The sequence below is a fragment of the Kosakonia sp. S57 genome, from assembly GCF_016516575.1.
In the GTDB taxonomy this organism is placed as follows: domain Bacteria; phylum Pseudomonadota; class Gammaproteobacteria; order Enterobacterales; family Enterobacteriaceae; genus Kosakonia; species Kosakonia cowanii.
In genome coordinates, this window is the sequence record NZ_JACVUL010000003.1 from 173,015 (window position 1) to 230,685 (window position 57,671).

Consider the following 57,671-nt stretch of genomic DNA (forward strand, 5'->3'; position numbering starts at 1 on the left):
CACAGTTTACCGCGCCGGTGTTTCACTGGGCGTCGCTAGTGAGCATTGGCCTGCCCCTCTTTCTGGTCACCATGGCGTCGCAAAATGCACCCGGTTTCGCCACCATGCAGGCCGCAGGCTTCAGGCCCTCGGTGTCACCGTTGATGATCTTTATCGGCGTGCTGGCGCTGCTGCTCTCGCCGTTTGGCGTCTTTTCGGTGTCGATCGCCGCCATTACCGCGGCGATCTGCCAAAGCCCGGATGCACATCCCGATGCCAGCAAGCGCTGGTTAGCCGCCGCGGCGGCCGGGGTGTTCTATCTGCTTGCCGGAGTATTTGGCGGCTCGATTACCGGGCTGCTGGCGGCGTTGCCCGCAAGCTGGTTGCAGATGCTGGCAGGCCTTGCGCTGCTCGGCACCATCAGCGGCAGCATGCACCAGGCGCTGAACGCTCCGCGCGAACGCGATGCGGCAATTGTCACCTTCTTAATCACTGCCAGCGGCATCACCGTGCTCGGTGTGGGATCGGCCTTCTGGGGGCTGGTTATCGGCGGTCTCTGCTACTTTATCTTCAGTCGTGTGCATAAAACCTGAGCAACGAAACAGGTGACTTTTTAATCACTCCTGATCATAATTCGTACAGAGGCATTCCGTTTAGTTATGGGATGACCTCACCCTACAGCGGATCTGTAATGAATTAATGAAAGGAGTCTTTCGGTGAAAACTGCCACCTACCTGTTGTTTATGATCGCGCTTACGGCGCCACTGCCCTCGTCGCTCGCTGACACCCTTGCTGAGTATCGTCAGTCACTTGCGTCGCACCCGGTCAATTATGTGCGGCTGGACACCCGCGAACTGCCCGGCACCAGGGTGCAGCGCTATGTGCTCCATTCGCAAAACTGGTCACCGCAAGATGCGGTACGCCCGATACGCTGGGAGCACCAGGTGGATATCTATCTTCCTGATGCCGCCAAACCGACCGTTGCGCTGATGGTGGTGAATAACGATGCCGGCAGAGCGACCAGTTTCAATGAAGCATCGCTGGCGCGCATTGCGCTTGCCACCCACACCGTGGTGGTCTCGATCAGCAATGTGCCGAACCAGCCGCTGCACTATCAGGGCAATTCAACGCCGTTGACGGAAGATGACAGCGTCGCTTACAGCTGGAAACGCTTCCTCGAGAGTGGCGATGCGCCATTGCAGATCCCGATGGCTGCATCGGTATCGCAGGCGTTCCGGCTGGTGAAACGGGAGCTTTCGCAACAGAAAATCGCAAAGTTTATCGTCACCGGCGCGTCAAAGCGCGGTTGGGCTGCGTGGCTTGCGGCGATATCCGACCCGGAGGTCGTCGCCGTGGTGCCGTTTGCTGTGGATCTGCTTAATACCCGCGCCGCGCTGGATCATATGTATCGCTCTTATGGCAACAACTGGCCTGTCGCCTTTTACCCCTACTATCGCCAGCAGATCGACCAGCAGATCGCCACCGATAATTTTGCCCGGCTGATGCGCGTACTGGATCCGATGGCCTATCTGCGCAGCAAAGCGGGCGAGCGGCTGAAGATAAAGAAGTATGTGATTAATGCCAGCGGAGATGATTTTTACACGCCGGATAATAGCCGGTTCTACTACCCGCGCTTACCGGGCGAGAAGTCGCTGCGGGTCGTGGCGAACGCATCCCATGAGGCGGTGCTTTCCGTCGCTGAGCCATCGTTGATTGCCTTCGTTAACCGTTTCCAGGCGCGTAAAGCCCTGCCCGCCATCGCCGAGCGCCGCCAGGGTTCAGATAAGCTGGTGCTCCATTTCTCCGGGCAGCCGGAAAAAGTGGTGGTCTGGCGCGCGAATAATCCGCTGGCACGGGATTTCCGTTATGCCTGCGGCGTGAGATACGAAGCCTCGCCGCCGCCTGCGATGTCCGGCAACACGCTCAGCCTGGCATTGAGGCCGCCGGAAACGGGCTGGCAGGCGACATTTGTGGAAGCCACCTTCAGCGATGGATTTGTGGCGACAAGCCAGGTCTATATCACGCCGGATGAGATCTACCCGGATGCGGCACCCTCGGCGCAAGGTGGCGCCTGCCGCACGCTGCCGGGGCGCGGGTTAACGCCTGCGGCGCAGGCGGCGAATTAACGTTTTTGCGTCGCGCGAAGCTGCGAGGGGGTGATGCCCTTCGCGGCTTTAAAGCGGTTGCTGAAGTGGCTGGCGGAGTTGAAACCGCAGGCCAGCGCGATATCGGTCAGCGACCTGTTGCTGCTTAGCAGCAGCGCTTTCGCACGCGCCATGCGGCGCTGCATCACAAACTGGTGCGGCGCCACACCCATCGACTGGCGAAACATCCGCGCGAAGTGGTACTCGCTGAGCGAAACCTGCGCGGCAAGATCGCAGAGCAGCAGCGGCTCGCCAAGGTGCGCCTCGATATACTCCAGCACATTGCGCAGGGCGACGGGCGCCAGTCCGCCGGTAATTGTCGGCAGTTGCCACTGCACATTGCTGTAGTGCTGAACGAGGTGCGTCAGCAGCAGCGTCGAGGCGGTGCTGAGCGTCAGCTGGTTGGCGTTTTGCTGCCAGTCGCAGCCGAGCAGAAACTGGCGGTAGAGCGCAGTGATGCTCGCATCCTGGGAGAAGGTCTTTTCATCAAGGGTGAAGTTTGCCGGGCTGCGATCCCACACTTTCTCCCCCACCTCACGCAGATGCTCATCGGTGCAGTAGAGGTGCACAAAGGCGAGATTGTCGCGAATATCCCACACCGACTCGCTCTCTTTTGGCATCAAACAGAAGCGATCCGGCCCGCCGCCGTTTTTCCAGCCGGAGGCGGTTTTGTGGTAGCTCTCATAACCGTCGGCAATATAAAGACTGAGGGTATGGTGGTTGCAATACTGGGTGATGGTATCGCGTTTGTTGGACCACGCCGCCAGCTGAATCCCGTCGTGCAGCGCCACCGAGTTATGCAACACGGCGTTGTGTTTGCGCAGGTTTTCAAAGGCGTCATAGCTATCAGACATTCGCGGTACTTATCCTTTCTCAATCAGATCCCCAGTCTATGAAGAGCGAATCGCAGAAGCCAGCGTTGTGTAAAGAAAAGCGCAAGAATATGCAAGTTGTCCGCAAGCAGGTGCAAGCCAGCCTTGCCGCGCCAGATGACAATGGGCGTTCATGAAAGGGAACGGGAAGCGATATGAACGCATTACTTTATAGTCTGGTGGTGGTGATTTGGGGCACAACGTGGATTGCCATTTTTCTGCAGCAGGGGCCGGTGGCGGCACCGGTGTCGATCTTCTGGCGCTTCGCGCTGGCGACCACGGTGATGATGCTGGTGCTGCTGGCGCGGCGCAAACTGCGTGCGCTGTCGCGCCGCGATCACCTCTTCTGCCTGTTACAGGGCGCGTGCGTCTTTGGCTTCAACTTCTGGTGCTTTTATACCGCTGCGGCATGGATCAACACCGGGCTGGAGTCGGTGATCTTTTCGATGGCGGTGCTGTTTAACGCCGTTAACAGCTTCCTCTTCTTCGGGCAGAAACCGCCCGCGCGTTTTTTTGCCGCGGCGTTAATGGGGCTGGCCGGGATCGTCACTCTCTTCTGGCAAGATCTGGTGGCCAGCGGCTGGAGCAGTAGCGTATTACTGGGCATTGCGCTGTCGGCGCTCGGCACGCTCGGCTTCTCGTTTGGCAATATGATCAGCCTGCGCCATCAGCGTAACGGGCTTGAGATCGCCACCACCAATAGCTGGGCGATGCTCTACGGCACGCTGATTATGGGAGCGGTTGCGCTGCTGCGCGGCGAGGATTTCACGCCGCTGTGGAGCGTCAGCTATCTTGGCGCGCTGGTCTATCTTGCCCTGTTTGGCTCAGTGATTGGCTTCGGTGCCTACTTTACGCTGGTTGGGCGCATCGGCCCCGGCAAAGCGGCATACAGCACCCTGCTCTTTCCCCTGGTGGCGCTGACCGTTTCAACCTTTTATGAAGGCTATCAGTGGCATGCGCAGGGCGTGCTGGGGCTGGGGTTGATCCTGACGGGCAACCTGGTGATGTTTACCCGCCCGGAGACGTGGTTCGTGCGGCGCAAAGCGTCACTCTGTTGAGAGAATGCCGCCTGGGATTCAGGCGGCTAAACATTTACTTTTTCAGATCCACCTGCCAGAAGAGGTGTTTGCCAAACGGGTCGACCTCATAGCCCTGCACCTCTTTGCGCACCGGCTCGAAAATCGTCGAGTGGGCAATCATCACCGCCGGCATCTGGTCATGCATCATCTGCTGCGCCTGTTTGTAGAGCGCGACGCGTTTGTCGTGATCGGTGGTCGCCTTCGCCTCGGCAATCAGCTGATCGAACGGTTTGTAGCACCACTTAGCTGAGTTAGAGCCACCGTTAGCCGCAGTACAGGTGAAAAGCGGGCCGAAGAAGTTATCCGGGTCGCCGGTGGCGGTGGTCCAGCCCATTAACGCCGCCTGGTGTTCGCCGCTCTTCACCCGTTTCAGGTATTCGCCCCACTCGTAGGTCACCACTTTCGCCTGCACGCCCACTTTTGCCCAGTCCGCCTGGATCATCTCCGCCATGCGCTTGGCGTTCGGGTTATAGGGGCGCTGAACCGGCATCGCCCAGAGATCGATGGTGGTGCCCGGCGGCAGACCGGCCTCTTTCAGCAGTGCCTTCGCTTTTTCCGGATCGTAGTCGTAATCTTTCAGCTCGCTGTCCGCACTCCAGACGCCTGGCGGCAGCAGGTTTTTCGCCGCCGTGCCGGTGCCCTGGAAGACCGCTTTGATGATCGCCGGTTTATTAATCGCCATTGCCAGCGCCTGGCGCACTTTCACATTATCCAGCGGTGCTTTCTGCGTGTTGAAGGCGAGGAAGCCGGTGTTCAGCCCCGCTTTGCTCATCAACGTAATCTCTTTGTTCTCTTTCAGGCGCGGCAGATCGGCCGGGTTCGGGAACGGCATCACCTGGCACTCATTTTTCTCCAGCTTCGCCACGCGCACCGAGGCATCCGGCGTGATGCTGAACACCAGGCGGTCGATTTTCGAACGCCCTTGCCAGTAGTCATCGAAAGCGGTGAAGAGAATACGGGAATCTTTCTGGTACTGCGCCAGGCGGAACGGCCCGGTGCCGACCGGATCGCTGTCGACGCGCTGGGGCGTACCGGCTTTCAACATCGCATCGGCATACTCGGCGGAGAGGATCGAGGCGAAGTACCATGCCAGATCGGCGACAAAGGGCGCTTCAGGGTGCGCCAGCGTAAAGCGAACCGTGTGATCGTCCACTTTATCGATGGCGGTAATCAGTGAGCCAAATTCGAGGCTTTCAAAGTTGGAGTAGGTGCCGTTAGAGACGTTGTGGTAGGGGTTTTTCGGATCTTTTTGCCGCATAAACGAGAAAATCACATCATCAGCATTAAAGTCCCGCGTCGGCTTGAAGTATTTATTGCTCTGAAACTTCACATCTTTTCGCAGATGAAAGGTGTAGACCTTGCCATCTTCGCTAACCTCCCACCGCTCGGCGAGGCTCGGCTGTAACTCGGTGGTGCCGGCTTTGAAATCGACCAGCCGGTTATAGACCGGAACCGCGCTGGCATCCACGCTGGTGCCGGAGGTGTAAAGCTGCGGGTTAAAGTTTTCCGGTGAGCCTTCAGAGCAATAAACCAGTGTTTTTGCCGCCACAGAAGAAGTGACTATCAACGTGGCCAACGCCAGAGCAAGTGTTGTCGGTTTGCTAATCATAGTGTTTCCTGTTGTTTTATTTTTAATGCTTGTTGTTTGCCTGCTCATAAATAACATTAAAGTGAAATTGCAAACACCTGATAATACGAATAAAGAAGGAATCACTATGCCCTCGCCGCTAGCCAGTCAATTAACGCAGCGCTTCTTTCGCTACCTGAGTATCACCAGTCAAAGCGACGCAAATGCCACCACCCTTCCCACCACGCCCGGCCAGTTTGATATGGCCCGCGAGCTGGCCAACGAGTTGAAATCCCTCGGTCTTGAGGAGATTGTTATCGACGATCGCGCCACCGTTACGGCGGTGAAAAAAGGCAACGTTGATGGCGCGCCGCGCATCGGTTTTATCACCCATATCGATACCGTTGATGTTGGTTTGTCGCCGCATATTCATCCGCAAATCCTGCGTTTTGAGGGTGAAGATCTCTGCCTGAATGCCAAAGAAGATATCTGGCTGCGCGTGCGGGAGCACCCGGAGATCCTCGCCTATCCCGGCGAAGAGATTATTTTTAGTGACGGCACCAGCGTGCTCGGCGCGGATAACAAAGCCGCAGTAACGGTGGTGATGACGCTGCTGGAGAACCTGACGACCGAACAGCGCCACGGCGATATTGTGGTGGCCTTTGTTCCCGATGAAGAGGTTGGATTGCGCGGCGCGAAAGCGCTGGATCTGGCGCGTTTTGACGTCGATTTCGCGTGGACTATCGACTGTTGCGAGCTGGGCGAGATTGTTTACGAGAACTTCAATGGCGCCAGCGCGCAGATCGACTTTACCGGGGTCACCGCGCACCCGATGTCGGCCAAAGGCGTGCTGGTTAACCCGCTGCTAATGGCGATGGATTACATCAGCCATTTTGACCGCCAGCAGACGCCGGAAAATACAGAGGGCCGTGAAGGCTATATCTGGTTTAACGGCATGGAAGCGGTTCAGGGACATGCCAGCCTGAGCGCCAGCATTCGTGATTTCGATAAAGAGAGTTTCGCCCGCCGCAAAGCGCAGATTGGCGACGTCGCTAAGATGATTGCCGCGCAATACCCGACGGCAAAAGTGGAGTACCGCGTCAGCGATATCTACAGCAATATCAGTAATGCGATTGGTGAAGACCGCCGCGCCATCGATCTGATGTTCGAGGCGATGGAGACGCTCGGCATTACGCCAAAACCGACGCCGATGCGCGGCGGTACGGACGGTGCGGCGCTCTCGGCTAAGGGTTTGTTAACGCCAAACTTCTTTACCGGCGCGCACAACTTCCACTCGCGCTTTGAGTTTTTACCCCTGCGCGCGTTTGAAGCCTCCTACAACGTGGCGTTGCAGCTCTGCCTGCTGGCGGCCCGTTAAGATAATGCAGCCCGGCAACGGGCTGCTTTTTTTATCACGCCGGTTTATGCGCCAGCAGCGTGGCGAAGCGCAGTTTGATGCGGTTGCCCTGCTCATCGGTGCGGTGCAGTTCCCCCACCTCTTCGTTATATTTCAGCAGCTCCCAGCCCGCGTAGTAGTTACGCAGCTCACCCTCTTTGAAGGCAAACGGAAATCCGACGTTGCACGGGTAATCGGCGGTATCCATTGCCGCGACAATCAGATTGTGGCCGCCCGGTTTGGTGCAGCGCTGCATATTGGCTATCAGCCCCGGAATGGTTTTCGCCTCGAGGAACATCATCACCACGGTGGAGAGAATAAAATCATATTCGCCCTCAAAGCTCAGGCTGTTTAAATCAACGCTGTCGATATGCAGGTTATTCAGCCCTTCCGCGTCACGAATGCGCTGCAGATTGCTCAGGCTGTTGGGGTTTTTATCCCAGGCCGTGACATCAAAGCCTTTATTCGCCAGGTAGAGGCTGTTGCGTCCGTTACCACAGCCGAGATCGAGCACCTTGCCAGGCGTGATGTAGTTCATCGCGTTCAGCACTTCCGAGTGTGTCGGGGTCATAGCATATTTTTCAGTAAAGTAGTTCTCATCACGCATAGTCATTATTCACAGCCTTAATGGGTATTTTGCATGCATTTTATGAATTTCACCCGTTGATAGCCAGCGTCCAAATATTTGCTACGGTTAAGTAAGAACATCCGGAGAAGATAAGCATGAGCAAATACCGCCTCAGTGATGAGACGCGCCTCTTCAGTTACCCGCTCGGCGGCGAGAAAAAGAGCGTCGCGCTGCGCCAGATTATCGCCCTGCGCGATTTTAATGATGTCACCGCTGGCAGCGCGGGCGGCTGGGTTGATGATGAACAGGTGCTCGATCAGGCAGGGAATTGCTGGATATACGACGAAAACAGCATGGTGTTCGATGGTTGCCGCATCCGCGGTAACGCGCGCATTACGGGATCGTGCGTCATCTGCCTGAATGTAGAAATCAGTGATAACGCCTGGGTAGATGGCTGCGAGCTAAGCCACGGCGCGATTTTACGTGACAACGTCACGGTGCAATCCTCCACCGTGCGCGGCGTCTGCCAGCTACGCGGTGAGGCGCGCATCCTCAGCGGTTGCGACATCATTGCCGCGCGCGGATTAACCCAGGAGCGCGAACAGGTGCTACAAATTTACGATCGCGCGACGGTCAGCCATTCGCGTGTGGTTCACCAGGCGCAAATTTATGGCGATGCCATCGTCAATTACGCCTTTATTGAGCACCGCGCCGAGGTGTTTGATTTTGCCCTCCTCGACGGCAATGAGATTAACGATGTCTGGGTGTGCGACTGCGCCAAAGTCTATGGTCACGCCCGGGTGATTGCCGGGCGGCAAGAGGATGAGATCCCGACCCTTCGTTACAGTGCGCAGGTGGCGGAAAATGCCCGCGTCGAGGGCAACTGTGTGCTGAAACATCACGTATTAGTTGGCGGCCATGCGCAGCTACGCGGCGGGCCACTACAGCTCGATGAAAAGGTGGTGATTCAGGGCAACGCGCGCATCGAGGGGAATGTGCTTATCGCCCACGAGGTGGAGATTGCCGACAATGCTGTGATCATCGCCGCTGAGAGTGACAGCCTGCTGCTGCGCGGCCCGAAAGTGGTCAACGGCGATCAACACATCACCCGCACGCCGCTGGTCGGCTCGCTCTGACGGTCATCCATAAATTTCTTTTCATCTGCCGGGAATAAAGCGCCGCGCCCTTCGTCTTATCTGCTCACTATGAGCAGGATGAGCGAATGATGAACAACACTCCTTTAACCTCCACGCAGCTAACGGTGCGCATCGCGCTGGTTGGCCTGCTGCCGCTTCTGGTTATGCTGCTGTTTCTTTGGGGCGGCGGCTGGCTGACGCCCGAGCGGCTCACCTCGGACAAGCTCGTTAACGTGTTACAGCAGTCCGGTGGTGAGCATCCCGGTTTTCGCCGCAACCACGCCAAAGGGATCTGCGTCAGCGGCGAGTTTATCTCCAGCGGCAAGGCCAGCATGCTTTCGCGCGCCGCGCTGTTTGCGCCGGGAAGCACGCCGGTAATTGGTCGTTTTGCCATTGCGGGCGGCAACCCCGCCGCGCCAGATTACGCCGTACCGGTGCGTAGCCTGGCGTTGGCCTTTGAACTCCCGGACGGCGAGCAGTGGCGCACCGGCATGAACGCGATGCCCTTTTTCCCGGTGCGCGGCGTCGACGGTTTTTATGATATGCAGCTGGCAACGCGTCCCGATCCAGCCACCGGCAAACCGGACCCGGCAAAGGTAAAAGCGTTTCTTGAGAAGCACCCGGAAGCCGCGCCTTTTCTCGCATGGGCAAAAACGAACGTGCCCTCCAGCAGTTGGGCCAGCGACCGCTTTAACAGCCTCAATGCCTTTCGCATGATCGACAAAACCGGCAACGAGCAGCTGGTTCGCTGGAGCATGGTGCCGCAGACGCCTTATCAACCCATCAGCGCAGAGCAGAAGCAGGATAAAAACTTTTTACAGCACGATCTGCGCCAGCGCCTCGATCAGGCCCCGCTGAAGTGGGATTTGGTCATTACCGTCGCCAGCGCGCAGGATGACGGCAGCGATGCCTCGCGAGCCTGGCCTGCCGGGCGGCAAACGATCAATGCCGGCACGCTGGTGCTGAACCGCGCCGTTGAACAGGCGCAGGGTGACTGCAATGACATCAATTACGACCCGCTGATCCTGCCGGACGGTATCGCTGCCTCGAACGACCCGCAGCTGAATGCCCGTTCATCCGCGTATGCCAAATCCTATAATCTTCGCACCCGCGAACAAGCCGGAGCCCACTGATGAAACAGGTCGCTTACTTTCACCCGCTACTGCGCGCGGTTCACTGGCTGATGGCTATCGCGATTATTGCGATGCTGTTTATCGGTGTCGTGATGGTCTCTACGGTCTCCTCCCAGCACAGCCTGCTGGTGACGATCCATAAACCGCTGGGTTTGATGATCCTTCTACTGGCGCTGGTGCGTTTGTGGTTACGTTTCTATACCGCCACGCCACCCTTGCCTGCCTCGCTGCCGGTCTGGCAACGCGCGATGGCGCATCTTTCGCACTGGGCGCTCTATGCAATGATGCTGGCACAACCGCTAATTGGCTGGGCGATGCTCTCGGCGGCCAGTTATCCGGTGACGCTCGGCTGTGGATTCGTGCTGCCACCGATAGTCCCGGTGAATAATGACTGGTATGCGCTGCTGCGTCCGTTGCATTCTGTGGTAGCGCTGGCGCTGTTTGTCACCGTAATGGCGCACCTCGCCGCCGCGCTGCTGCATGCACTGGTGCTGCGCGATGGGGTGTTTGAGAGCATGTCGGGAAGCCGCAGACGATGAATGATGATGAAATTCGCGAGGTGATGCCGCATCTCTACCGCTTTGCCCTGTGGCTGGCGCGTAACCCGCACACCGCGGAGGATCTGGTGCAAAGCTGCCTGGCGAAAGCCCTGACGCGGCAGCGTGATAACGAACAGAGCCTGCGCGCCTGGCTCTTCACCATTCTCTATCGTCAGTTTGTCGATGGTGAGCGGCGGCTCAAACGCTATCTGAAAGTGCTCGCCTTTTTCACCGGCGAAGAGCCTGGCGGTTTTACCACTGAGTCGCTGGCTATCGCCGACGATACGCTCGCCCTCTTTGCCACGCTGCCGACGGAGTATCGCGCTGTGCTGCTGCTGGTGAGCGTTGAAGGGCTGAGTTATAAAGAGGTGGCGCAAACCCTCGACATTCCGCCCGGCACGGTGATGTCACGCCTGTCACGGGCGCGCAAAATGCTGCATGAAAAACTGGAAGGCCAGCCAACGCCGTTAGCGTTAAGGAGATTGAAATGACGTTGCCACCGGATGAACACGATCTGCACGCCTGGCTTGATGGCGAGACCGATGAGGCGACCTCAGCGCGCATTGAACACTATCTGGCGCAGAATCCGCAGGCCGCCCGCGAGGTTGCAGGCTGGCGGCAGGATGCGCAGCGCCTGCGCCAGGCAATGGATCGCCATAGCGCTACGCTTGAGATGCCGGAACCCCGCGCGCTGCGCCGCCAGCAGCGCCAGCTGCGGCAGTGGAAGCTGGCAACCGCCTTCGCGCTGGTGATGGCGCTCGGCGTCGGCGGTTTTACCGGCTGGCAGCTGAAAGAGTCACAGATGGTGCTGGCGCATGCGCCAATGGAGGACGCAGTGCAGGCCTACAAGCTGTTTGATAACACCGCCATCACCCCGATGGATGTGGCGACGACGCAGCAAACGGAGCTGACCCACTGGGTCGGGCGCTACTTTATCAACGGCAATCAGCCGCCAAATCTGGAGCAGTATGGCTTTACGCTAGTCGGCGCACGGCTCGTGGCGACGGCGCAAGGCCCGGCGGCGCTGATTATGTATCAGGATCCGCGCGGCACGCGGGTTGGCTGGTATATCCGCCCCTTAAGCCCGGGGAAATTACCCCACGGTGAGCGTAAGGCCGAGGATGTGATGACGCAGTACTGGAGCGACGACCACTACAACTATGCGCTGGTTACGCCGCTGAACTCTCCGGCGGTAAACGGGCTTAGAAAAGCGGTTTCTCAGGCGAACAGCTAAGGCTTATTCATCATTGAGGGTGACGATTTTGCCCCAGATATTCTGATCGTCGAAGCGGCCATTGAGGAACTCCGCCTCTCTCTGGCAGCCTTCGAGGGTGAAGCCGTTACGCTCTGCGACGCGGTTACTGGCCTCGTTGTCGACCCGGCATTTGATAACAAAGCGGCGGATATCGCCGCGCTGGACGTAGAAGCGCATCATCGCCTGCATCGCGCGGGACAAAATCCCCTGCCCCTGTGCCGCTTCATCCAGCCAGTAGCCGATGTAGGCCGCTTTGTTGGTCGGCTCGATTGCATTGAGGGAGAGAACGCCGACCAGCAGGTGATCGCGCAGGATCAGGAACATCTTCGCGTAACCGCGCTGGTGTAACAGCCGGTTGCTCTGGGCGGTTTTACGGGTGGTCTCAATGGATGTGACATACTGCGGCCAGTCGAGATAGCGCTGTAAGCTGTCGCGGTTTTTGACAATTAACTGATGTAGGTCGTGAACAAAGCACTCATCAATCATTTCGAGGGTGAGCTGCTCGTCAACTTTAATCACCGCATCCGGGCAAGTCGGTTCCTGTAACATCGTTCCTCCTGAAAAACATCGCCCCCATTCGGGGGCGATTAAAAAGCTTAGCGCATGATGCGGTCGTCTACGTAGTTCCGCTTCTCCGGCGCGGGCGGGAAGTATTGATAGAGCCAGGTTTCGCTGATTGCCTCACCCTGGCAGCGCAGGAACATGCGCATCTCTACCGGGTCGGTCGACGCATTGGTTGGATACCAGTCGAACTGGATGCGATAACCGTCAAACGGCTCGACGTAGAGGATCTCCACCTGTTTTGCTTCCCCGTTTGAGAGCGTAATCACTGGCTCAATCCCTTTCGGCGCGGCGGCTTTCAGATCGCCGCCGACAAAATCGATGGCGAAACGGCGCGCCCACTTGTCAGGATAGTGCTCGCCCGGTGCCCAGCCTTCCGGGAAACCGCCCATGCCGGTCCGCGTCGCATAGACGTTTGCCAGCGGTGAGCGCACCGGCGGCTGCGCGCTCCAGTAGAGGCGATACTCAAAGGCCAGCTCGTCTCCGGCTTTGATCGGTTTTTCCGGCTGCCAGAAGCAGACCACGTTATCCAGCGTTTCGCCGGTGGTCGGGATCTCCATCAGGCTGACCGCGCCTTTGCCCCACTTATTGCGCGGCTCCACCCACAGGCTCGGGCGTTTGTTGTACCAGCCCATCACATCCTGATAGTGGCTGAAATCGCGGTCGAGCTGCAGCAGGCCGAAGCCTTTCGGGTTCTCATCCTGGAAAGCATTGAATTGCAGCTTCTGCGGGTTATTCAGCGGGCGGCAGATCCACTCGCCGTTGCCACGCCACATCGCCAGGCGATCGGAGTCGTGGATCTGCGGGTGGATGGTGTCGCAGACGCGGCGCTCGTTATTGCCGCAGCTGAACATGCTGGTCATCGGCGCGATGCCGAGCTGTTTGATCGCCTTACGGGCGTAGAGGCGGTTGTCCACCTCCATAATCACCTGGCTCTTCTCGCAGTGGATGACGAATTTATAGGCACCGGTCAGGCTGGCGCTGTCGAGGAGCGCGTAGACGGTAAAGGTTGTATCGCCCGGCTTCGCCGTTTCGAACCAGAAGGAGGTGAAGTCCGGGAACTCTTCCGGCGTATCGGTAAAGGTATCAATCGCCACGCCGCGCGCGGAGAGGCCGTACTGGAAGGTGTCATCTACCGCACGGAAATAGCTCGCGCCAAGGAACGAGACAACGTCGCGGCGTGCCAGCTCAGGGGCTTTAAAGGCGCGGAAGCCGGCAAAACCGAGATCGCTCTGCCCTTCAAGCTGTTTGGTGTCAACGCCCGCGTCGTGGTAGTTGAACAACTCCGGGCGGAAGTGAATTTCACGCGCCTGGTGAGTCCCCTGATCCAGCGAGAACATGCGTACGCGGCGGCGAAAACCCATGCCGACATGGAAGAACTGCACATCCAGCTGGCGGCCTTCAACGTTATTCCATAACGAGTGCTGCGCATCATACTGAATGCTGTTATAGGCTTGCGGCGTCAGGTTAGCCAGCGTCGGCGGCAGCGCTTTCGGCGCGCCTCCCCATGGCTGTTCGGCCAGATCGTGCGCCATGGATTGCAGCACGGAGAAGTCGAAACGGCGGCTTTGACCATCGGCAATATCGGTCTGCGCTGCAGATGCCGCTCGCGAAAAGAGCGAGGCAACGCCAGTGGTGCCGTAAGTTGCCGCGAGGGCCATGGATGCTTGAATAAATCGTCTGCGGTTCATGCCTGGTAACACGTCCTTCTGGTCGTAAAATGGCATTTCGCGATATCGCGAAACAGCGGCAAAAGCGTATGACTGATGAAGGCACCACTCTAGACAAAATTCATTGAGAATCCAATTGTTGGCCGTTGATTATCTGAGCAAATCGCGAAATTTTCCCAGGCTTTAGGAGCAGCCTGAAAAATGCGTAAAGTTGTGTATGAACATGTTGCACGGCGATCAATCGAGATTGACATGGTGGCGCATCACCCGCCTAAAAAAGCTTAACCGCGCGCGCATAAAGCGCTTCTCCAGCCGAAAACCGGCCTGCTTATTAATACCAATGCGCAGCAGGCGATCGCGCCCGCTGGTGCAGGCTTCCCACGTCACCGGGCCGGGCAACGCTGTGGTTGCCGAACCGGCATGGGTGGCAAAATGGACCCAATAATCGGCAACCTGCGCGGCAAAGGCGAGATCGCGTTCATTGACATAATCACATGACGGCTCCGACAGGCGCAGGTTGTCAAACACATAGGGCACGTCATTGCCGTGCCAGGCCCCGTTGATGTAGGTGTCATGCATCGCTTCGGCGACGTAATCGAACCAGTAACGCCAGCAGGGCTGGTTCACCTGCTGCTGCGCCTGCATCACCACCAGGCCGAGGGTGGTAAACGCCATATCACGGCACACCTGGCGGCCAAGCTCTGTGTCGCCGCGCACGCCCGGATAGAGCAGCCGGATAAGCCCGAGGCCGAAACGCTGTTTGCGGCGCAGCTCGCCAATTTTCCCCGCCAGATCGACGCCAAACTCCGCCATCACGCTCGCTTCATCGCTGTTCGAACCGACAATCACCGGCATCGGGTGCTGACGCCCGGCAAAGAAGGTATCAAGGGATGGTTCCGGCAGTACGATGTCGCCAGCGATAGGGACAGGATCGATTTTAAACGGGGTATCGAGCGGCCAGAATGCCTCCGCCGGGATCGCTCGCAGCTGTTCCGCGCTGGCATTTTCCAGGCCAAAGTGCGCCGCAATCGCTTCGCCTTTTGCCAGCGCAGCCTTACGCGGCGTATCCGGTAAGGTGTAGTTGCTCTGTACAATCGCTTTATGAAATAGCCCTTTTGCCAGCGGCGAAGCCATGAGTGACATCACGCTGCGCGCCCCGGCCGATTCGCCAAACAGCGTCACATTGTCGGCATCACCGCCGAACGCGGCGATATTCTCCTGAACCCAGCGCAATGCGGCGATTTGATCAAGCAAGGCAAAGTTGTAGATGCGCTCTCCGGCCTCTGCCTCCAGCGCCGGATGGGCAAAGAAGCCAAGATGACCGAGACGATAATTGACGGTAACCAGCACCACGCCACGCGCTGCCAGCGCTTTACCATCATAAGGCGGCAATCCGCCCGCGCCGATGGCAAAGCCGCCGCCGTGCAGCCAGACCATTACCGGTTTTTTTTGCGCAGATGAACGGGGTGACCAGACGTTGAGATAGAGGCAATCCTCCGAGAAAGTACCGGGATCGCCACCGCCGAGCAGGCGGCAGAACTCCTTGTTTTGCTAGCTTGAGGCGGAAAAACGCGTCGCGTCGCGCACGCCCTGCCAGCACTCAACCGGCTGAGGCGCGCGCCAGCGCAGATCGCCCGTGGGCGGCGCGGCAAAGGGAATGCCGCGCCAGACGTCAATTCCCTCTTCGCGACACCCCATTACGCTGCCCTGTCGGGTATTCACAATTGGGGTTGATGCATTTTCCATAATGATATCCAGAACGTATTGAATTCTGGCAGATTACCGTTTTTACAGCAGACCGCAACGGCGTTTGCTGCGCTCTTCAGACTGTTGATAGAGGGCAAACTCATCAAGCACCGGGCAGCCGAGTGCGGCTTCAAACTGCTGCTGGCTGGCGTTGCCGTGGCTGCGCGCCTGGGTGGCATTCCCGAGATTGGACTGAAAAATCCCGGCGGCGCTGACGGGAAGGAAATCTTCATAGATGATGGGCTGCGCTACGACCCAACCGCGCTCAATCAGCGGCTGCGGATCGTCGCCGGGGCGAATCGCCTGGCGGTGCGCCTCCCCGGTCGGCGTCAGGCGGTAGCGGAACCACGCCAGCCCCTGCTTGCGCAGCAGCATCTCGCTGTCGGGAAACGCTTTAAACACCTCTTGCAAATGGAGCTGATGCGTGAGGTTATCTTTGCCCGTCCCGGCGCTGTTCAGCAGCCGGTCGTACAGTTCACGCCCTTTCTGCGTCAGCGCGACGCCGCGCTGTTCAATCTCGCCAAAGCGCGCCGTGTGGGTGCCGTGATGCTCGCCGCTGAACAGCACCGGCTCATCAAGGGCTTTAAAACTGGTCTGGCGCAGCAGGATCGGCACTTCGCGGCGCGGCGGCCCTTCAATCAGGATTTTTGGCTCAATGCCGTACTCCGGCATCAGCGCCTGCACCCGGTCAATATCGAGCGTGCGCGGGGTTAAATGGTTGATATGGCAGCCGGGGAAACAGACCACATCGGCAATTAAACGATGTTCGTCATGCAGCACCTGATAGGTTTTTTCATCGACGGTGGCATGGCGGTGCCAGCGAAACGTCTCCAGCGCCTCTTTGACAAACAGCTCTGCCTGCTGAGCAGTAAAGCCGCCGTTCAGCTCATGTACTACAATAAGTTGCCGACAGGCAGGCGTGAAGATGTCGCGCTTCGCCAGAATCGCTGCCGCCCGGTCGCGTAACGTCTGGTTTTCAATCAACTCCAGGCGTAATAGCGAGGTGAAGATACGAAACGGATTGCGTGAGAGCGCCTCATCGTCAATCGGACGAAAAGCAGTGGAGTGAACCGGCACACCGGCCTGGGAGAGGTCGTAATAGCTGACCGGGAACATCCCCATAATGGCAAACATGCGCCGCAGGGTGGAGAGCTCCTCCGCGCTACCGACGCGGATCGCGCCGTGGCGTTCAACGTTCAGCCTGGCAAGCTCATCGGCGTTCACTAGTTGTTCGTGAAGACGCGGATTGTGTTCCAGTACAGCGAGGTTCACATCAGCCACAAGCTCCAGCAAGGTGCCATATTGCGGGACTTCCTGCTGGTACATGGCCGACATCGCCTGCGAAAATTGTTCCCTGATCTCATCTGCCGTGATGCTGTACGTCATAGTCTTCTCTCTCCACGCTGTTATCTCTGGAGTGTAGAGAAGGCTGCCCGCGCCCGTGCGGGGAAATTTACAAAGTGTGATCGTGGCAAAAAACGCGCGTGTTCCGCTCGCATTCGAACATAACAAAAGATTATGAAACGCGGCGCGAACAAAACCCTGGAAACATGCTGGTTTCGTCACATTGCGGGCAGAATGTGTTTGTAACTCAAAAGGATTGGATGTTAATAATATTTTGCAAACTGGTTATCAAAATTAAATAAATCTGCGAGCCACCTTCGCCACTCGGTTTTAACATTATCTTATGGAAAAAAACGCTCTCTTTTCACAGCGCATCCGACTGCGCCACCTGCATACTTTCGTCGCGGTCGCGCAACAAGGAACATTGGGTCGCGCTGCTGAAACTCTTAACCTGAGCCAGCCTGCTCTCTCAAAGACCTTAAATGAACTTGAACAGCTTACCGGCAAGCGGCTGTTTGAACGCGGACGCATGGGCGCGCAGCTTACCCACGTTGGCGAGCAGTTTTTAAGCCATGCGGTGCGGGTGCTGGACGCGGTCAATATTGCCGGGCAGTCGTTAAGCGATCAGGAAGAGAAAAACTGTGAGTTGATTCGCGTCGGCGCGCTTCCCACCGCCGCGCTGGGTATTTTACCGGCAGTGATAGGTCAGTTGCACAAGCAGCAACCGGATATCACCATTCAGGTGGCGACCGCCAATAACCCGATGCTGCTGGCCGGGCTGAAGACCGGCGAGCTGGATGTCGGTATCGGGCGCATGTCCGATCCGGACCTGATGTGCGGCTTACACTATGAGCTGCTGTTCCTGGAGTCGCTTAAACTGGTGGTGCGCCCGCGTCACCCGCTGTTGCAGAGCACCGTCACCCTTAGCCGGGTGCTGGAGTGGCCGGTAGTCGTGCTGCCGCAGGGCACGGTGCCGCGGCAGAACGCCGAGGAACTCCTCGCTAGCCAGAACTGCACGTTGCCGACCGGCTGTATTGAAACCCTTTCTGCCTCTCTTTCACGACAGCTGACCGTTGAATATGACTATGTCTGGTTTGTTCCATCCGGGGCGGTGAAAGACGATCTGCGCCTCGGCTCCCTGGTGGCGCTGCCTATTCCGCCGCTGGGCATCGGCGATCCGATTGGCATTATCACCCGCGTCGACGCCCCGCTCTCTCCGGCGGTGCTTACCTTAATCAGCTATATCCGTAAAACGCTGCCCGATTAATGTTTCTCTGCTCTAAATCTGCTGTGAAAGAGGCTTGTTTACCTTTACCTGAAACCAATCTTAAACAAACATTTCAGCACGAGGACGCCAGCGAAAGGCGCTGATAGACTCAAAGGTACTCACGACAGCAAGAGGAAGATCATTGTTATGCAATATGATGAACAGCAGCTTATCAATGGGCTTTTTCAGCGCCTGAAACAGGCTGAACAACAAAACGGCCAGCGCGATGCGCAAGCCGAGCGCCAGATCGCCGAACTGGTCAAACAGCAGCCGGCTGCGCCCTACTATATGGCGCAATCGATGCTGATCCAGGAAGCGGCATTAAAACGCATGCAGGCGCGCGTGCAGGAGCTGGAAAATCAGCTGGCGCAGCAGCAGAGCCAGCACGCATCCGGCGGCGGCAGCTTCCTCAGCGGTCTGTTTGGCGGCAATAAAAACCAGCCTGCTCAGCCCGCTCAAAACTGGGGCGCGCCCCCGGTCCAGCAGCAGCAACCGCAGCAGTATGCCTCCCCGGCACCCACCGCGTCGCGCGGGAGCGGATTTATGGCGGGCGCACTGCAAACCGCCGCGGGCGTGGCGGGCGGTGTGGTAATCGCCGATATGCTGACCAGTATGTTTCACCACGCTCAGCCGCAAGAGATTGTGAATATCATTGAAGAGCCGGCCGCCGCCGCAAGCGATGTCACGCAAAATGATGCCTTTAATTCCGATGCATTTAATAACGCTTCCGACACGCACTTTCTCGACAATAGCGATCCTTACCAGGCAGACAGCGTGAGCGATTATCAAAATGATGATTTCGGCAGTGACGATTTCAGTAACGATGACGACAGTTTTATTTAACCTTTAAATCACCTCCTGCGCCGGATAACACTGTGTTATCCGGCTCTTCGCTGCATCCTGCACTGTTGTAAATGCACGCCAGACAAGAGACTCGCCTTGTTCTGCACCGCTCGCCCCTCTCCCTACCAGATCCGGTAGTCTGCGCGAAGTGCATCATATATTGATGCTACGCTACGCAGCACTCACACCGGGTGGGTTCTAAAAAACACCATCATATGCTGAATATGGAGAAGGGAATGTTCGCAAAAACAATTGCTCGATCGCTGGCAGTTGCCGCCTGCTTGTTTGCGCTGTCGGCGTGTGACGATAAAAAAGCAGATGAGCCTCAACAAGCCTCGCAAAGCTCGGCAGAACAAGCTGAGATCACAAAATATAACTCTTATATTGAGGCGGCTAATATGTCCTCCTCCTCATTTGCTGAGCAGCTGGAGCAGTATAAAAAATATATTGCTCCTGCCTTCTCCGGAGAAAAGTCGCGGAGCGATCTCTTCTTCCCCGGTTCTGACACCACCATCCCTCGCGTCAAGGATCTGTTAGATAAAGCCCACGCGATGGAGCCAGCGATGAAAGATCTCGATGACTCGGCCACTCGCTATAGCGAAGCGCTGGGGCAGGCTGAACCCGTTAACCGCGAACTCTATAACTACATCAACTCCAAAACCTATAAAAGCGACAACGGTGACAAAGGCCGCGAATTGCAGCCGAAGTTTATTAGTGCAATGGAGAAAGTGGTTGTTGCGCAGGCAGATTTCTTAAATGCCATTGATAAAAAAGACCGCGAGCGTATTAAAGCCGAATACGAGAAAACGCCGAAAGATACCGCTGCTTATTACCGCATCGGCTCTATCTACTACCTGAAAGAGAGCATGGATGCCGCCAGCGGCTTTATTAATGGCGAAGGTTTAGGCGATAAGAAAGACGCCTTTAAGAAATCTCTCGATCAGTTCAACGACGCACTGACTGCGTATGACGCCAAAATGCGTGAGAGCAACAAAAAAGGGTGTTCAAGCCTGATCTTCACCGCTAACTCCTATCTCTCTACCGGTCGTGATGTCATTAGTCACACTGAAGATGGCACCTACGAAAAAGAGGCGAATGAGCCGAAGCAGTTCCACATGATGCAATCTACGCAGGGAAATGATGTTCGCGATCTGATGCAGCATTACAACAACGTCATCAACGCGATCAATGTCGGCACCTGCTAAGTTACGGCGTGCCTTAACGACAAAATAAAAGAGGCCGGATTATCCGGCCTCTTTTTTTATCTCAGCATTCATCTCAACGTCAGAAGGTTTCCCAGTTATCGCCGCTCGCCAGTGCCGGGCGCTGCGGGGTAAAGGTTTTTGCCGTCGGCGTGGCGCTGCTCTGGCGCTGCGCCTCTGCGCCGTTCAGCCGGAATGCCCCAACCGCCTGCGTCAGACGTGCGGCCTGCTCTTCCAGCGAGGTGGCGGCGGCGGTAGCTTCTTCAACCAGTGAGGCGTTCTGCTGCGTCACATTATCCATTTCGGTGATTGCCTGGCTTACCTGCGTGATGCCTTTGCTCTGCTCATCCGAGGCGGCGGCAATCTCCAGCATGATATCGGTCACGCGTTTAACGGCGGTCACGATCTCATCCATCGTTTCCCCGGCGGAAACCACTTCGCCGGAGCCCTGCTCAATCAGGCTTACGGACTCGCTGATCAACGCTTCAATCTCTTTCGCCGCCTGAGCACTGCGGCTTGCCAAAGTACGCACTTCGCTGGCGACGACGGCAAAGCCGCGACCCTGCTCACCGGCACGCGCAGCTTCCACTGCGGCGTTCAGCGCCAGAATATTGGTCTGGAAGGCGATGCTGTTAATCACGGCGGTAATTTCAGAGATTTTGCGCGAACTGGTGGTGATATTGCCCATGGTCTGCACGACCCCGGAGACAATCTGGCCACCTTTCGTCGCTTTGCCCGACGCGTCGCGCGCCAGACCGCTGGCGTGATGGGCGTTGTCGGCGTTCTGTTTCACGGTTGCGGTGAGCTGCTCCATGCTGGCGGCGGTCTCTTCAATCGCTGCCGCTTGCTGCTCGGTACGCGAAGAGAGATCGGTGTTACCGGCGGAGATTTCGCTGGTCCCGCGGTAGATCTCTTCAGCACCCTGGCGCACGGTGGCGACGGTAGTAACCAGAGAGTGCTGCATCGCCTGCAGATCGTGGCTCAGACGCCCAATTTCGCTGCGGCCTGTCGGTTCGTCCGGCAGCGTCAGATCGCCGGAGGCGATACGTGAAATACGCTGGGCAGCGCGCTGCAACGGATTGATGACCACACGACGCAGTACGGTAAAGGTGATGATGGTCAGCACCAGCGCAAAAGCAAACGCGGCGGCCATAAAGATCAGGCCAAGCTGCGTGCGGCTGTGGGCTTCCTCTTTCAGGTGCTGCGCGCGTTCAGTGCGGATCTCAATCGCTTTCAACAATACGGCGTTGTAGGCATCATCCAGCTGGCGCGCCTGCTCGCTTTCATGGTTGATAATCGCTTCAAACATGCCGTTTTTGGCATACTTCAGCATCGGCTGCAGCCCGGCAGTGTAGGCGTCGAAACGGGCAGTAAGATCGTTATCCAGCGTCAGGTCGGCCTCGGTTTTCACCGGGCGATCCATATATTGTTTAAAGTTTTCCTGCGACTGTTTAATACGCTTTTCCGCTTCGGCGATGTTGGTTTTCACATCCTCCATTTCGGCGATACGGCTTGCAGCACCTGCGTGAATCAATTTAATTCGGGCGACGCGAAGGTTGTTGGAGCTGTTAGATAATCCCATGCGCACCTGGATCTCCTGCGTCACATCCTGCTGATCGCGGTCGGCTTGCATCAGGAAGTAACCCGCTAAACCGGAACTTAAGGCAAATAGCACCAAAATGCCGGAAAGGATAAAGGAAAACAGGGGAACCAGGCGAATATTGTGCATAAAACCAATGCCTTGTGTTTGTTGCATTGCTGCTTTGTTATCCATGGCGTCGACTCTCGTATTAGTCTGCTAAGTACAAAGGAATGATATATAGGCATCGGCAATAATTGGATTTTTCTTATGGTGAAAAGCGCAACGGCGGTCACAGATTTGGAGTTTGGTTGCGCCAGCGGAGGGCCCGCTGGCGCGAAGGGAGATTACTTTTCGCCGAAATGGATAACGGTGCGGATCGATTTACCTTCATGCATCAGATCGAAGGCTTCGTTAATTTTGTCCAGCGGCAGACGGTGAGTGATAAACGGGTCGAGACGGATTTTGCCCGCCATCGCATCTTCCACCATGCCCGGCAGCTGGCTGCGGCCTTTAACGCCACCAAATGCAGAACCGCGCCATACGCGACCGGTAACCAGCTGGAACGGACGGGTGCTGATCTCCTGACCTGCGCCCGCCACACCGATAATGACGCTTTCGCCCCAGCCTTTATGACAGCACTCAAGCGCCGCGCGCATGACATTCACGTTGCCAATACATTCAAAGCTGTAGTCAACGCCGCCATCGGTCATTTCCACAATCACTTCCTGAATCGGGCGATCGTGATCTTTCGGGTTGATAAAGTCGGTCGCGCCCATCTCTTTCGCCAGCGCGAATTTATCCGGGTTGGTATCAATTGCCAGGATGCGGCCCGCTTTTGCCTGTACCGCGCCCTGAATGGCCGCAAGCCCGATACCGCCGAGGCCAAAGATGGCAACCGTATCGCCCTCTTTTACTTTCGCCGTGTTATGTACCGCGCCAATGCCGGTGGTAACGCCGCAACCCAGCAGGCAGACCTTATCCAGCGGCGCTGCTTCGTTGACTTTCGCCAGAGAGATCTCTGCACAGACGGTATATTCGCTGAAGGTGCTGGTGCCCATGTAGTGATAAATCGGCTCACCGTTATAGGAGAAACGGGTGGTGCCGTCCGGCATCAGACCTTTACCCTGTGTAGCACGCACGGCCTGGCAGAGGTTGGTTTTGCCCGATTTACAGAATTTGCACTCGCCACACTCGGCGGTGTACAGCGGAATAACATGGTCGCCCGGCTTCAGGCTGGTAACGCCCTCGCCCACTTCCACAACGATACCGCCGCCTTCATGACCGAGCACCGCCGGGAAAACGCCTTCCGGATCGTCACCAGAGAGGGTAAAGGCATCGGTATGGCAAACACCGGTGTGCGTAATGCGAACCAGCACTTCCCCTTTCTTGGGTGGCGCAACGTCGATCTCGACAATCTTGAGGGGTTGGCCTGGCCCGAAGGCTACAGCTGCACGTGATTTCATCTCGCTTTCCTTTTTATGTATACGGTGTTGCTTATTTTAGATAAGAGCGTAGCAGATGGCCGACTTCTGCCATCCGCACTGCGCGTTGATCGGCGGTGGTCTCGCCGGCAACCAGCTCATCTTTCAGATGAATTTCAACCATTTCGCCCATCAGGCCATTGGCTGCGCCGCGCACGGCGGCGATTTGTTGCAAAATTGCGATGCAGGGTTCGCCGTTTTCCAGCGCCCGCTCCAGCGCGTCAACCTGGCCGCGAATACGCCGCACCCGCGTCAGTACGCGTTTTTTATCTTCAGGTGAATGGGGCATAGAACCTCCTGGATACTATAGGGGGGTATGGTAACGTAGTGACGATGGTCATGCAAACGAACGTTTAGGGGAAGAAAACGAGTATGGCTGTTAAAGCGCCAGAGCGACCAATGGTGTTAATTATCCTGCTCGTCGCCTGACCCTCAGAGGGGTTAATTATGAATTGATAACCCGCTAGCATCACAAAAGATAATAGTTTAAAGAAGGTTTTGGCCTGCCAGCAAAATAACCATATATTAACTCAGGTTATTAATTTCACAGAACACTTTCCCTGTTAGCATGTTTCAGCGCACAACTTAGCGTAAAAATTTTTAAATATTATTCTCGTTTAGCATATTGAACTTAAATTAACGTTTCGCTTAGGTTCTTTCTATATTGTTTGCTAAGATTCTTCCTGGCGAATGAGTAGATATTATGTAAGGAAGATGTATGCGCTGGAATATTACGGATATGTTAGTTTCCCCTGCCACAGGCACGGCATTTGCTTTAGCCAGGACACAGCAGGACAAAGCGGTGATCGTCTGGTACCGGGGCCACTATTTCCTGCGCCCGGGGAATATATTAGTTACTGATTCAAAAGGAATTATCATAGATGGCAGAATGCATGAATTCAAAGTTATCCATACCATGCCCTATTTCCCAACCATCTGGAATACTTTAAAAAATAGTTGCTCATGTCCAGGGAATGATAATATTTCTTTACGCGAATGTGATAAACAAAACGAATGCTTATTTCCGCTGTGCCCCTATGGGATAAAACTTTCCACCTAAGTGCTTTCGCAGTGGATATATTATATTTCACAGCGAGAATATATCGATCATTTTATAACCCGGCGAGATAATCCCCACCGGGCATTATTTTAACGTTTTAAAGGTTGTCCGGCCGTTTCACGGGCGCGCATCACCGTGATGAAGGTGATTAACGCAGCCCCCATGACATAGAAGGCGGGTGAAAACTTATCGCCTGTCGACGTGATAAGCCACGCGGAGAACCACGGCGTGATGCCGCCAAAGAAGGCGACGGCAAAGTTATAGGCAATCGACAGGCCGCCGTAGCGCACGTTGGTTGGAAAGAGCTCGGCCATCGCCGCCGTGCAGGCGCCATCAAAAGCCGCGATAAACGCGCCGAGCATCACCATCGCCAGCACCGCTGAGAGCACATCGCCATTGGCCATGATCATCATCGCCGGATAACTCAGCAGAATAAACCCCGCACAACCCGCCAGCATCAGCGGCTTACGGCCGTACTTGTCAGAGAGATAACCCATAAATGGCACCAGCACCGCAACGGAGAAGAGGCCAATGGTGGTGATGGCGTAAGCGTTTAATTTACTGAAATGGAGCTCCGTGGCGAGATAGCTCGGCATAAACGTTTGTAGCGTCCAGTGCCCCACCGCTTTGATCACCACAAACCCGACACAGAAGAGCAGAGCGCGCCAGGCAGTGGTTACCGCTTTGCGCAGCGGCGCGGTTTCAATCTGCCCGCTTTTCATCGCCTCGAGAAATTCCGGCGAATCTTCCAGATGCCTGCGCAGATAGAGCCCGACCCAGCCGAGCGGCCCGGCGATCAGGAAAGGAATGCGCCAGCCCCAGTCGTTCATGGTGCTCTCGCCGAGTGTCGCGGTGAGCAGAAACACCAGCCCGGAGCCGACGACAAATGCCATAAAACCAAAGTTGTCGATCCAGCAGGTGAAATAACCGCGTCTGGCGGTCGGAGCGTACTCAGCCAGATACGTTGTGGCGCCCGAGCTTTCACCGCCTGCGGCAAAGCCCTGCACCAGGCGGGTGATCACCAGCAGTACCGTGGCGGTGATCCCAATCTGGTGATAGGTCGGCAGCAACCCCATCACAAAAGTTGCACCCGAGGTGAGCAAAATCACCGTTGCCAGCACCTTCTGCCGCCCTTTGCGATCGCCCAGCGAGCCGAAGAATAGCCCACCGAGCGGGCGCATGATAAACCCGGCACCAAACACCGCGAAAGATGAGAGCAGCGCAACGCTGGGGCTGGAGGATTGAAAAAATTGCAGACCGATAATTGCCGCCAGCGTGCCGTAGAGACCGAAATCAAACCACTCCACAAAATGCCCGATGCCGGTGGCAAGCAGAACTTTACGTAATTTGCGCGATCCGCCGGCCTGCGCATCGGCAGCCACCCGGTCGAGTGATTCCTGTACTGGCTGTGTCATTTGCCTCTCCCGCTCTCGATAGTGTTTCTATAATAGATATACTATCTACACTGCTTGTTCGAATTTCGCCCACAGGCGATGATAGAAAATGTGATTTCTCCCCAGCTTTTTCTTACAAAAATCAGGCGGGATCACAGCATTCTGGGGCAAGTTACGCAAAAACGGGTAAGAAATTTCGCAGGGGGTGCAGCCCGGTCACGGATGTCACCGGGCAGAAGGCGTTATCGTTCGCGCTTTTTCGGCATCATACGCAGCAGCGTATTGTCCTTGAAAAAGTAATGGTGCAGCAGTGCGGCAGCGGCATGCAGGCCAACAATAAAGTAACCGAGCGTGGCGAGAAGCTCATGGTACTCCTTGAGCGTGTCGACCAGATCGAAATTAGCCTCGGCGGCGTGGGGCATCGGCAGGCCGAAGGCGATCCACGGGCCGCCGCGGTTATACATCATCAGCAGGCCCAGCAGCGGCAAGGCGATAAACAGCAGATAAATCGCCAGATGCCCGAGGTGCGCCAGCCCGGTCATCATCGCGGAGGGCTTGGGCGTAATAGGCGGTGCCGGATGTTTTAGCCGCACCAGTAGCCGCGCAACCATCAGTACGAGAACAGAGATACCGCATGAGACATGGACAATATTGAAATAAGGCCGGTAACTGCGCGGCGCAAATCCGCGAAACTCCATGGCGCAGTATGCGCCGACGACCAGCAGCACTACCAACCAGTGGATGGCGATCTGCGGGCCGGAATAGTTGCTACGCATAAGAAACCCCTGAAAGAACGAACCGGCCTTCAACATAACGGGGTTTCCTTAAAAATTCATTAACTTTTCCGTATCACTTTTCAGCCACTTAGCGCTTACGCACCGCGTGTGGTTTGCGCAGTAAAACCCGACAACGCAATACTGAATAAGTACAAAACATAAGGAGCCTGTGTGGATAAGCTGACGCCGCAAACACTACTGAGTTTAATGGAGGACGCCGTCGCGCGCGCCACCACGTTTCCCGTCTGGCCGCAGGGCGAAGCGCCCGGCGCGAAGGTCAGCCCGGTACAGTTTCAGTTGGAAAAAGAGCATACCGGCCCCTCGCCGTTCGATCGCTCGGTGACCGGCGTGCGGGCACCGGAAATCACCGTTTATGCGCCACAGCACCCCAACGGTGTCGGCATTCTGGTGACGCCCGGCGGCTCTTACCGCCGTGTGGTGCTGGATAAAGAGGGCAGCGCCCTCGCCCCCTTCTTTAATGAACGCGGTTATACCCTGTTTGTGATGACCTACCGCTTCCCCGGCGATGGCCATGCCGAGGGAGCAGACGCGCCGCTGGCGGATGTGCAGCGGGCAATGCGCCTTATCCGCGCCCAGGCGGAGCGCTGGCAGCTTGATGCGGACAAACTTGGCGTGATGGGTTTTTCCGCTGGCGGCCACGCGGCGGCGAGTCTCGGCACACGTTACAACGATTCGGTCTATACACCGCTGGATGCCATTGATGAGCAGAGCGCGCGCCCGGCGTTTATGGCGTTGGTCTACCCGGTGATCACGATGCATGCCGATATCGATCACCCGATGTCGCGCCAGCAGCTGATTGGCGATACGCCCGATGAGGCGCAGATCCGCCGCTACTCTGCCGAAGAGCAGGTCAACAGCCAGACGCCGCCAACATTTTTGCTGCATGCGGTCGACGATCCGGCGGTAAAAGTGGAAAACAGCGTGGTGATGTTCTCCGCGCTGCGCCGCATGGGCGTGCCGGTGGAGATGCATCTGTTTGAGCAGGGAAAACATGGGTTTGGTATTCGCGATGCGCTGGGCTTGCCGGTTGCCGTCTGGCCGGAGTTGATGATGGCGTGGATCGAAACTAAGGTGTGAAAACGCCCCCGCACGCTGCGGGGGCAGGCTTATCAGGATTGCAGGTAAACTACCTGGGTTTGCAGATATTCATTCAGGCCGTGGCGGCCATCCGCGCCGCCAATGCCGGACTTGCGCCAGCCCGCGTGAAAACCCTGCATCGCTTCAAAGTTCTCGCGGTTGATGTAGGTTTCACCAAACTTCAGCCCGCGCACCGCTTTAATCGCCTGGTTGAGATCGCGGGTGTAGATCGAAGAAGTGAGGCCATAGTCGCTGTCATTGGCCATCGCCAGCGCTTCATCAAGCGTGTCGAATGCGACTACCGGCAGCACCGGGCCAAAGGTCTCTTCGTGCATAATCGCCATCTCCTGCTGCACATCCAGCAGCAGCGTCGGCGGATAGAAGTAGCCTTTTCCTTCAACTTTTTCGCCGCCAAGGGCAACCCGCGCGCCTTCCGCGACTGCGCGCGCCACCTTCTCCTCCACCCGCTGCAAAGCCGCAGCATTGATAAGCGGCCCCATGGCGATATCGCTGCGTTGCGCCGGATCGCCAAATTGCACCGCTTTCATCGCTTCGCCGAGGCGGTTGACGAAACGGTCGTAAATCCCCTTCTGCACATAGACGCGCTCGGCACAGTTACATACCTGCCCGGTATTGATCACTCTTGAATCAACAATTGCTTTCACCGCCAGCTCAAGGTCGGCATCGTCGAGCACAATCGCTGGCGCTTTACCGCCCAGCTCGAGGCACACTTTGGTGATATTTTTTGCCGCCGCCGCCATGATTTTCTCCCCCGCACCGACGCTGCCGGTCATGCTCACCATCGCTACTTTCGGGTTACCCGCCAGCTCTTGGCCGACGGTTTCACCGCGTCCGAGCACCAGGTTGAAGACCCCTTTCGGTAAGCCAACCTGCTCAACGATTCTGGCGAAGGCGATAGCGTTACTCGGGGTAAATTCGCTGGGTTTGATGACAATGGTGTTGCCAGTGATAAGCGCAGGAGCCATTTTGCGGGCGATAAGGAAGAACGGGAAGTTCCACGGCAGAATGCCGGTGGTCACGCCCAGCGCGCGTTTGAAGACAAAGATATTCTCGTTCGGGCGGTCGCTTTGCAGGATCTCGCCTTCGTAACGGCGCGCCCACTCGGCCATATAGTCGATGTAATCGGCGGTGAAAGAGACTTCGACATCGGCGAGCTGCTGAATTTTGCCCCCTTCGGCGACAATCAGCGCGCTGATCTCGCTGGCCTTATCACGAATGCCGGCAGCGATTTTTCGCAGCCAGCCGGCACGCTCAATGGCGGGTAGCGCTTCCCAGCCGGGCTGTGCCCGCTCGGCGGCCTCGATGGCTTTACGTGCATCTTCGGCGCGTCCGTCAGGGATACGCGCGAGAACCTCTTCCGTTGCCGGGTTGATCACATCAAGCCAGCCTTCGCCCTGCCAGCTGACAAATTGCCCATCAATAAACATCGGGTGTTGTACGGGTGCTGTCATGATCTGCTCCTGTAATGGCATTGTTTTTAAAAAGCTAACGTGTTGTTAAAAATTTATCGCCGCAGCGGGCGATGCCGAGGCTCAGGAGCAACTTTTGTGAGGGAACGCAAAAAAGCGGCGGGAAAAGCGATCAAAAAATTATGCGTTTAGAAGATGGCGCTGCCCGTTTGCGCCACAGCTGACGCAAACGGGCATTGCCCTTACAGCGCGCGCTGGGATAAGGCCTCGGTGAGCTGAGAATCCGCCTGCAGGGTTTGCCAGGCCTGCTCAATCTCCGGCGGGAACTCGATATGCGCCAGGTAATCGCGGCCGTTAGGACCATACCCGTTCGCGTCATCCCGCAGGCGCGGCACTTCCCCCATCACCAGTGAAAGGTAACGCTCAACGGGCCATAACCCGCGTACGCGAGGCTGGAAAGCCAGCCCATCCGGCGTATTGATCAACTGTGGCGTAAAGCCCGGCCAGCTGAACCAGTGCGGTGCATTAGTACACTGCTGGCTGGCGCGGGCAAAGGTCGCCATCGTGCGTCGCTGCATGGTCGGGTCCTGAACGATCACCGCCGTTTTCGGCGCGATGTGCTGGCTTATCAACATATCGAGGCTGAAACGGGCATTCTCGCCGCTGTTGGTTGAGCGGTCTTCAATCAGTAGCTGGCTCTCATCAATCTTCCAGAACTGTCGGGCGATATCGGCGAGAATAGCCGCTTCGCCGCGCCCGGTTGTACGAATCACGTTATAACGTGGATGGCGGGCAATGGCTGAATAGAGGAATGTCGTTGAATGGCCCAAACCGCCGCTAATCAACAGCGGTGTTTTTTGCGCCGCCGCCAGCCCGCAGGCTGCTTCAATGGTCGGAATAACGGCATTGCCCGCCAGGATCACCACATCTGCCCGCACCGGCGACGGTTTGCCGGTGAAGTCATTTTGCGCCAGCCATTCACCGAGCGTATTAACGGCGGCAAGCGTCGGCTCAGGCAGAGCGGGAAATGTTGTTTTAAGCATGGAAACCTCCTTCACATTGCTGTCTCAAGCCTAACCGCACGCCGGAAGCTGAACAGAGGATCTCTCCTAATCGCGCTTTCACCCCCTACGCACCGCACAAAAAGAACACTTTTCGTGACAACGTCACACGTTAAATGACTATTTTTCCTCGCTTCCCCTACTGCGATGCAGCGCGTAATCTATATTTTTCTTATGCACTTGCATTGAATTTATGGGCGCACGTAGAATCGTTAGCCCCCTAACTATTCAGTAAGATAATCTTTAGGTCTTCATGCATAACCACACTCGATGTTTTTATCTGCCGTCTATCGTTACCCATGAGGTCAAAAAGTAATGTCTGAACCCAAACGCGACCCCTACGCGCCGCGTGAATGGGCCGCTCATGAAAAGCCGATGCTGCTCGGCTCTCCCTCAACGCCCTGGCACAGCACGCCGCGGCGCATCGCCTATGGCATCGTTGGTTTGCTGGTCTCCATGACCGGCGCACTGGGTAACGCGATGGTGACGGCGAACCTGCAAAATTTGCAGGGCACCTTTGCCGCCTGGTCAACGGAGATCGCCTGGCTCCCGGCGGTGTACGTGATGACCAACGTCTCTATCAACCTGCTGTTAGTGAAGTTTCGCCAGCAGTATGGCCTGCGGGCATTTACCGAAGGGTTTCTGGTGCTCTATGTGCTGGTCACCTTTTTCCACCTCTTTATTAACGATCTCAGCTCCGCGCTGTTTGTGCGCGGTGCTCACGGCATGGTGGCCGCCGCGCTCAGCTCGCTTGGGATCTACTACCAAATTCAGGCCTGGCCGGCGAAGCACCGCCTGAAAGCGCTGACCATCGGCATTACCGGTTCGACGCTGGCGATCCCGATTGCCCGCCTCTTCTCGACCGAACTGCTGCAACTGGACGAGTGGCGCGGGCTCTATCTGTTTGAACTGGGGCTGGCGCTCATCTCGCTCGGCTGCGTGATAGCCCTCAAACTGCCGCCGGGCGACCGTAAAAAGGTGTTTGAGAAGAAGGATTTCATCACCTTCTTTCTGCTGGCCCCCGGCATGGCGCTGCTCTGCGCGGTGCTCTCCCTCGGGCGTCTCGACTGGTGGTTTGAAACCCCGTGGCTCGGCTGGGCGCTGGCCGGTGCGCTGGTGTTAATCGTCTCGGCGATTGTGTTTGAGCACAACCGGAAGAACCCGCTGCTCAACACCCGCTGGCTCTCCAGCGGCAGTATTGTGCGCCTCGGCCTGATTATGCTGCTGATCCGCATTGTGCTTGCCGAGCAGAACACCGGGGTTTTTGGCTGGTTGCAGTATGTTGGCCTGCAAAACGAACAGATGACCCGGCTGGCGTGGTCGATTCTGGCCGGCATTATCTGCGGGATTGTCGCCAGCTGCCTGACCATCAAACCGCAGCGCCTCGGCTGGCCTATTCTCACCGCGCTGGCGCTGATGATTGTCGCCTCGCTGATGGATAGCCAGTCAACCAGCCTGACGCGCCCGGATCAGTTGATGATTAGCCAGTTCCTCTTCGGCTTTGCCAGCGCCTTTTTTATCGCCCCTGCGATGCTGGCCGGGATTGGTGGTGTCATTGCCGAACCGCGCAACCTCGTCAGCTTCTCGGTGCTGTTTGGCATGAGCCAGAATATCGGCGGGCTGATGGGCTCGGCTATCCTCGGCACCTTTCAGACGTGGCGCGAAAAGTACCACTCGAGCATGCTGGCGGATCAGCTCACCACTCTTAACCCGCTGGTCAATGAGCGCCTGCAACTCTACAGCCAGATGTACCAGAGCATGATCGGCGACAGCAGCCTGCTCAGCGTGCAGGCGGTAACACAGTTGCAGACCGCCTCGACGCTGCAGGCGACGATACTGGCTTATAACGACACTTATATGCTGACGGCGAGCGTCGCTGCCGCCACGCTATTATGGATTGCATGGCGTTTGCTGCGCCTGCGTATTACCGCTCGTCTGGCCCTGAAACGGGCAACGGGTAACAAATAATAATGATGACATTACTGGAGTTCTTACTATGAGCCAGCAGGACGCCGCTAAAGAGCAGGCAAGTACCCGCAGCAACGTGCGCGTGGTGTCCCTTTTTACCGCCGCGGCGATCGTCATCGTCGGCGTGCTGGTGATCCTTTACGCGTGGCAGTTGCCGCCGTTTACGCGCCATACGCAGTCAACGGATAACGCCTATGTGCGCGGGCAGACGACGTTTATCAGCCCGCAGGTGAATGGTTATATTACCGAAGTGCCGGTGCAGGATTTCGTCAATGTGAAAAAAGGCGACCTGATTATGCAGATTGACGACCGCATCTATCGTCAGCGCGTCGATCAGGCGAAGGCAACGCTGGCGATGAAGCGCGCCGCGCTGGAAAATAATCTGCAACAGCGCAAAAGCGCGCAGGCGGTGATCGCGCGTAATGAAGCAGCGCTCGCCAGCGCCAAAGCGCAGAACCTGCAGGCGCAGGCGGATTTAAAACGCGTCAAAGCGCTGACGGCGGACGGTTCCCTCTCTGTTCGCGAGCGCGATGCCGCGCTGGCAACCGCCGCGCAAAACAGCGCCAATATCGCCCAGGCGCAGGCGACCCTTGAGATGTCGCGCCAGGATCTGCAAACCACGATCGTCAATCGCGCTTCGCTACAGGCAGATGTGGAAAACGCCCAGGCGGCGCTGGAACTGGCGCAGATCGATCTGCAAAACACGCGCATCGTCGCCCCGCGCGACGGCCAGCTTGGGCAGATTAGCGTGCGCCTCGGCGCGTATGTTACTGCCGGAACGCATCTTACCTCGCTGGTTCCTGCCCAGCGCTGGGTGATTGCCAACCTGAAAGAGACGCAGCTGGCCGATGTCGTTGTCGGCCAGCCGGTCACCTTTAGTGTCGATGCCCTTGATGGCCGCAGCTTTAACGGCCGGGTTGAGAGCATCTCCCCGGCAACGGGCGTGGAGTTCAGCGCCATCAGCCCGGACAACGCCACCGGCAACTTTGTCAAAATCGCCCAGCGTATTCCGGTGCGCATTCAGGTGGAGGGCAAAGCCGATGAGATCGCCCGTCTGCGCCCCGGTATGTCCGTGCAGGTGCATATTGATACGCGGGAGGCGCAGTAATGAGACGCTATCCAACGCTTATCGCAATCAGCCTGCTGCTGGCGGGCTGCCAGTCGGTTGATGTGGAACGCGCGCAGCCGTCGTTACAGATCCCGGCGGCGTGGCGCAGCGAAAGCGGGCCGCTGAGTAAAGTCGACAGCGTCTGGTGGCGCAACTTTCACGACAGCCAGCTCAACCGCTATGTCGATCAGGCCCTGCGTTATAACAGCGATGTGCTGGTCGCCCGCGAGCGGGTTAATGAGTACCAGGCGCGGGTCTATGCCGCCAACGGCGCGCTATTTCCTGAAGTGGATATCGGTCTATCCGGCACCCGCGCCCGCTCGCAATCTGCCGCCACCGGTCAACCGGTGCACAGCACCCTCTATAAGGGCAATTTAACTGCCAGTTACGATGTCGATATCTGGGGAGCCAGCCGCAGCGCATCGCGGGCGGCAGAAGCGTCGCTGGAGGCACAAAAAGCGGCGGCTGCGGCGGCCGATTTAACCGTCGCCACCAATGTCGCTTCCGGTTATCTCACCCTGTTATCACTCGACGAGCAGCTGCGCGTCACGCGCTCGACGTTAAAAGCGCGGGAAGATGCCTGGCGGCTCGCCCGGCGTCAGTATGAAACCGGCTATACCTCGCGGCTGGAGCTGATGCAGTCGGATTCGGAACTACGCGCAACGCGGGCGCAAATCCCGCAACTGGAGCACCAGATTAGCCAGCAGGAGAATGCGCTCAGCGTGCTGCTTGGCAGCAACCCGGGCGCAATCCAGCGCGGCGATTTCCAGGCACTGATGCCGCTGTCGCTGCCAGCGCAGTTACCGTCAACGCTGCTTAACCGGCGGCCGGATATCGTGCAGGCCCAGCGCCAGCTGGTTGCCGCCGATGCCGGGCTTGCGGTATCGCAGGCGAAACTGCTGCCGTCGCTCAACCTGACCGCCAGCGGCAGTATGCAGGACGACACCCTGCCCGGCCTGCTCGATAACCCGCTGCGGCTGTGGAACATCGGCGGCAGCATTCTGGCGCCGCTGCTGAACCGCCAGGCGCTGAATGCGCAGGTGGATGTCTCCATGTCGCAGCGCAACCAGGCGCTCTATGGCTATGAAAGTACCGTGCGCAATGCGTTCAGAGAGGTGAATGACAGCCTCGATGCCATCACCCGCCTCGGCGAGCAGTTGACAGAACTGGAAGGTCAGCAGCAGGTGGCGGAAGAGACGCTGCGCATTGCACAAAATCGTTACCAGAACGGCTACTCCTCCTATCTGACGGTGCTTGATGCGCAGCGCACGCTCTTTAGCGCGCAGCTCAACGCCGTGCAGGTGAAAAATAATCTGTTACTGGCGCAGGTGGATCTCTATCGCGCGCTGGGTGGGGGCTGGTCCGGTATGCAGTAATTCTCAACAACACCAGGAGTTATGCTATGCAGCAGAAATGGTCCGCGGTAGATGAGTACTTAGCACAACAGCTTCTCCCTGAAGATGAGGTTCTGACGCAGATCCTCGCCAATAACCGGCGCGCCGGGTTACCTGAAATTGATGTTTCGCCAATGCAGGGTCAGTTGCTGGCGCTACTGGTGCGGATGACGCACGCTAAACGCATTCTTGAGATCGGCACGCTGGGCGCTTACAGCACGGTATGGATGGCGCGAGAGTTGCCCTCCGATGGTGAATTACTGACGCTGGAGTTCGATGCGTTACATGCCGCGATTGCCAGGGAGAACATCGAATTTGCCGGTTTAACCCGCCAGGTGAAGGTCAAAGAGGGCCCGGCGCTGGAAACGCTGGAATCTCTTGGCGAGCGCCCGCCGTTCGATCTGATCTTTATTGATGCCGATAAACCCAATAACCCGAACTACCTCAAGTGGGCGCTGCACTATTCGCGTCCCGGCACGCTGATTATTGGCGATAACGTGGTGCGCGACGGCGAAGTCACCAATCCCGCCTCCACCGATGACCGGGTACAGGGGGTGCGCAAATTTATTGAGATGATTGGCGACAACCCGCACCTGACGGCGACGGCAATGCAGACCGTCGGCACCAAAGGATGGGATGGCTTTACGCTGGCATGGGTGAATTCGTAAAAACCGTAGGCCGGATAAGCGTAGCGCCATCCGGCAATACTGCGCGGCTGGCGAACTGTTCCGTTTGCTAAGCCGCGGTTAACTGCCGGATGGCGGCTGGCGCCTTATCCGGCCTACAACCCCATAAATTCGATACCGTAGACCGGATAAGCGTAGCGCCATCCGGCAATGCTGCGCGGATGGCGAGCTATTCCGTTTGCTAAGCCGTGGTGAAATGCCGGATGGCGGCTGGCGCCTTATCCGGCCTACAAACCCATCGCATGCGGATAAATTCGATACCGTAGGCCGGATAAGCGTAGCGCCATCCGGCAATACTGCGCGGATGGCGAGCTATTCCGTTTGCTAAGCCGTGGCGAACTGCCGGATGGCGGCTGGCGCCTTATCCGCCCTACAAACCCATCGCGTGTCCGGCCTACAAAGGCATTACGCGTTAATCTGCTCCATCGCCTGCAGGATGCGTTTGTCGGAGATGGGGTACGGCGTGCCGAGCTGTTGGGCGAAGAAGCTGACGCGCAGCTCCTCGATCATCCAGCGAACCGCCTTCACCTCTTCATCATCACGGCGCGCGGGCGGCAGCTTGTTAAGCCACTGCTGCCACGCCTGCTGCACCTGCTCCACTTTCAGCATCTGTGCGCGATCGCGGTGCGGATCGACCGCCAGCTTCTCCAGCCGTTTTTCAATGGCCTGTAAGTAACGCAGCGTATCGCCGAGGCGGCGGAAACCGTTGCCGGTGACGAAACCGCGATAGACCAGCCCGTTCATCTGCGCTTTGATATCCGACAACCCCAGCGCCATGGTCATATCAACCCGCCCTTTCAGACGCTTGTTGATATTGAACACCGCCGTCAGGATCTGCTCGACCTGTTTAGCGATCTCTACCACCGTGTCGTTGAGCTCGGCACGCACTTTCTCATGCAGCGCGGCAAAGCCCTCCTCCGTCCACACCAGGCCACCCGCTTCATCGATCAGTTTATCGATACCGCAGGCGATGCAGTCATCAATCAGCTCCAGCACTTTGCCGTACGGGTTGAAGTAGAGCCCCAGCTTGGCTTTGTTCGGCAGCTTCTCGTGCAGATACTTAATCGGCGACGGAATATTCAGCAGCAGCAGGCGGCGAATACCGGCCCACATTGCATTCTGCTGCTCCTGCGGGTTATCGAACAGCTTAATTGCCACGCTGTCGCGCTCATCAACCAGCGCTGGCCAGGCCTTCACTTTGTAGCTGCCGCGCTTCTGCTCGTAGCTTTCCGGCAACTGGCCAAAGCTCCAGATATGCAGCCCGCTCTGTTCGATGCCGTCATCGGCCACCGCCGAGAGCGTCTCCTGCACTTTGCCCTTCAGCTGCTCTTTCAGCTCGCTCAGGGAGCGCCCTTCGAGCAGTTTCTTATTCTTATCATCCACCACGCGGAAGGTGATTTTCAGGTGGTCGGGCACCTGATCCCAGTGCCAGTCGTCGCGGTCAACGGTCACGCCGGTCATGCGGCGCAGCTCGCGCTCCAGCGCGTCGAGCAGCGGCATCTCCAGCGGTGTTACGCGGCCTAAAAACGCTTCGGCATAGTTCGGCGCGGGGACAAAGTTGCGGCGCGTCGGTTTCGGCAACGATTTGATCAGCGCAATCACCAGCTCGCGGCGCAGGCCGGGGATCTGCCACTCGAAGCCGCTCTCTTCCACCTGGTTAAGCAGCGGCAGCGGAATGTGTACCGTCACGCCGTCGGCATCCGCGCCCGGCTCAAACTGATAGCTCAGGCGCAGCTTGAGGTTGCCCTGATGCCAGAAGTTTGGGTAATCAAGCTTGCTGACATTTTCCGCGCCCTCTTTGATCAGCATGCTCTTTTCGAAGTTGAGCAGATCCGGCGTTTCACGGCTCGCCTTCTTCCACCAGCTGTCGAAGTGGCGGGCCGAGATCACCTCATGACTGATGCGCTGATCGTAAAACTCAAACAGCGTCTCATCATCGACCAGAATGTCGCGGCGGCGGGATTTATGCTCCAGCTCTTCCACTTCGGCGCGCAGCTTCAGGTTGTCGCGGAAGAAGGCGTGGCGGGTTTGCCAGTCCCCCTCCACCAGCGCGTGGCGGATAAAGAGCTCGCGACACAGCGCCGGATCGATCTGGCTGTAATTAACCTTACGCGCGGCAACAATCGGCAGACCGTAAAGCGTCACCTTCTCCATCGCCATCACGGCGCCCTGCGAGCGCTCCCAGTGCGGTTCGCTCCAGGAGCGTTTGATCAGATGCTGAGCAACCGGCTCGACCCACTCGGGATCGATGCGCGCGGCAATGCGCCCCCACAGGCGGCTGGTTTCTACCAGTTCGGCCACCATCGTCCACTTCGGCGGCTTCTTGAACAGACCTGAGCCAGGGAAGATGGAGAAACGGGCGTTGCGCGCGCCGGTAAACTCCTGCTTATCGGCGTCTTTCATACCGATATGCGACAGCAGCCCGGTAAGCAGCGCGATATGTATTTCGCGATACTCTGCCGGTTCGCTGTTCACCGGGATCCCCAGCTCTTTCACTACCTGGCGCAGTTGGGTGTAGATATCCTGCCATTCGCGCACACGCAGATAGTTGAGGTAATCGACGCGGCACTGGCGGCGGAACTGGTTCGAGGAGAGCGCTTTCTGCTGCTCGCCGAGGTAGTTCCACAGGTTCACAAAGGCGAGGAAATCGGACTCTTTGTCGTGGAAGCGCTGATGTTTTTCATCCGAGGCCTGTTTCTTATCCATTGGCCGCTCGCGCGGATCCTGAATCGACAGCGCCGAGGTGATGATCATCGCTTCGCGCACGCAGCCATGTTTCTGCGCTTCCAGCACCATACGCGCCAGGCGCGGGTCGACAGGCAGTTGCGACAGCTGGCGGCCGAGCGGCGTCAGTTTATAGGCGGTCTGCTGCTCGTCGGTGGCGATTGCGCCAAGCTCTTCCAGCAGGCGAACACCATCCTGAATATTACGTTTATCCGGCGCTTCAACAAATGGGAAAGCGGCGATATCGCCCAGCCCCAGCGCGGTCATCTGCAGGATAACTGATGCCAGGTTGGTACGCAGGATCTCCGGGTCGGTAAACTCCGGGCGCGAAAGGAAATCATCTTCCGAATAGAGACGAATACAGATCCCTTCCGAGATACGGCCGCAGCGCCCTTTACGCTGGTTGGCCGAGGCCTGCGACACCGGTTCAATCGGCAGACGCTGCACTTTGGTACGGTAGCTGTAGCGGCTGATGCGCGCGGTACCGGGGTCGATCACATACTTGATGCCGGGCACGGTGAGCGAGGTTTCCGCCACGTTGGTTGCCAGCACAATCCGCCGCCCGCTGTGAGGCTGAAAGACGCGGTTCTGTTCGCTGTTAGAGAGGCGCGCATAGAGCGGCAAAACTTCTGTATGGCGCAGGTCGCGTTTATTTAACGCCTCTGCCGTATCGCGGATTTCACGCTCGCCGCTCATAAAGATCAGAATGTCGCCGGCGCTTTCACGACCCAGCTCATCCACGGCGTCGAAAATCGCCTGGAGCTGGTCGCGCTCGGTGTCATCCGCCTCTTCAACAATCGGGCGATAGCGCACTTCCACCGGATAGGTGCGCCCGGAGACTTCAATAATTGGCGCATTGTTAAAGTGGCGCGAGAAGCGCTCAGGATCGATGGTCGCCGAGGTGATGATTATTTTCAGATCCGGGCGGCGCGGCAGCAGCTCGCGCAGGTACCCGAGCAGAAAATCGATGTTGAGGCTGCGTTCGTGCGCCTCATCGATAATGATGGTGTCGTACTGCATCAGCAGCCGATCCTGCTGAATCTCTGCCAGCAGGATACCGTCCGTCATCAGCTTAACGAGGGTGTTGTCGCTGACATGATCGTTAAAGCGGACTTTATAGCCAACGCAGCCGCCCGGCTCGGTCTTCAGCTCTTCAGCAATACGGTTCGCCACGGTACGCGCAGCAAGGCGGCGCGGCTGGGTATGGCCAATCAGCCCTTTGATTCCACGCCCCAGCTCCATACAGATTTTCGGCAGCTGTGTGGTTTTACCGGAGCCGGTTTCACCGGCGACAATTACCACCTGGTTATCGCGTACCGCTTCGAGGATCGCCTGCTTCTTCTGGCTGACCGGCAAGTTTTCCGGGTAGTCGATTACCGGGCGAGACGCTTCGCGCTGCGCCACTTTCGCCGCCGCCTGGGCTGCTTCTTCGGCGATCTGTTGTAACAAGGCCTGGTGAGATTCAGGATTTTTAACTTTCTTGCTGCCCTGCAGACGGCGGGCGAAGCGCTGTTTATCGCGCAGCATCAGCGTGTCGAGCTGCGCGTAGAGATCGTTAATAGTCAATTTTTGTTGTTCAGTCATAGATTTATCGGGCAGAGCACTGCCGGGAAACTGGATCAGTTTGCAATGTGCGTAGAATAGCACATCGCAACATCCCTTTTCTTGTTCAAGAAATTCGAACATGGGCTTCGATATATTGCGCTATTCATGATTGCGGATTGTGAATAGAGTGTGACGAATTCACGGGGGCAACCCAGCGTAAATACAACAAAGGAAACAACCCAATGGGTAAAGTATTAGTTCTTAAATCCAGCATTCTGGCAGGGTATTCTCAATCTTCGCAGCTCTCTGATTACTTCGTTGAACAGTGGCGTGCAAAGCACGCTGATGACGAGATCACCGTGCGCGATCTGGCTGCAAACCCGATTCCGGTGCTGGACGGTGAATTAGTTGGCGCGCTGCGCCCGAGCGATGCGCCGCTGACGCCGCGTCAGCAGGAAGCGCTATCACTCTCTGACGAGCTGATTGCTGAACTGCAGGCGCATGATGTGATTGTGATCAACGCGCCGATGTACAACTTCAACATTCCGACGCAGCTGAAAAACTACTTTGACCTGGTGGCGCGTGCGGGCGTGACGTTCCGTTACACCGAAAACGGTCCGGAAGGTCTGGTTACTGGCAAACGTGCGGTCATCGTCTCCAGCCGTGGCGGTATTCATAAAGATACCCCGTCTGATCTGGTTGCCCCGTACCTGACACTGTTCCTCGGCTTTATCGGCATCACCGACGTTAACTTTGTCTTCGCTGAAGGCATCGCCTACGGCCCGGAAGTGGCGGCAAAAGCGCAGGAAGACGCGAAAGCGGCGATCGACAGCATCGTCGTCGCATAAGCGTTATACCTCTCTTCCCCAGTGGAAGAGAGGTATTAAGCCTGTTTTAGCGCATTCACTTCGCGCATAAAGGTTCTGAAGTAGTAGTTAATCTTGCGTACTAACTCCTCCACCATAAACTTATTGAGCGGCATGCCCGGCGGATTAATGTGTGAGCTGTCAAAGTCGATCAGGCTAAAGCTGTCTGTTTGCGGATCGTAGAGAATATTGCCGAGATTAATGTCATTGTGATCGACCCCGGCGAGTTCAAGTTTTTTCGCTAGCTGCGTGGCTACATCCCCTTTTGCATATCTGGCGACAGCCCTTTCTGCAAGCCCGATATCCCCCTGCGCCAGAATGTCCGTCAGCGACGCTCCGCTGATTCTCCTGAGTTTTACTGAGACCGCTTTCTGCAGAGGATTGTCCGTCTTTCTCATCATCACATTTGCACTGCCTGCGCCGTAAAGACGATTAAACGCCGCCGCATTGTTCATTGCGCTACGCAAACGCCCTTTGCGATCGGGATCGACGATACCGCTGTAATCCTTCATCACGTACTCATCGTCATAGTGATAAACGCTGCCAATGGAACCCGTGGCGATCAGGTTTTCCGCTTTTCGATAGCGTTCATCTGCGTCAGATCCTGCTCCGCTCTTTGCCTGAGATGAATGACGTCTAAAGGGAGAGATAATTCTTTCAAATCCCCCGCGTAGCGCAGCGTGCTTTCTGACGGGCGCCTCCTCTTCCGGCTCTTGCCGAGCGGAAGGCATCGGCTGTGCGGGTTTTTTATAAGCGTACATGGGCATCATCTCCGGGTAAGAGCACCTTTTGATGATAGTAAAAAGCGCTATTCACCTGCGCGCTTTTCAGAGGTTTCACTGGCCCTGGTCGCCCGGTTTACGTAGCCACTTACCGTTAATGCCGCGCACATACTCACCCGGCTTTGCCCGCTCAACCAGCTTCTGCCCCGCCATATTGGCGACATCATCTACCGGAATATTGTTGCTATCCGCCAGCTGCTGATAGCTCTCGGTACGCGCTTTATTGATGCGTTCAACCAGCGCCAGCGTCTCGCGATCCTGACGCAGCGGTGCGATATAGCCGTTCAGCGTTTCGCCGACGCGGCCCTGGCTGCGCGCCTCATCCAGCGTGAGCGCCTGAGCGATGCCGCTGACCAGGCTTAGCGCGAGCAGTGCTCCTATGACTCGTTTTTTCATCATCGCCTCAGAAGAGATCGCTACGGGATTTCAGCAGGCTCTCCACATCTTTATCGACCTTGATATGGATCTCATGCTCAATTTTGACGTTCATGTTGATGGTGATCGGCTCTTTTGGCGCCGCCACTTCAATTCGCGGCGTACAGCCAGCCAGCAGCGTTACCGCCAGCAGGCCTGGCACGATTTTCAGGGTTCTCATCTCTTTTCCTCGCACGACGTGCCCTTTTTGCAGCGCGTATCGGGCAGCGCCGCATGTTGCTCCAGCCATGACTGTAAGTTGTCAGCAAAACGCAGACTGCGCCATAGCGTGAACAGATTTTCCTGATGGGTGTAGTTGAGATTAACACGCCCGCTTTTCCCTTCGGCATAACTGGTGCCGGAAAGCTTCGCGCGCAGGGTTAACTGCCCCAGATTATCGACATCGATCTTCGTCCACGAGCGCGAAATTTCCATATAGCGCAGCCAGTTAATCGCCGCGCCCGCCGCCATATGGTCGTTGACGATGGCGTCCGCGGTGTTTTTATCGAGCCGCAGCGTCATCGGCCCCGGGTTATGCAGCCAGCCATCTTTGATGATCCAGCGTGGGTTATCGAGCCACAGCGGCAGCGCGCCGTCAATGGGGCCGGAGAGCGCGAACTGCTTCGGATTCACCGCGCTTATCACTTCACTCGCTTCAATATGCTTCAGGCGCAGCAGCGCCGCGTCGTGCTGCGGCAGGCGGAGCTGTTGCAGCGTTACTTTGCCACCCAGCACATCGACGCTGACATCGCTAAGGGTCAGCGGGTCCTGTTCGCTGTAGGGCCACGTCCCCTGTAAATCGGCGGTGATATTTTTTGCCGTCACCTGATTGACCACTTCACCGATGCGCAGCGATACCGGGTGGCGCGTGCCGAGTTGCCAGCTGGCATCGCGGTAGCGGAACGGCAACACAAAGTCGACGCCGTGGATCTCGTTATCCGGCGTCCAGACGCTGCCATTTTTCAGCACGCCGTGGCCGCCCGCTTCAAACCCCTGATCGGCTGCGGCGGAAAAGGCGACCTGCGCGTAAAGAGAGCCGTCGAGCAGATTCATTTTCCACTCCGGCGGCACAAGCGGCTGGAACACGGTCAGGGATTGCTGTGGCCACCACGCCTGGCCGCGCAGGCGCTCGCCGTCCCAGCGACCATTCACCTGTACCGGGCCAATCGCTTCGGCGTTAAGCGCGCCTTTGAACTGGAAGCGTGTCGGCTCTGTGCCATCAACGCTGAAATGCAGGGTTGAGGGCGGTAAAACGCTGCCGCTGCTGAAGGTCGTTTTGCCCGCATCCAGCGTCAGAGCGCCGGTAAAGCGCGGTTTAACCGCATTACGCAGCCAGCGTACTGGTTTATCCAGCACCAGCCTCGGCTTACTCATCTGCATGGCGCCATACTGCAGCTGATCAAAACCGGTAGAGAGTTCCGTTAAGGTGATTGCCTCGTCGCGCCACTCTCCCCGCCCGGCAACATCCCAGCGAGCGTGCATCGGCGTGAAATGACCATCGCCCCAGTAACGCCAGCGCCATAATCCGTTATCCGGCAGGAAATCCTCCGCCCGACCGTCAAGATGGAGGGTGAAGTCGCCGAGCGCATTCTCATGGGCGCGCAGAATAGCCTGCAACCGCCCGTCGATGCCGCGTTGCGTCAGGCTGACACCCGCCAGCGGCCAGCGCACCTCATCAATATTTAGCGAATCAATAATGCGCCCTCGTGAGCGCAGCAGTGCGCCGGGGCTGAAGGCCAGGAGCGGATCCTCAAGGCTACCGCTGAGGCGGCCGGGGAGCACGGCATAGAAGATCAAATCGCCCTGCTTCGCCTCACCGGTCAGCTGCAACGGCATATCGCTGTTGCCGGGGCTGAGGCGTCCCGGCCCGAAGTTGAGCACGGCGTTACCTTTGCCGGCATCGCCCTGAGTTAAGACATTTAACCGCCCGCTGATACGTGCATTTTCAAGACCGGCCTGCCAGTTATCGATGTTCACGCCGACGCGGCCGCTTAACGGAAAGCCCTGGTAAGGCCAGCTCCAGCGCCCATCGCTGATGGCGAAGCGCTCTTCGCTCATCTGCCAGGGGAGATCCAGCAATGGCTCCCCTTCGCCACGCGCCATCACAATCAGTTGCCCCTGGTTATCGCGCCAGTCGAGATCGACATCGAGGATGTGCGGCTGCTGCGGCAGCGTTAAGGTGCTCTCCATATGCCCGTTCACCGGGATGCCCGCCGGATCGTTGGGCAACGTAAATTCACCGCCAAGGGTAAGTGGCGGCTGATCGCTAAACAGCTTTAGCGCCATGCGATTGACGTTCAGCTTCTGGCCCTGCAGGCGCGCATTCAGTTCGACGCGTTCACCCTGATAAGTGAGCGCCTGAACCTGCGGCGTCAGCGCCAGCGAGAGTTTGCCCTGCCACGTTTTCCACGGCGACACCGTCAGGCGATCGACAGTTACCCAGCTGTAAGGCAGCAGCGACTGCCACTGCGCCAGCGAACGCGGCGCGCTACTCGCTTCCTCGTTTTTGGCGAGTTTATTCAGGCAATCGGTGTTAATCACCAGCGTATCGATATGCAACTGCCAGCGGCTGGGATGGGTCAGCCGGGCATTGCGGAGCTCGGCGAGGGTACACTCACCGGCGATGTAGCGTAAATCGGGGATATGCAGGGAGCGGAAGGTGATGCGCGGGCTGTCGCTCATGGCGATGCGCGTGTCGGCGGGCAACCAGATGCCGACCAGCGTCGGCACCCACTGCGCCAGCGTCAGCAGCAGCGTGAGCGGCAGCAGTATAAACAGTAGTGCCAGTGCGATGGCGGCCTTGTATTTACCCTTCATGGGCGGCTAATATCCTGATTTTGCATCTAATTGAGGCGAAACTGGCGTCTATTGTGCCACGTCGCGGCGCGATATTGAACGCACACGCCTCGTTAATCATAGACTGGCCGCTGCGTTTACCCCTAATGAGCGTTCAAGCGATGAGCCGCCGAGCTCTCTTCCCGGGATAGACATATACTCAATCTGGAAGCATTCACCTCGCCTCTGTCTCTAAACAATATTTGAGCATTTACTTAATAATTTTAAAACGTGATAATAGAGGCAGAAAATCATTGGAGAAAAGTCTTATGAAACTCGCGATATACAGCACAAAACAATACGATAAAAAGTATTTGCAGCAGGTAAACGAGCGCTATGGCTACGATCTTGAATTTTTCGACTTTCTCCTGACGGAAAAGACCGCCAAAACCGCCAATGGCTGCGAAGGTGTCTGTATTTTCGTCAATGATGACGGCAGCCGCCCGGTGCTGGAAGAGCTGAAGAAGCTCGGCGTGAAGTTTATTGCTCTGCGTTGCGCAGGCTTTAACAACGTCGATCTGGACGCGGCAAAAGAGCTGGGGCTGAGCGTCGTGCGCGTACCGGCCTACTCGCCGGAAGCGGTGGCCGAGCATGCTATCGGCATGATGATGACCCTTAACCGTCGCATTCACCGCGCCTATCAACGCACCCGCGATGCCAACTTCTCCCTTGAGGGTCTGACCGGTTTCACGATGTATGGAAAAACGGCTGGCGTGATCGGCACCGGGAAAATTGGCGTTGCCGCGCTGCGTATTCTGAAAGGTTTCGGTATGCGCCTGCTGGCGTTTGATCCCTACCCGAGCGCAGCGGCGCTGGATATGGGCGTCGAATATGTCGACCTGCAAACGCTCTTTTCGCAGTCAGACGTCATCTCCCTGCACTGCCCGCTGACGCCGGAGAACTTCCATCTGCTCAACCAGACCGCGTTTGAGCAGATGAAAAACGGCGTGATGATCATTAACACCAGCCGCGGCGGGCTGGTAGATTCCCAGGCCGCGATAGAAGCATTAAAGACGCAGAAGATTGGCGCGCTGGGAATGGACGTGTATGAGAACGAGCGCGATCTCTTCTTTGAAGATAAATCCAACGATGTGATTCAGGATGATGTGTTCCGCCGCTTGTCCGCCTGCCACAACGTGCTGTTTACCGGACATCAGGCATTCCTGACTGCCGAAGCGTTAACCAGTATTTCGGAAACGACGCTGGAAAACTTGCGTCAGTTGCATGAGGGCGAAAGCTGCCCGAACGCGCTGACCTGAGACCCGCTCCCCATCGCCGGGGAGCGTTTTAAGAGTAACCCCGGTGACACGGCTGTTCGACCGGGTACAATTCCCACCGTTTTGATGGAACGAACCCAGAGGAAAAGATGAAAAAATTGATCGCTTTGGTCGCGTTGAGCGCAGTGCTTGCTGGCTGCGTCAGTTCCCGCGCCGTACAGCTGAAACCAGAACAACTGGAAAATCAGCGATTTGTATTGACTACATTTAATGGCAAAAGCATTGCGCCAGATGAGCCGAAACCCGAGATCCGCTTTGATAAAGATCTGCGCGTATCCGGCAAAATGTGTAACGGTTTTACCGGTCAGGGCAAACTCTCTGAAGGTGCCTTAACCGTGAAACATCTGGCGATGACGATGATGATGTGCCCGGACGCGCAGCGTAACGAACTGGACCACACCATTAATGCGATGCTCGCCGAGGGCGCGCAGGTTGATCTGACGGGAAATCAGCTGACGCTGACCACTGCGACGCAGACCCTGATTTACACCCGCGCCGCGAACGCTCAGTAACTTCCGCAACTGCCGGTGGCAAGCGACTGCTCGCTGCAGCGTTTGCCATTCGGCAGTGCACACATCCCTGTCATTGACCCATCAAGCTGGCGTGCGACGGACATAGAGCCGCCGATCATCGCACAGTTGGCCTGCCCACTATTAGACATCGCCGCTTTTAACCCTGGCGCAACGTGCGCGGCGGTGGCCTGCTGTACAGGTTCACTACTGCAGGCTGACAATAACAGTGCGGCACACCCAATCCATAATGCTGAACGCATCTCTTCCTCTCCCCCATCAAAAAAGCGAAACCCAAGCATCATAGGCAGCAAGGCGCAATACGTCGAGGGCTGAAACTCATCTTTGTGGCGCGGTGAAACACTTTTTTGCGATTTTTCTAATAATGCACCGGGTTTGGCCGTCGCATCCGGTGGTTTGCGGCGGGCAACGGGAGAAGCGTCTGCAACACTCATCACCCACTACTGTTTGGTGTTTTTTTAATTAGCCACGCTCCCTTTTTATTTATCTTTAATATATTTACCCTTTAATTAATACATGCGGGATATATTTACACCATTTTTTATTCAAACAGATCTCAATATTTCCAAAAGTAATTGAAAAATAATTAGACGCTCCCGTAATATCGCGCACAGATTTTTTCCTTAATTAAAGAAATGGTTACCAATATGTTATTTAAAAAAACGTTTTATGCAGCAGTTATTGCTTCGTGTTTTTCGTTAGCGGGTTGTCAATCAAATGCTGATTATTTAGCTGCGGATGTTTACAGCGCCGACCAGGTGAATGCCAAACAGAAAACAAAAACCGTTACGATCTTATCTGTCCTGCCAGCCAAAGTTGCGGTGGATAATAGTGAGAATAAAAAAGCTGCGCAGACATTTGGTGCCGTGCTGGGCGCGGTTGCCGGTGGCGTGGCCGGACACAATATCGAAAGTGGTTCTACGCTGAATACCGTAGCCGGTGGCGTGGGCGGCGGCGCGGTCGGTGCTGCGGCTGGCTCTCTCGTCAAAGATAAGGTCCTGGTTGAAGCCGTTACCTTAAGCTACAAAGAGGGTAAACATGTATTCTCCTCTACTCAGGTGGGTAAAAGCTGCATGTTTACCCCGGGCCTCGCGGTAATTATCTCTATGGGCAAAGACGAGACGCGTATTCAACCCAACGCTACCTGCCCTGAGAAAAAATAAAAGGTCACAAATGAAACGCGCAGCGTTATTTGTTTTTCTGACAGCCGTAACTTTTACCCCTGATTATCTCTGCGCCGCAACGCTTCAGGAGCAATTAAAGGCAGTGGCTACTGCTGAAAGCGAAGGCGAAATGCAGGCGCAGCAGGAACAGGAGTACTGGCGAGAAAAAAGACGTCAGCACCGGGAGAAAAAGAGGGCCGCTGTTGCGGCTCAGCGTGCGGCTAGTAATGCTAGACAGGCGAAGCGTGAAGCAGAAATAGCCGCAGATAAAAAACGCGATCGGCAGTTTGAGGATCAACTCCGCGATCTTGAAATTGAAAACCGGCGCCTGGAGCTGCAGGCAAAATCGGCTCGTGTGCAGAGGGAGAAGGATTTCGTTGAGCAAGAGCTTAAACAGCGAGCGGCGCAAACGGAGGTCATTCAGTCTGAAGCTGATGCCAGACGTAACCTCTCATCGGGTGGAAAGGCATTAATGGAAAGCGAAGGTAAAGCCCGAGAAAAAGAGGCCAGCAGCTGGTGGTAACAGCCTAAAGCGGAACATTATGTTCCGCTTTTTTATTGCTCAGCCTGGATCAATTTGTGCACTCGAAGACCATGTAAGTTCAGGGGATTAGAGAAAAGTCTTATACTTGCTTAACAATTACAGGACTCGTCGCCGTAAAACGCGTCCCTTCTTTTGAGCAATGTAAGGGTGCCTTATGATCACAATTGACGGTAATGGCGCAGTCGCATCCGTTGCGTACCGCACCAGTGAAGTTATCGCCATCTACCCGATTACCCCCAGTTCAACGATGGCTGAACAGGCAGATGCCTGGGCAGGCAACGGCCTGAAAAATATCTGGGGCGATACGCCGCGCGTGGTAGAAATGCAGTCAGAAGCGGGGGCGATTGCCGCCGTGCACGGGGCATTGCAGACCGGGGCGCTCTCAACGTCGTTTACCTCATCGCAGGGTTTACTGCTGATGATCCCGACCCTCTATAAGCTGGCCGGGCAGTTAACTCCCTTTGTGCTGCACGTTGCCGCGCGAACTGTCGCGACCCATGCGCTGTCGATTTTTGGCGACCACTCCGATGTCATGGCGGTGCGTCAGACCGGCTGCGCCCTGCTCTGCGCCAGCAGCGTGCAGGAAGCGCAGGATTTTGCCCTCATCTCCCATATCGCGACGCTGAAAAGCCGCGTGCCATTTATTCACTTCTTTGATGGTTTTCGCACCTCGCACGAGATTAACAAGATCGTGCCGCTTGCGGACGACACCCTGCGCGCGCTGATGCCCGAGCAGGAGATTGACCAGCATCGTGCGCGTGCCCTCAACCCGGAACACCCGGTTATCCGCGGCACCTCCGCAAACCCGGACACCTATTTCCAGTCCCGCGAAGCGACAAACCCGTGGTACAACGCCGTTTACGACCATGTTGAGCAGGCGATGGATGATTTTGCCGCCGCCACGGGTCGCCACTACAAACCGTTTGAGTATTATGGTCACCCGCAGGCGGAGCGCGTAATCGTACTGATGGGCTCGGCGATTGGCACCTGCGAAGAGGTGATTGATGAGCTGCTGACGCGCGGAGATAAAGTTGGCGTGCTGAAAGTGCGGCTCTATCGCCCCTTCAGCGCCGCGCACCTGCTGGCGGTGCTGCCGCAAAGCGTGCGCAGCGTGGCGGTGTTGGATCGCACCAAAGAGCCGGGCGCGCAGGCGGAGCCGCTCTATCTCGATGTGATGACCGCGCTGGCGGAAGCCTTTAATTGCGGTGAGCGCGAAACGTTGCCGCGCGTGATTGGCGGCCGCTATGGGTTGTCGTCGAAAGAGTTCGGCCCGGAGTGTGTGTTAGCCGTTTTCAATGAGTTGCGTGCCGAGAAGCCGAAGCCGCGTTTCACCGTTGGCATTTATGATGATGTTACTCACCTCTCCCTGCCGCTGCCGGAGAACACCCTGCCGACGCACGCCAAACTGGAAGCGCTCTTCTATGGGCTTGGCAGCGATGGCAGCGTCTCGGCGACCAAGAACAATATCAAGATCATTGGTAACGCGACGCCGTGGTACGCGCAGGGCTACTTTGTCTATGACTCCAAAAAAGCGGGCGGGCTGACGGTTTCCCACCTGCGCGTCAGCGAAAGGCCGATTAACTCGGCCTATCTGGTGTCGCAGGCCGATTTTGTCGGCTGTCACCAGCTGCAATTTATCGACAAATACCAGATGGCAGAGCGCCTGAAACCGGGCGGTATTTTCCTGCTTAACACGCCTTACAGCGCAGATGAGGTGTGGTCGCGTCTGCCGCAGGAAGTGCAGGCGGTGCTCAGGCAGAAAAACGCCCGTTTTTATGTCGTTAACGCGGCGAAAATTGCCCGCGAATGCGGGCTGGGCGCGCGCATCAACACTGTAATGCAGATGGCCTTTTTCCACCTCACCGCCATCCTGCCGGGCGACAGCGCGTTAACGGCGTTGCAGGGCGCGATTGCGAAAAGCTACAGCAGCAAAGGCCAGGAGCTGGTAGAGCGCAACTGGCAGGCACTGGCGCTGGCGCGCGAATCACTGGCCGAAGTGCCGCTGCAGGAAGTGGACAGCCAAAGCGCGCATCGCCCACCGGTGGTCTCAGACAGCGCGCCGGACTTTGTTAAAACGGTGACGGCGGCGATGCTGGCCGGGCTTGGCGACGCCCTGCCCGTCTCTGCGCTGCCGCCGGATGGCACCTGGCCGGTGGGCACCACGCGCTGGGAGAAGCGCAATATTGCCGAAGCGATCCCCATCTGGAAAGAGGAGCTGTGCACCCAGTGTAACCACTGCGTTGCCGCCTGCCCGCACTCGGCGATTCGTGCCAAAGTCGTGCCGCCGCAGGCGATGGAGGATGCACCGGCAAGCCTGCATTCGCTGGATGTGAAAGCGCGCGATATGCGCGGCCAGAAATATGTTCTGCAAGTGGCACCGGAAGATTGCACCGGCTGTAACCTCTGCGTTGAAGTCTGCCCGGCGAAAGATCGTCAGAACCCGGAGATCAAGGCGATCAATATGATGTCGCGCCTTGAGCATGTCGAAGAGGAGAAAGCGAATTATGACTTCTTCCTCAACCTGCCGGAGATTGACCGCAGCCAGCTGGAGCGCATTGATATACGTACCTCGCAGCTTATTTCGCCGCTGTTTGAGTACTCGGGTGCCTGCTCAGGCTGTGGCGAAACGCCCTATATCAAGCTGCTGACCCAGCTCTATGGCGACCGCATGATGATTGCTAACGCCACCGGCTGCTCCTCGATTTATGGCGGCAACCTGCCCTCAACCCCCTACACCACCGATGCCAACGGGCGCGGGCCGGCGTGGGCCAACTCGCTGTTTGAAGATAACGCTGAGTTCGGGCTTGGCTTCCGCCTGAGCGTTGACCAGCATCGCCAGCGCGTTATGCGCCTGGTGGAGCAGTTTGCGGACGCGCTGCCCGCCGATCTGCTTGCCGACCTGCGTGCCGATGCCACGCCAGAGCTGCGCCGCGATCAGGTAGCGGCCCTGCGCAGTGCGCTGGGTGATGTGGAAGGCGCGCAGCAACTGCTGACCGATGCCGATGCGCTGGTCGAGAAGTCGATCTGGCTGATTGGCGGCGATGGCTGGGCTTACGATATTGGCTTTGGCGGCCTCGATCATGTGATGAGCCTGACCGAGAACGTCAATATCCTGGTGCTCGATACCCAGTGTTACTCGAATACTGGCGGCCAGGCTTCCAAAGCCACGCCGCTCGGTGCGGTGACCAAGTTTGGCGAGCACGGTAAGCGCAAAGCGCGCAAAGATCTCGGCGTCAGCATGATGATGTATGGTCATGTCTACGTTGCGCAGATCTCGCTCGGCGCACAGCTTAACCAGACGGTGAAAGCGATTCAGGAAGCGGAGGCTTACCCTGGCCCGTCGCTGATTATCGCCTACAGCCCCTGCGAGGAGCATGGCTACGATCTGGCGCTGAGCCACGATCAGATGCGCCAGCTGACCGCAACCGGCTTCTGGCCGCTCTATCGCTACGATCCGCGTCGCGAAGCGGAAGGCAAAATCCCGCTGGCGCTCGACTCCCGCCCACCGTCGGATGCGCTGGCAGAAACGTTGCTTAATGAGCAGCGCTTTAAACGCCTGAATGCGCAGCAGCCGGAGGTGGCTGAGCAGTTGTGGAAAGATGCAGCGGCAGATCTGCAAAAACGCTACGACTTCCTCGCGCAACTGGCCGGGAAAGCGGAAAAAAGCGCGGCTGAATAACGCGCAAAGCAAATAAAAGCCGCCGGTTGTCCCCCGGCGGCTTTTTTATGTCACTGTTTTGCATGACAACGGGCGGCAAGCTGGCTAATAATCACCACTCAACCCGGCGGCAAGGACATCTTCATGCGTCATCACCCTGTTACATCATCACGAATTGCCTCTGTGGGGTATGACCCGCAAAGCCGCACGCTGGAGATCCGCTTTCACGATAAGCGCACCTATCAATATCACGAGGTGCCCGAGCGCATTTTTACCCTTTTTCTTACCGTCGTGTCGAAAGGCCGCTTTTATGATGGCGTGGTGAAAGGCAAATATAAGGAAAAGCGCATCGCCTGAGCCACCCTTGCCAAGTGATAAATACCTGCCACAGGCGTAAATCATTGGTACAATCCCGCCCTAATCGCGTATCTCTGCCCGTGGTTTACCGACCGCTGGCGCAAAAAAACCGAATTGAGCCTTTTTCATGTCGCAAAATCAAGAAATTAGCAAAAAAGAACAGTACAACCTCAACAAGTTGCAGAAGCGTCTGCGCCGTAACGTCGGCGAGGCGATTGCCGACTTCAATATGATTGAAGAAGGCGACCGGATTATGGTTTGCCTCTCCGGCGGCAAAGATAGCTACACCATGCTGGAGATCTTGCGCAACCTGCAGCAGAGTGCGCCGGTCAACTTCTCGCTGATTGCGGTCAACCTCGATCAGAAACAGCCCGGCTTCCCGGAGCATATTCTGCCTGAGTACCTTGAAGCGCAGGGCGTCGAGTACAAAATCGTCGAAGAGAACACCTACGGCATCGTGAAAGAGAAGATCCCGGAAGGCAAAACCACCTGCTCGCTCTGCTCACGCCTGCGCCGCGGCATTCTCTACCGCACCGCAACCGAACTGGGCGCGACGAAAATTGCTCTCGGCCACCACCGCGACGATATTCTGCAAACGCTGTTCCTCAATATGTTCTACGGCGGCAAGATGAAAGGCATGCCACCGAAGCTGATGAGCGATGATGGCAAGCACATTGTTATCCGCCCGCTGGCCTACTGCCGCGAGAAAGATATTGAGCGCTTCTCCGAAGCCAAAGGCTTCCCGATTATTCCGTGCAACCTCTGCGGTTCGCAGCCGAACCTGCAGCGCCAGGTGATTGCCGATATGCTGCGCGACTGGGATAAACGCTACCCGGGCCGTATCGAAACCATGTTCAGCGCCATGCAGAATGTGGTGCCATCGCACCTGAGCGATATCAACCTGTTCGATTTCAAAGGGATCAAACACGGTTCGGAAGTGGTCAACGGCGGCGACCTGGCATTCGATCGCGAAGAGATCCCGACGCAGCCAGTTGGCTGGCAGCCGGAAGAGGATGATGCCCAGCTCGATGCGCTACGGCTGAATGTGATTGAAGTGAAGTAAAAAAAAGCCTCTCAGGTCACTCACTGAGAGGCTTTTTTAATGGCGCTGGCATTATTTCAGCAATCGCACACGGCAGGCTTTGCCTTTGATTTTGCCGTTTTGTAGCTGCTTCCACGCCTGGCGCGCCACGCTCTGTCGCACTGCGACATAAACATGCGCCGGATGGACGGTGATCTTGCCGATATCGGCCCCGTCCAGCCCCATCTCACCCGTTAACGCCCCCAGCACATCGCCCGGACGCATTTTGGCTTTCTTACCGCCATCAATGCATAGCGTGGTCATCTCTGCCGCCAGCGGCGCGATGGCGACATTGGCTGGCGCAGAAAGCCAGTTCAGCTTCAGGTGCAGCATCTCCGAGAGAATATTCGCCCGCTGCGCCTCTTCCGGTGCGCAGAGGCTAATCGCCAGCCCCTGATTCCCGGCGCGCGCGGTGCGCCCGATACGGTGAACGTGCACTTCCGGATCCCATGCCAGCTCATAGTTGACGACCAGCTCAAGGGATTTGATATCCAGACCGCGCGCGGCGACATCGGTCGCCACCAGTACACGGGCACTGCCGTTAGCAAAACGCACCAGCGTCTGGTCGCGGTCGCGCTGCTCCAGATCGCCATGCAACGCCAGCGCATCCTGGCCTGCGGCGTTCAGCGCATCGCACACTTCCTGGCAATCTTTTTTGGTGTTACAGAAGACCACACAGGAGGCCGGGCGGTGGACGCTCAGCAGTTTTTGCAACAGCGGGATTTTGCCGTGACGGGAGACTTCAAAAAATTGCTGCTCGATAGCGGGCAGATCGTCAACGGTATCGATCTCTACTGTTTCCGGGTTGCGCTGCACGCGCCCGCTGATAGCCGCGATGGCCTCCGGCCAGGTGGCGGAAAAGAGCAAGGTCTGGCGCTGTGCCGGGGCAAAGCGAATTACCTCATCAATGGCGTCGCTAAAGCCCATATCGAGCATGCGATCGGCTTCATCCATCACCAGCGTTTGCAGGTTCTCCAGCGAGATCGTGCTTTTTTGCAGATGATCCAGCAGGCGGCCCGGCGTGGCGACAATGATATGCGGCGCATGCTGCAATGAATCTCGCTGTGCGCCAAACGGCTGGCCGCCGCAGATCGTCAAAATTTTAGTGTTCGGCATCGAGCGCGCCAGACGGCGCAGTTCACTGGCAACCTGATCCGCCAGTTCGCGCGTCGGGCATAAGATCAGCGACTGGGTCTGAAAACGGCTGCTATCGATATGCTGTAACACGCCAAGACCAAACGCCGCTGTTTTACCGCTGCCGGTTTTTGCCTGCACGCGGACATCTTTTCCGGCCAGAATCAGGGGAAGCGCAGCAGCCTGCACGGGGGTCATGGTGAGGTAGCCCAGTTCGTTAAGGTTCTCGATCTGGGCGGCGGGCAGCATATTCAGTGTTGAAAAAGCGGTCAAAATAGAGTCTCGCGATAAAAGGCTTCGGTTCAGCAGGCGCGTATCCTCTCAGATCTGCCCCCTTAACGCGACAATTTAATCGGCTCTTCATCCGGCGGCGGATCCGGCAACGGCTGCGGTTTTGGGATCGGCTCCGGGATTGGCACCGGGTCGTTCGGCACGGGGTCGGGCGGCAGTGAATAGAGCGCGTTACGTAACGTCAGAGTAGCCATGGTGATCTCCACTTCAGCATTGTCGTTACTTTAAAGGTAGAAGCTCATGGCGCAGAGGCAAAAAAAAGCCGACTGATTAAGTCGGCATCGTACGAATCAATTGTGCTATGCAGTAATTCAAAAAAAGGAAGTAAGACAATATGGAGCGCAACGCCCATCGCTTGACGTTGCATTCACCTGCGACGTGAATATTGCCCTGAATAGGCGCGGCGTTTATTGACCTCGCTCAACTTAAGTGGCGTTTTAATGTTCAATTAATGTTAAAAAAGTTAAATTTTACAGCCATTTACTGCGATGCAGCCACCAGGTAACACCACCGATCAGCAGCGCTAACGCGGCGCAGAAGATGGCAAAACCTAAGTGCCAACCGCCGCCGGGAATGCCGCCAAGGTTGACGCCAAACAGCCCGGTTAAAAAGGTGCTGGGGAGAAAAACCATCGCCATCAGCGACATGGTATAGGAGCGCCGCGCAAGTGACTCCTGCATCACCTGGGTGATCTCGTCGGTCATCACGGCGGTACGCGCAATGCAGGCATCAATCTCATCCAGCCCGCGTCCGAGGCGATCGGCGATATCCTGCATGCGGCGGCGCTGATCGTCGCTCATCCACGGCAAACGTTCGCTGGCCAGCCGCGCAAAGACATCGCGCTGCGGCGCCATATAGCGACGCATGACAATTAACTGCTTGCGCAGCAGTGCCAGAATGCCGCGCGGCGGAACCTGCTGGTCGAGCAGGTCATCTTCGAGATCGATAATCCGGTCGTGAAGTGATTCAATAAACTCGCTGGCGTGGTCGGTGAGCGAATCGCAGACATCCACCAGCCAACCGCCGCAATCCGTTGGCCCGCTACCCTCTTCCAGTTCGCTGACGACATCATCCAGCGCCAGCACTTTTCGCTGTCGCGTCGAGACGATCATCCGCTCGTCCATATAAACGCGTACGGCAACCAGCTGATCGGGGCGTTCGTCGGTGCTGCCATTAATGCAGCGCAGCGTAATCAGTGTCCCTTCGCCCATGCGGCTCACTCTCGGCCGTAAACTCTCGCCCGCCAGCGCGTTACGCACGCTGTTCGGTAAGACGGGCGTCGTTTCCAGCCACTGCGCGCTCTCCTGGTTGGTGTAATTCAGGTGCACCCAGCAGGGTGTCTGAGCGGTGATCTCATCATCCGCTGCCAGCGGTTTGACGCCGCCTTTGCCGTCCAGCTGCCACGCGTAAACCGCGTCCGGCACCTGCAGGTCGGCTCCTTTAATGGCTTCCACTGCGCCTCCACATTCAGTCTTAGTTGATGACAGTCTAGCCATGCGTCAACGTTAAGCAATCATGGCGCTGAATTTGCTAACAAATTACGACGGATTGCCATAAAAAAAGCCCGCACTGCGGGCTTTTTATCCACTAAACGCCATTAAAACGAGTGCCAGTAATTCTCCTGGCCGCCACCGACCGCTGCTGAAAGCGGCGCCCGCTGCTTCTCTGGCTGCGCATCGCGTTGACGCGCAGGCGCTGTTTTTTCATCAGCCAGGCTAAATTTACTGGTGCGCTGCTGTAACTCTTCAACGCGATGTTTCAGTAGATCCGACGAGCCGGCAAGTTCATCAACCACCGATACGTTGCTTTGCGTAACCTGCTCCAGCTCCGCCAGCGCAAGGGTGATTTGCGCAATGCCCTTCTCCTGTTGCAGCGTGGAGACGGCAATCTCATCCATCAATTTACTGACAATGCTGGCACCGGAGACAATCTCCTGCATGTTCTGCCCGGCTTCGCTCACCACTGTCGCGCCCTGCGTAACGTTATCGGTCGTGACGGCAATCAGCGATTTGATGTTCTTGGCCGCCTCGGCGCTGCGGTGCGCAAGGCTGCGCACTTCGCCAGCAACCACCGAGAAACCTTTGCCGTGATCGCCGGCGCGCGCCGCTTCCACCGCAGCGTTCAGTGCCAGAATATTGGTCTGGAAAGCGATGCCGTCAATAATGGAGATGATTTCGCGCATCTGCTCCGCGCAATCGGTAATGGATTGCATATTCTTCGCCACCTGGCCCATCAACTGACCGCCGCGTTCAGCGCAGGAAGAGGCATCATTAGCGCGGGTGCTGGCAAGCCGCGTGTTATCGGCATTGTTTTTGGTACTGGAGGCCATCTCCTCCATGCTGGAGGCGGTCTGCACCAGTGCTGCGGATTGCTCTTCCGTTTTCACCGACAGATCGGCACTGCGTGAAGCGAGCTGGGCGGAAAGCCCGAGCGCATTATCGGAGGAGAGGCGTATCTCTTTGACCAGCACGGCAATACTGGCGGATAAGCTATTGATACCGGGAATTAAACGGCCGGCACAGTTATTACCAAACTCCGGAATAACAATCGACAGATTACCTGCCGTCACCGCCTCAATACTTCTCTTAACCGTATTAATTGGCGTCACCAGATACTGCGTTAAATATATCCATATTAACGCCAGCGAAATAATCGATACGATACTTACCGCAGCAATTAATGGGATATTTTTTGAGAGCACGATCACTATCGTATCAACGATAACAAAAGAGACCAGAAGGTAAAAAAATATAAAGGTACGAACGCTGAGATTTCTTAACATAATGAGACTCGCCAGAACACCGGAGGACGGTAGCCTCGTTATAACACTCGAAATCCGCTTTGACACGGCTAATTTAGCGCAATGCCAGGTTTGCCTTAAAGCGCCTTAGATTTTACTTAAGTGATATTAAATAACCTTAAAGCGGCCAGACAAGCAGCACAAAAGACCATAAACAGCGCAAAAACAGATCGCGGGTATAACAATATATCATATAAAAAGAGTTTAATTAGCGAGATAATTTTGGCGCACTACATATTTAATTTAGCCAGAATAAAGATTATCTAAATAATTAAAGGTTTGGTTTTTTATGCCGATATTAATATGTTCAATTCAGACAGCGATTTATTTA

Annotated in this window: 49 protein-coding genes and 1 pseudogene (1 of these 50 cut by a window edge); 26 read left to right on the top strand and 24 right to left on the bottom strand. The window is 56.8% G+C overall.

The window, feature by feature from the left end; all coding sequences use genetic code 11:
- Together IAE48_RS04045 and IAE48_RS04050 are read left to right on the top strand one after the other, a co-directional pair.
- Positions 1-572, top strand: the 3' end of a protein-coding gene (locus tag IAE48_RS04045) for a benzoate/H(+) symporter BenE family transporter (RefSeq protein ID WP_200133565.1). It extends 613 nt beyond the left edge of the window; only the last 572 of its 1,185 coding nucleotides appear in the window; the start codon falls outside the window, past its left edge; the stop codon is at positions 570-572.
- Between the two features lie 123 nt (positions 573-695).
- A complete protein-coding gene (locus tag IAE48_RS04050) occupies positions 696-2,105 on the top strand; it encodes a PhoPQ-activated pathogenicity-related family protein (RefSeq protein ID WP_370568946.1) in 1,410 nt (469 codons plus the stop codon).
- On the opposite strand, the gene IAE48_RS04055 is transcribed toward IAE48_RS04050, so the two are convergent.
- Positions 2,102-2,977, bottom strand: coding sequence for a helix-turn-helix domain-containing protein (locus IAE48_RS04055; RefSeq protein WP_200133566.1), 876 nt, complete (start codon positions 2,975-2,977; stop codon positions 2,102-2,104). The two genes, IAE48_RS04050 and IAE48_RS04055, sit on opposite strands and share 4 nt — an antisense overlap.
- Positions 2,978-3,150: 173 nt before the next feature.
- Between IAE48_RS04055 and IAE48_RS04060 the strand changes: the two genes are divergently transcribed.
- A complete protein-coding gene (locus tag IAE48_RS04060) occupies positions 3,151-4,053 on the top strand; it encodes a DMT family transporter (protein WP_200133567.1) in 903 nt (300 codons plus the stop codon).
- 34 nt (positions 4,054-4,087) lie between these two features.
- Here the strand turns inward: IAE48_RS04060 and IAE48_RS04065 are convergent, their stop codons facing one another.
- Positions 4,088-5,683 (bottom strand): ABC transporter substrate-binding protein, encoded by a 1,596-nt coding sequence (locus tag IAE48_RS04065; RefSeq protein ID WP_200133568.1) that lies wholly within the window; start codon positions 5,681-5,683, stop codon positions 4,088-4,090.
- A gap of 106 nt (positions 5,684-5,789) precedes the next feature.
- Between IAE48_RS04065 and pepT the strand changes: the two genes are divergently transcribed.
- Positions 5,790-7,019, top strand: coding sequence for a peptidase T (gene pepT / locus IAE48_RS04070; RefSeq protein ID WP_200133569.1), 1,230 nt, complete (start codon positions 5,790-5,792; stop codon positions 7,017-7,019).
- A 34-nt stretch (positions 7,020-7,053) separates the two neighbouring features.
- Here pepT and tehB read toward each other — a convergent pair whose 3' ends face one another.
- Positions 7,054-7,650 (bottom strand): tellurite resistance methyltransferase TehB, encoded by a 597-nt coding sequence (tehB, locus tag IAE48_RS04075; RefSeq protein ID WP_200133570.1) that lies wholly within the window; start codon positions 7,648-7,650, stop codon positions 7,054-7,056.
- A 110-nt stretch (positions 7,651-7,760) separates the two neighbouring features.
- Here tehB and ydcK point away from each other — a divergent pair, with 110 nt between their 5' ends.
- From ydcK to IAE48_RS04100, 5 genes are all read left to right on the top strand, one after another.
- Positions 7,761-8,741, top strand: coding sequence for a YdcK family protein (ydcK, locus tag IAE48_RS04080; protein WP_200133571.1), 981 nt, complete (start codon positions 7,761-7,763; stop codon positions 8,739-8,741).
- An 89-nt stretch (positions 8,742-8,830) separates the two neighbouring features.
- The gene (locus IAE48_RS04085) at positions 8,831-9,874 is read left to right on the top strand and encodes a catalase family peroxidase (RefSeq protein WP_200133634.1); all 1,044 of its coding nucleotides are present in this window, start codon (positions 8,831-8,833) and stop codon (positions 9,872-9,874) included.
- Positions 9,874-10,413 carry a cytochrome b gene (locus IAE48_RS04090; RefSeq protein ID WP_200133572.1) on the top strand — a complete coding sequence of 180 codons (540 nt, stop codon included), beginning with the start codon at positions 9,874-9,876 and terminating at the stop codon, positions 10,411-10,413. Before IAE48_RS04085 ends, IAE48_RS04090 begins: the two co-directional genes overlap by 1 nt.
- On the top strand, positions 10,410-10,904 hold the full coding sequence (locus IAE48_RS04095; RefSeq protein ID WP_200133573.1) for an RNA polymerase sigma factor: 495 nt from the start codon (positions 10,410-10,412) through the stop codon (positions 10,902-10,904). The genes IAE48_RS04090 and IAE48_RS04095 overlap by 4 nt, the downstream gene beginning before the upstream one ends.
- A complete protein-coding gene (locus tag IAE48_RS04100; RefSeq protein ID WP_200133574.1) occupies positions 10,901-11,647 on the top strand; it encodes an anti-sigma factor in 747 nt (248 codons plus the stop codon). The genes IAE48_RS04095 and IAE48_RS04100 overlap by 4 nt, the downstream gene beginning before the upstream one ends.
- A 3-nt stretch (positions 11,648-11,650) precedes the next feature.
- Here the strand turns inward: IAE48_RS04100 and rimL are convergent, their stop codons facing one another.
- The 4 genes and pseudogenes from rimL to IAE48_RS04120 all read right to left on the bottom strand — a co-directional run bounded on the left by rimL (position 11,651) and on the right by IAE48_RS04120 (position 17,031).
- On the bottom strand, positions 11,651-12,217 hold the full coding sequence (gene rimL, locus IAE48_RS04105; RefSeq protein WP_200133575.1) for a 50S ribosomal protein L7/L12-serine acetyltransferase: 567 nt from the start codon (positions 12,215-12,217) through the stop codon (positions 11,651-11,653).
- Between the two features lie 47 nt (positions 12,218-12,264).
- Positions 12,265-13,920 (bottom strand): glucan biosynthesis protein D, encoded by a 1,656-nt coding sequence (locus IAE48_RS04110; protein ID WP_200133576.1) that lies wholly within the window; start codon positions 13,918-13,920, stop codon positions 12,265-12,267.
- Positions 13,921-14,136: 216 nt separating this feature from the next.
- Positions 14,137-15,645 (bottom strand): annotated as a pseudogene (locus IAE48_RS04115) (carboxylesterase/lipase family protein).
- 42 nt (positions 15,646-15,687) lie between these two features.
- Complete coding sequence (locus tag IAE48_RS04120; RefSeq protein ID WP_200133577.1) at positions 15,688-17,031, bottom strand: VOC family protein; 1,344 nt, start codon at positions 17,029-17,031, stop codon at positions 15,688-15,690.
- 301 nt (positions 17,032-17,332) lie between these two features.
- On the opposite strand from IAE48_RS04120, the gene IAE48_RS04125 reads away from it, so the two are divergent.
- The 3 genes from IAE48_RS04125 (at position 17,333) to IAE48_RS04135 (ending at position 20,304) form a co-directional block, all read left to right on the top strand.
- On the top strand, positions 17,333-18,256 hold the full coding sequence (locus IAE48_RS04125) for a LysR substrate-binding domain-containing protein (protein WP_042713059.1): 924 nt from the start codon (positions 17,333-17,335) through the stop codon (positions 18,254-18,256).
- Between the two features lie 147 nt (positions 18,257-18,403).
- Complete coding sequence (locus IAE48_RS04130; RefSeq protein ID WP_200133578.1) at positions 18,404-19,099, top strand: DUF2076 domain-containing protein; 696 nt, start codon at positions 18,404-18,406, stop codon at positions 19,097-19,099.
- 236 nt (positions 19,100-19,335) lie between these two features.
- Entirely contained in the window at positions 19,336-20,304 is a 969-nt protein-coding gene (locus IAE48_RS04135; protein WP_200133579.1) for a YiiG family protein, read from the top strand.
- 79 nt (positions 20,305-20,383) lie between these two features.
- Here IAE48_RS04135 and IAE48_RS04140 read toward each other — a convergent pair whose 3' ends face one another.
- The 3 genes from IAE48_RS04140 to IAE48_RS04150 form a co-directional block, all read right to left on the bottom strand.
- Positions 20,384-22,075, bottom strand: coding sequence for a methyl-accepting chemotaxis protein (locus IAE48_RS04140; RefSeq protein ID WP_200133580.1), 1,692 nt, complete (start codon positions 22,073-22,075; stop codon positions 20,384-20,386).
- A gap of 152 nt (positions 22,076-22,227) precedes the next feature.
- Positions 22,228-23,346, bottom strand: a complete 1,119-nt coding sequence (locus IAE48_RS04145; protein WP_200133581.1) for an S-(hydroxymethyl)glutathione dehydrogenase/class III alcohol dehydrogenase — start codon at positions 23,344-23,346, stop codon at positions 22,228-22,230.
- 31 nt (positions 23,347-23,377) lie between these two features.
- Positions 23,378-23,653, bottom strand: a complete 276-nt coding sequence (locus IAE48_RS04150; RefSeq protein ID WP_023478742.1) for a metal/formaldehyde-sensitive transcriptional repressor — start codon at positions 23,651-23,653, stop codon at positions 23,378-23,380.
- 429 nt (positions 23,654-24,082) lie between these two features.
- Between IAE48_RS04150 and IAE48_RS04155 the strand changes: the two genes are divergently transcribed.
- The gene (locus tag IAE48_RS04155; protein ID WP_148285608.1) at positions 24,083-24,424 is read left to right on the top strand and encodes an anti-adapter protein iraM; all 342 of its coding nucleotides are present in this window, start codon (positions 24,083-24,085) and stop codon (positions 24,422-24,424) included.
- A gap of 89 nt (positions 24,425-24,513) precedes the next feature.
- On the opposite strand, the gene IAE48_RS04160 is transcribed toward IAE48_RS04155, so the two are convergent.
- The gene (locus IAE48_RS04160) at positions 24,514-25,839 is read right to left on the bottom strand and encodes an MFS transporter (RefSeq protein WP_200133582.1); all 1,326 of its coding nucleotides are present in this window, start codon (positions 25,837-25,839) and stop codon (positions 24,514-24,516) included.
- Positions 25,840-26,060: 221 nt separating this feature from the next.
- Positions 26,061-26,594 (bottom strand): cytochrome b561, encoded by a 534-nt coding sequence (cybB, locus tag IAE48_RS04165; RefSeq protein WP_054803634.1) that lies wholly within the window; start codon positions 26,592-26,594, stop codon positions 26,061-26,063.
- A 207-nt stretch (positions 26,595-26,801) separates the two neighbouring features.
- Between cybB and IAE48_RS04170 the strand changes: the two genes are divergently transcribed.
- Positions 26,802-27,692, top strand: coding sequence for an alpha/beta hydrolase (locus IAE48_RS04170; protein WP_233631420.1), 891 nt, complete (start codon positions 26,802-26,804; stop codon positions 27,690-27,692).
- Between the two features lie 32 nt (positions 27,693-27,724).
- Here the strand turns inward: IAE48_RS04170 and aldA are convergent, their stop codons facing one another.
- The gene (gene aldA, locus IAE48_RS04175) at positions 27,725-29,164 is read right to left on the bottom strand and encodes an aldehyde dehydrogenase (RefSeq protein ID WP_200133584.1); all 1,440 of its coding nucleotides are present in this window, start codon (positions 29,162-29,164) and stop codon (positions 27,725-27,727) included.
- A gap of 200 nt (positions 29,165-29,364) precedes the next feature.
- The gene (locus tag IAE48_RS04180) at positions 29,365-30,165 is read right to left on the bottom strand and encodes a YdcF family protein (RefSeq protein ID WP_200133585.1); all 801 of its coding nucleotides are present in this window, start codon (positions 30,163-30,165) and stop codon (positions 29,365-29,367) included.
- 333 nt (positions 30,166-30,498) lie between these two features.
- Here IAE48_RS04180 and IAE48_RS04185 point away from each other — a divergent pair, with 333 nt between their 5' ends.
- From IAE48_RS04185 to IAE48_RS04200, 4 genes are read left to right on the top strand one after another with little or no spacing between them, the layout of a single operon-like run.
- Entirely contained in the window at positions 30,499-32,151 is a 1,653-nt protein-coding gene (locus IAE48_RS04185; protein WP_200133586.1) for an MFS transporter, read from the top strand.
- A gap of 28 nt (positions 32,152-32,179) precedes the next feature.
- Positions 32,180-33,259, top strand: coding sequence for an HlyD family secretion protein (locus IAE48_RS04190; protein WP_200133587.1), 1,080 nt, complete (start codon positions 32,180-32,182; stop codon positions 33,257-33,259).
- Positions 33,259-34,635: an efflux transporter outer membrane subunit gene (locus tag IAE48_RS04195; RefSeq protein ID WP_200133588.1), complete on the top strand. Its 1,377-nt coding sequence runs from the start codon at positions 33,259-33,261 to the stop codon at positions 34,633-34,635. Before IAE48_RS04190 ends, IAE48_RS04195 begins: the two co-directional genes overlap by 1 nt.
- Positions 34,636-34,661: 26 nt before the next feature.
- On the top strand, positions 34,662-35,321 hold the full coding sequence (locus IAE48_RS04200) for an O-methyltransferase (RefSeq protein ID WP_124968270.1): 660 nt from the start codon (positions 34,662-34,664) through the stop codon (positions 35,319-35,321).
- 423 nt (positions 35,322-35,744) lie between these two features.
- Here IAE48_RS04200 and hrpA read toward each other — a convergent pair whose 3' ends face one another.
- Positions 35,745-39,647 carry an ATP-dependent RNA helicase HrpA gene (hrpA, locus tag IAE48_RS04205; protein ID WP_200133589.1) on the bottom strand — a complete coding sequence of 1,301 codons (3,903 nt, stop codon included), beginning with the start codon at positions 39,645-39,647 and terminating at the stop codon, positions 35,745-35,747.
- Between the two features lie 203 nt (positions 39,648-39,850).
- On the opposite strand from hrpA, the gene azoR reads away from it, so the two are divergent.
- Positions 39,851-40,456, top strand: coding sequence for an FMN-dependent NADH-azoreductase (gene azoR, locus IAE48_RS04210; RefSeq protein WP_042711570.1), 606 nt, complete (start codon positions 39,851-39,853; stop codon positions 40,454-40,456).
- 35 nt (positions 40,457-40,491) lie between these two features.
- Here azoR and IAE48_RS04215 read toward each other — a convergent pair whose 3' ends face one another.
- From IAE48_RS04215 to IAE48_RS04230, 4 genes are all read right to left on the bottom strand, one after another.
- Positions 40,492-41,235: a lipopolysaccharide kinase InaA family protein gene (locus IAE48_RS04215; RefSeq protein WP_200133590.1), complete on the bottom strand. Its 744-nt coding sequence runs from the start codon at positions 41,233-41,235 to the stop codon at positions 40,492-40,494.
- 75 nt (positions 41,236-41,310) lie between these two features.
- Entirely contained in the window at positions 41,311-41,652 is a 342-nt protein-coding gene (locus tag IAE48_RS04220; protein ID WP_200133635.1) for a YdbL family protein, read from the bottom strand.
- 7 nt (positions 41,653-41,659) lie between these two features.
- Positions 41,660-41,851 carry a YnbE family lipoprotein gene (locus IAE48_RS04225; RefSeq protein WP_054803764.1) on the bottom strand — a complete coding sequence of 64 codons (192 nt, stop codon included), beginning with the start codon at positions 41,849-41,851 and terminating at the stop codon, positions 41,660-41,662.
- On the bottom strand, positions 41,848-44,487 hold the full coding sequence (locus IAE48_RS04230; protein ID WP_200133591.1) for a YdbH family protein: 2,640 nt from the start codon (positions 44,485-44,487) through the stop codon (positions 41,848-41,850). The genes IAE48_RS04225 and IAE48_RS04230 overlap by 4 nt, the downstream gene beginning before the upstream one ends.
- A gap of 287 nt (positions 44,488-44,774) precedes the next feature.
- Between IAE48_RS04230 and IAE48_RS04235 the strand changes: the two genes are divergently transcribed.
- Positions 44,775-45,764: a 2-hydroxyacid dehydrogenase gene (locus IAE48_RS04235; protein WP_023478880.1), complete on the top strand. Its 990-nt coding sequence runs from the start codon at positions 44,775-44,777 to the stop codon at positions 45,762-45,764.
- A gap of 107 nt (positions 45,765-45,871) precedes the next feature.
- Positions 45,872-46,294: a heat shock protein HslJ gene (hslJ, locus tag IAE48_RS04240; protein WP_094419954.1), complete on the top strand. Its 423-nt coding sequence runs from the start codon at positions 45,872-45,874 to the stop codon at positions 46,292-46,294.
- Here hslJ and IAE48_RS04245 read toward each other — a convergent pair.
- Positions 46,288-46,554 (bottom strand): DUF333 domain-containing protein, encoded by a 267-nt coding sequence (locus IAE48_RS04245; protein ID WP_023478601.1) that lies wholly within the window; start codon positions 46,552-46,554, stop codon positions 46,288-46,290. The two genes, hslJ and IAE48_RS04245, sit on opposite strands and share 7 nt — an antisense overlap.
- Positions 46,555-46,959: 405 nt before the next feature.
- Between IAE48_RS04245 and IAE48_RS04250 the strand changes: the two genes are divergently transcribed.
- From IAE48_RS04250 to ttcA, 5 genes are all read left to right on the top strand, one after another.
- The gene (locus IAE48_RS04250; protein ID WP_200133592.1) at positions 46,960-47,475 is read left to right on the top strand and encodes a glycine zipper 2TM domain-containing protein; all 516 of its coding nucleotides are present in this window, start codon (positions 46,960-46,962) and stop codon (positions 47,473-47,475) included.
- A 10-nt stretch (positions 47,476-47,485) separates the two neighbouring features.
- Complete coding sequence (locus IAE48_RS04255; protein WP_200133593.1) at positions 47,486-47,998, top strand: DUF5384 family protein; 513 nt, start codon at positions 47,486-47,488, stop codon at positions 47,996-47,998.
- A gap of 175 nt (positions 47,999-48,173) precedes the next feature.
- A complete protein-coding gene (gene nifJ, locus IAE48_RS04260; RefSeq protein WP_200133594.1) occupies positions 48,174-51,698 on the top strand; it encodes a pyruvate:ferredoxin (flavodoxin) oxidoreductase in 3,525 nt (1,174 codons plus the stop codon).
- 123 nt (positions 51,699-51,821) lie between these two features.
- Positions 51,822-52,034, top strand: coding sequence for a KTSC domain-containing protein (locus IAE48_RS04265; RefSeq protein WP_094419956.1), 213 nt, complete (start codon positions 51,822-51,824; stop codon positions 52,032-52,034).
- Between the two features lie 127 nt (positions 52,035-52,161).
- Positions 52,162-53,097, top strand: a complete 936-nt coding sequence (ttcA, locus tag IAE48_RS04270) for a tRNA 2-thiocytidine(32) synthetase TtcA (RefSeq protein WP_042712108.1) — start codon at positions 52,162-52,164, stop codon at positions 53,095-53,097.
- A gap of 51 nt (positions 53,098-53,148) precedes the next feature.
- Here the strand turns inward: ttcA and dbpA are convergent, their stop codons facing one another.
- The 4 genes from dbpA to IAE48_RS04290 form a co-directional block, all read right to left on the bottom strand.
- Positions 53,149-54,522, bottom strand: a complete 1,374-nt coding sequence (dbpA, locus tag IAE48_RS04275) for an ATP-dependent RNA helicase DbpA (protein ID WP_200133595.1) — start codon at positions 54,520-54,522, stop codon at positions 53,149-53,151.
- 62 nt (positions 54,523-54,584) lie between these two features.
- Positions 54,585-54,734 (bottom strand): hypothetical protein, encoded by a 150-nt coding sequence (locus IAE48_RS04280; protein ID WP_200133596.1) that lies wholly within the window; start codon positions 54,732-54,734, stop codon positions 54,585-54,587.
- A gap of 276 nt (positions 54,735-55,010) precedes the next feature.
- Entirely contained in the window at positions 55,011-55,994 is a 984-nt protein-coding gene (zntB, locus tag IAE48_RS04285; RefSeq protein WP_094419959.1) for a zinc transporter ZntB, read from the bottom strand.
- A gap of 143 nt (positions 55,995-56,137) precedes the next feature.
- Positions 56,138-57,322 carry a methyl-accepting chemotaxis protein gene (locus tag IAE48_RS04290; RefSeq protein ID WP_200133597.1) on the bottom strand — a complete coding sequence of 395 codons (1,185 nt, stop codon included), beginning with the start codon at positions 57,320-57,322 and terminating at the stop codon, positions 56,138-56,140.
- Positions 57,323-57,671: the final 349 nt, after the last annotated feature.

Coding starts and splice junctions, on each gene's coding strand:
- IAE48_RS04055 (WP_200133566.1), bottom strand. CDS start 2,977: ATGTCTGATAGCTATGACGCCTTTGAAAACCTGCGCAAACACAACGCC.
- IAE48_RS04060 (WP_200133567.1), top strand. CDS start 3,151: ATGAACGCATTACTTTATAGTCTGGTGGTGGTGATTTGGGGCACAACG.
- IAE48_RS04065 (WP_200133568.1), bottom strand. CDS start 5,683: ATGATTAGCAAACCGACAACACTTGCTCTGGCGTTGGCCACGTTGATA.
- pepT (WP_200133569.1), top strand. CDS start 5,790: ATGCCCTCGCCGCTAGCCAGTCAATTAACGCAGCGCTTCTTTCGCTAC.
- tehB (WP_200133570.1), bottom strand. CDS start 7,650: ATGACTATGCGTGATGAGAACTACTTTACTGAAAAATATGCTATGACC.
- ydcK (WP_200133571.1), top strand. CDS start 7,761: ATGAGCAAATACCGCCTCAGTGATGAGACGCGCCTCTTCAGTTACCCG.
- IAE48_RS04085 (WP_200133634.1), top strand. CDS start 8,831: ATGAACAACACTCCTTTAACCTCCACGCAGCTAACGGTGCGCATCGCG.
- IAE48_RS04090 (WP_200133572.1), top strand. CDS start 9,874: ATGAAACAGGTCGCTTACTTTCACCCGCTACTGCGCGCGGTTCACTGG.
- IAE48_RS04095 (WP_200133573.1), top strand. CDS start 10,410: ATGAATGATGATGAAATTCGCGAGGTGATGCCGCATCTCTACCGCTTT.
- IAE48_RS04100 (WP_200133574.1), top strand. CDS start 10,901: ATGACGTTGCCACCGGATGAACACGATCTGCACGCCTGGCTTGATGGC.
- rimL (WP_200133575.1), bottom strand. CDS start 12,217: ATGTTACAGGAACCGACTTGCCCGGATGCGGTGATTAAAGTTGACGAG.
- IAE48_RS04110 (WP_200133576.1), bottom strand. CDS start 13,920: ATGAACCGCAGACGATTTATTCAAGCATCCATGGCCCTCGCGGCAACT.
- IAE48_RS04120 (WP_200133577.1), bottom strand. CDS start 17,031: ATGACGTACAGCATCACGGCAGATGAGATCAGGGAACAATTTTCGCAG.
- IAE48_RS04125 (WP_042713059.1), top strand. CDS start 17,333: ATGGAAAAAAACGCTCTCTTTTCACAGCGCATCCGACTGCGCCACCTG.
- IAE48_RS04130 (WP_200133578.1), top strand. CDS start 18,404: ATGCAATATGATGAACAGCAGCTTATCAATGGGCTTTTTCAGCGCCTG.
- IAE48_RS04135 (WP_200133579.1), top strand. CDS start 19,336: ATGTTCGCAAAAACAATTGCTCGATCGCTGGCAGTTGCCGCCTGCTTG.
- IAE48_RS04140 (WP_200133580.1), bottom strand. CDS start 22,075: ATGGATAACAAAGCAGCAATGCAACAAACACAAGGCATTGGTTTTATG.
- IAE48_RS04145 (WP_200133581.1), bottom strand. CDS start 23,346: ATGAAATCACGTGCAGCTGTAGCCTTCGGGCCAGGCCAACCCCTCAAG.
- IAE48_RS04150 (WP_023478742.1), bottom strand. CDS start 23,653: ATGCCCCATTCACCTGAAGATAAAAAACGCGTACTGACGCGGGTGCGG.
- IAE48_RS04155 (WP_148285608.1), top strand. CDS start 24,083: ATGCGCTGGAATATTACGGATATGTTAGTTTCCCCTGCCACAGGCACG.
- IAE48_RS04160 (WP_200133582.1), bottom strand. CDS start 25,839: ATGACACAGCCAGTACAGGAATCACTCGACCGGGTGGCTGCCGATGCG.
- cybB (WP_054803634.1), bottom strand. CDS start 26,594: ATGCGTAGCAACTATTCCGGCCCGCAGATCGCCATCCACTGGTTGGTA.
- IAE48_RS04170 (WP_233631420.1), top strand. CDS start 26,802: ATGGAGGACGCCGTCGCGCGCGCCACCACGTTTCCCGTCTGGCCGCAG.
- aldA (WP_200133584.1), bottom strand. CDS start 29,164: ATGACAGCACCCGTACAACACCCGATGTTTATTGATGGGCAATTTGTC.
- IAE48_RS04180 (WP_200133585.1), bottom strand. CDS start 30,165: ATGCTTAAAACAACATTTCCCGCTCTGCCTGAGCCGACGCTTGCCGCC.
- IAE48_RS04185 (WP_200133586.1), top strand. CDS start 30,499: ATGTCTGAACCCAAACGCGACCCCTACGCGCCGCGTGAATGGGCCGCT.
- IAE48_RS04190 (WP_200133587.1), top strand. CDS start 32,180: ATGAGCCAGCAGGACGCCGCTAAAGAGCAGGCAAGTACCCGCAGCAAC.
- IAE48_RS04195 (WP_200133588.1), top strand. CDS start 33,259: ATGAGACGCTATCCAACGCTTATCGCAATCAGCCTGCTGCTGGCGGGC.
- IAE48_RS04200 (WP_124968270.1), top strand. CDS start 34,662: ATGCAGCAGAAATGGTCCGCGGTAGATGAGTACTTAGCACAACAGCTT.
- hrpA (WP_200133589.1), bottom strand. CDS start 39,647: ATGACTGAACAACAAAAATTGACTATTAACGATCTCTACGCGCAGCTC.
- azoR (WP_042711570.1), top strand. CDS start 39,851: ATGGGTAAAGTATTAGTTCTTAAATCCAGCATTCTGGCAGGGTATTCT.
- IAE48_RS04215 (WP_200133590.1), bottom strand. CDS start 41,235: ATGTACGCTTATAAAAAACCCGCACAGCCGATGCCTTCCGCTCGGCAA.
- IAE48_RS04220 (WP_200133635.1), bottom strand. CDS start 41,652: ATGAAAAAACGAGTCATAGGAGCACTGCTCGCGCTAAGCCTGGTCAGC.
- IAE48_RS04225 (WP_054803764.1), bottom strand. CDS start 41,851: ATGAGAACCCTGAAAATCGTGCCAGGCCTGCTGGCGGTAACGCTGCTG.
- IAE48_RS04230 (WP_200133591.1), bottom strand. CDS start 44,487: ATGAAGGGTAAATACAAGGCCGCCATCGCACTGGCACTACTGTTTATA.
- IAE48_RS04235 (WP_023478880.1), top strand. CDS start 44,775: ATGAAACTCGCGATATACAGCACAAAACAATACGATAAAAAGTATTTG.
- hslJ (WP_094419954.1), top strand. CDS start 45,872: ATGAAAAAATTGATCGCTTTGGTCGCGTTGAGCGCAGTGCTTGCTGGC.
- IAE48_RS04245 (WP_023478601.1), bottom strand. CDS start 46,554: ATGCGTTCAGCATTATGGATTGGGTGTGCCGCACTGTTATTGTCAGCC.
- IAE48_RS04250 (WP_200133592.1), top strand. CDS start 46,960: ATGTTATTTAAAAAAACGTTTTATGCAGCAGTTATTGCTTCGTGTTTT.
- IAE48_RS04255 (WP_200133593.1), top strand. CDS start 47,486: ATGAAACGCGCAGCGTTATTTGTTTTTCTGACAGCCGTAACTTTTACC.
- nifJ (WP_200133594.1), top strand. CDS start 48,174: ATGATCACAATTGACGGTAATGGCGCAGTCGCATCCGTTGCGTACCGC.
- IAE48_RS04265 (WP_094419956.1), top strand. CDS start 51,822: ATGCGTCATCACCCTGTTACATCATCACGAATTGCCTCTGTGGGGTAT.
- ttcA (WP_042712108.1), top strand. CDS start 52,162: ATGTCGCAAAATCAAGAAATTAGCAAAAAAGAACAGTACAACCTCAAC.
- IAE48_RS04280 (WP_200133596.1), bottom strand. CDS start 54,734: ATGGCTACTCTGACGTTACGTAACGCGCTCTATTCACTGCCGCCCGAC.
- IAE48_RS04290 (WP_200133597.1), bottom strand. CDS start 57,322: ATGTTAAGAAATCTCAGCGTTCGTACCTTTATATTTTTTTACCTTCTG.